Source organism: Photobacterium sp. 270122K, assembly GCF_059941365.1.
Genome location: NZ_JBPOEN010000014.1, coordinates 1 through 57671 on the forward strand (window position 1 = coordinate 1; position 57671 = coordinate 57671).

Below are 57671 nucleotides of genomic sequence, written 5' to 3' on the forward strand. Positions count from 1 at the left end.
CCCTGTTAAGGTGTGAGCAACGCAATGCCGATGCTCCCGCATACCACCTTAAACACTAAACGCAACGCATAGTAAAAATGCCAAGCGTTGCGAATCACTCTTAAACAGATTGTTATGTTTGATCTTTGTATTGAGCTAACTCGCCATTTTTTAGAGTTAAGTACCGCAAATATTCTTCAGGCATATAATTCCGCATGATATAGGCATGCTTTTTTGTTACTCCCTCTGCACTTTCTAAGCAGAAAAAGACCTGATACAAAAAATTTGCAAGCACTTTTGCTTGATCTACCAAATATTTTTCATTTGCAATGGTAGATAACGGGTACTTTTCACCGGTATCAACTACACACCAGTTTCTTTTTTTCACTTTATACTTATGGACAACTAAATCATCCGAATCAAAGAAAGCTAAACCATCTTTCTCCCAATGACATAAAGCTATTAAAGGATCTTTAGGGTTGGAAAAACCTATAAAACCATGATCAAGTAGAAATATATACGGACAACCTTTGGTTCTTGAAGATGACCACCCCACAACAGTCTCTAGAGACTCTGCACTCGTATTATAGGCAAATATGAAAGCTGCAACCTTTCGTACTTCAGTTGGACGTAACGAAGAGATGGATGCAATGTTTTCTATTGCTTCGTCAAACGCATTTTTATCGAGTGTCGTTTTTACTTCAATTACACCAATTACACACTCAATAGGGAAAAATTTTGTTTGGGTCATTGAGAAAAAATTAGAATACTTATCTTTTTCATAAATAACGATATCTGATTGTTTGGCTTGTTTTCCATATTTATCGATTACGATCCCAGTATCGACGCCAAACCTAAGAGGTAAAAACTGTTGAAGTAATGACAACAAGCAATTTTCATTGCCAGTCCCTTTAACTCCTTGATGTTCGAAACTAGAGTTAATTTTTCTAACTTCGGAAATCAAAATATCTGAGATCCCAGAAAAGTAATTTTCAACCAATGCAAAACTCCTTATTAAACATAACAACTTTATATATGGAATTGTTCTACGTTACAATTCCATATATCACCATTAGCACATGCCAACATTGAATCTAAAGTATTGATATAATTACATTAATTTAAAAATCAAAAGAGGGAATGTAGAATCATTCCATATAGTACATTCTACATTTTCAGCATCTGCGAAATGTCACGAATTAATGTAAATGCCATGAAAGTTTATTTTCACTACGATGATGTTGACCCTATCACACAAAGAAAGCGGCGTGTTCCCGTATGCCAACCACGCTACCGCCTCACGGTGTTCGTGCGTCAGGGTATGGTGACGACTATGCCTTATCGATGATGAACAGAAAAGTCCAACTACGGGCTGAAAGAAATGATTGTGAAGTGTGTTTAAAGGCGAAGAAAATCGGATGCAAGATCATCTCGCTATGTCGACTGAGCTATTTCGACAAGACGCATTCGGCCGCAGGGCGAACTAAATGCAATGCATACAAAAAAGCCCCAGTCTTTCGACTGAGGCTTCGTTGTGTTGGCGGAGCGGACGGGACTCGAACCCGCGACCCCCGGCGTGACAGGCCGGTATTCTAACCAACTGAACTACCGCTCCAATTCTGTATGAAACCCGGTAAACCCGATTTCTAGAATGTGGCGGAGAGATAGGGATTTGAACCCTAGGTGGGCTATAAACCCACGCCGGTTTTCAAGACCGGTGCTTTAAACCACTCAGCCATCTCTCCTGAGTGCGGCGATAATAATAGCTTGCTGAAAACTTGTAAACCCCCAAAAGAATCAACCGCTCACAAAGCCATCAATATCATGTGATTTTGGATTGTTCACCCTCACGTTCACATCACTTTTTTGTGGTGTGCTGATCACACTCGCTTGCCGAGGAGAGAAAATAGCCCAACTGACTATTCACGCCAAGGCTGGATTTTTAATACCGCGCGATGACGCCCAACAATACCGCAGTGATAGCGTGATTTAGCTCACTACCCGCCTGAGAGCTAAATCACAACTCCCTGCCAACGGTACAAAAGTCCAGCTAATGCGCCATTTGTCCAATGGCTTGGCGGTTTTCATCGTCCCATAATTGCAGCCAATACGATAGCCCACGGTTATCCCAGCCCCGCTCTGCCCTATTACGTTGGCATTGATGCTAACTAAAATAATAAACCATAAAAATGGAGTGAATGAAGATGAAAAGCCAATTGTCGGTTATGAAAAGGCACCTGCTCACAGGTACTAGCCACATGCTACCTTTCGTTGTCGCCGGTGGTGTATTGCTTGCCCTTTCAGTCATGCTGGGCGGTAAAGGGGCCGTACCTGAAGGGGTGTTCCTGGAAGGGTTGTGGGACATGGGTATCGCCGGCTTCACGCTTTTCGTTCCTGTCCTTGGCGGCTACATCGCTTACTCCATTGCTGATCGTCCAGCCCTTGCACCAGGCATGATTGGCGCATATCTGGCCAACCAAGTACAGGCTGGTTTCTTAGGCGCGATCATTGTCGGCTTCATTGCCGGTTACGTGGTGCTACACCTGAAACGCATTCCGCTGTCGAATAAGCTCAAAGCCATTTCTACTTACTTCATTTTGCCTATCGGCGGCACGTTCATTGTTTCAGCATTGGTGATCTGGGTGATCGGTGCGCCTATCGCTGCGGCGATGGAAGCGATGAATAACGGTCTACAAGGCATGGCGGGTGCATCAAAAGCCTTACTGGGTGTGGTACTGGGCGGGATGACGGCCTTTGATATGGGTGGCCCTATCAACAAAGTTGCCACGCTATTTGCACAAACCCAAGTGGGCACGCAGCCATGGCTCATGGGCGGCGTGGGTATCGCGATTTGTGTGCCACCGCTGGGTATGTTCCTTGCCACACTGCTGTCACCAAAACGCTACACCGATGAAGAACGTGAAGCAGGGAAAGCGGCGGGCATCATGGGCTGTATTGGTATCACTGAAGGCGCTATTCCTTTCGCGGCCGCGGATCCGGTGCGTGTTATTCCTTCCATCGTGATTGGCGGTATGGTCGGTAACGTCGTGGGCTTTATGTTCAACGTGCTTAACCATGCCCCTTGGGGTGGCCTGATTGTGCTGCCCGTGGTTGACGGTCGCCTCTTCTATATCGTGGGTATTGCTGCAGGCGCATTAACCACTGCCTTGATGGTAAACGCTCTGAAAAAACCGATTGACCAACGTCAAGATGCTGTTGAAACAACAGACGATGACAGCCTTGAACTTGACTTTAATTAAGAAACACTTAGGAGAATTATAATGAAACTACTTGGCGTAACATCTTGCCCATCTGGCGTCGCACACACTTACATGGCAGCAGAAGCATTGGAAACTGCAGCCAAAGCCAAGGGCTGGGAAGTAAAGATTGAAACGCAGGGTTCTATCGGGATCGAAAATGAAATTCTGATGTCTGAAGTGGAAGCCGCTGACATCATTATTCTAACCAAAGATATCGCGATCAAAAAAGAAGAGCGTTTCAGCGGCAAGAAAATCGTTCGTGTGGGCGTGGCAGATGCCGTGAAGAAAGCCCCACAAATCATGGATAAGATTGAAGCGCACCTTGCAAGCGCTTAATTTACAAAGACTTAACTTTTGACGTTTTATCGTTATCGCCTTGAAAGTAAATCCGTCTTTCAAGGCGATTTTTTATCCACCCAAGCATTGTGAAGCAAAACAATACTCTGCAAAACGATACCCAGTTAACATTTTACAGACTAACACATCGCCACTAAAGGCGTTTTGTATGACAATCCTTGCCCAGATAGCTAGGCGGGCTTGTATGTCTTCACCATGCTCTTCTTTGCCACTACTGGCAGGCATTACTAACAGGCTAACCGCATGAAACAAACCTTTACAGACCTTATCGACACTGTGATTTCCGATCCCGCTGTCTTTGACCGCGTATGGTTTGCTGGCGATGACATGCCCCCGCCAGAAGACAGCTATCAGGTTAACTTTCCCCGTCTTGAGTTAGTCTTCCAAGGGCAGTATGAAAACGTTCTGGAAGCCCCCCACCAGCAAACACAACAGGTGTTATTGGGTGTGGGCGATGCCCTCTTTATTCCGGCAAATACATGGAATAAACCCAGTTGGAACCATGAGTGCTCTGTGCTCAGCTTGCTGTTTGGTAAAAGCCAATTAGGGTTTAGTTTTGTCAGCAAACACGCGGGGGAAGAAGGCTTTTATGATGTGGTGAAATACAGTGTGCCGCAACGGACAGGCCGAGCGATTGACCATATTTTAACGGCGCTGTCGACGCTGGCGCATGAAAAGCAAAAGAAACCGGCGGACAAATATTTACTGCTCGCGCTACTCAGTTACTGCAAAGACATGATTGAGCAGCCTCAGGAAGATACCGGTCGCCGCAGTGAAGATTTATTCAAAGGCGTCTGTATCTACGTCCAAGAGAATTTTCACCGCAATATTAACCGCAATACGGTGGCGGGCCGTTTCAATATTTCGCCCAACCATTTATCGCGCCTGTTCCGCCAAGAAGGCCACATGCGCTTTGCCGACTATATTGCCTGGGTACGCCTTGAGCGGGCGAAATTCATGCTCAAACGCTACAACTTCCGCCTAGAAGAAGTGGCGCAACGTTGTGGTTATCACGACCCGAATTATTTTTGCCGCGTGTTTAAACGTAAAACGGGTAAAACCCCCACCGAATACCGCTGTCATTGATACCTCGATCCCTCAAGGTGTCGATGCTCAGCTGTGTCAACGAGTAACTCCGAATCCCATAACAATAATAACTTGTTCCAACCTTGCCCGCCCGAGCGGGCTTTTTTTCGCCTGTTTATTGCGGATGAATCACTTTTTTCAGGTAAACGGCTTTTTTCGGATGAATAGCTTTCGCGGGCAAACCGCGCCGCTTAACGCAGAAACAGTTGCTCGGTCGCAACCCAGTTTTGAATCGAGTCACGGTAATCGGTCACGTACTGGTAATAGATATGATCGATAGCCATCAGTATCGGCATTTGCCCGGAAATCATCCCCGTGGATTCTTCCCCATTGAGCGACGCCGTTAAAAGGGTGGCATTCACCACTGGCAGCAGTTTGGATTTCTCATTCGCCGTCACACACAGCACCGTGATACCACGGGCGATCATGTCTTGCGCATAACGCAGCATACGGTCGTTATTGCCTTTTAGGGTCAGCAAAATCACCAATGAGCCGGGCGCTAAAATGGAGCTCACCATTTGCATCGAGTCACTGTCTTGCACCACTTCGACAAACTTGCCCAAACGGGTGAAACGGAACTTTAAGTCTGCCCCAGCGAGTGCACTGTAGCCCGAGCCGAACACGTGGAAAATATCGTGCGCATGGATCGCTTGGCTGAACGCACGCAACTGTGCTTTATCGAGCCGTTTATCAAACGCCTGTAATACATCCACATAATCATGGTGCAAGGTGCTCGGTTGCTCAGCGAGGGAGGGCTGATCGGTATCCAATTGCTGCTGATAAAGAAACAAAAACTCTTTGAAATTGTTCAGCCCCACTTTTTTACAAAAGCGGGTAATGGACGCTGTCGACACACCAATGTCGAGCGCCAATTCCTCAATATTTTTCACCGGCTGACGGGCGATAAAATAGTCCGCAATCTTGGTATCTGCACTGGTGAATTTGATCCGTGCGTATTCAAACAACACGTTGATGTCTTTATTCATACTACCCCTTCGCTGCCGTCGTCCACATACTGATCGACACAAAAGAAAACACTTTCAGCATCATAGCGCAGCACAAACAGCCAAGTCAGGTTAATTGAAAATATTTTCATCAATTCAGCGTGCTTGCTCACATCACAAAACGAAAAAAAGGATACACATATCCAGTTATTGTTACGTTAATCCACTCCTCCCCATGCAGTCGCCCCCCTATACTGGCCTCAATATCGGCACATTCAACAGGAGTTATCCGTGTCTACTTTCTTACTGGACGGCGAGTGGCAGGTCACGTCACCTCAGCACCCGCACATCGCTATTACTTGCTCGCTACCGGGTGATATTCACTCTGCATTGATCCAGCATGATTTACTGCCCCCCCCGTATCAGGGCTGTAACGAGAAAGACGTGCAGTGGGTCGGCGAAAGTGACTGGATACTCACCCGTACCTTTACCTATGATCCGCAGTGGGAAACCGCGCACGCCGTCGATCTCGGCTTGGCGTTTGTCGATACCATGGCCACGGTCACCCTTAATGATCACGCCGTACTCACGTGTGACAACATGTTCCGTCGCTATCAAGTGGATGTTTTGCCGTATCTACGCGCCGGCGAGAACCGCATTACCATCGCGCTGGCACGCAACGATCTAGAAGCCGCGAAGCGCGCAGAAAAACTGCCGTTCCCGGTGCCATGGGCTGTGGGCAATAATCAAATTCCACACATGAACACCCTGCGTAAAACCCAATGCCATGCGGGTTGGGACTGGGGGATCTGCCTGCTGGTCAGTGGGATTTATGATTCACTGCGTTTAACGCCGATCACACACACCCGTTTACTGCAAGCACGCACCACACAACACTGGTTAGACGATGGCCGCTGTGAGCTGACGATCAATGCCGAGTACGAACAGCTTGTCATCGGTGACACGGCCGCGACGTTAACCATCACCTTTGATGGCCAAACGCACACGCTGGAAGCCCCCGCGCGTACCGCTGGCACGCATCAGGTGCAACATACCCTCACTATCAATGCGCCGCAGCGTTGGTGGCCAGCAGGCTACGGGGAACAACCGCTGTATCCGCTCACCGTCACCCTGAACCAACAAAGCATCACTAAACAGGTCGGCCTGCGCAAACTCACCTTAGATACCTCTAAAGATGAGATCGGCAGCGCGATGACCTTCATGGTTAACGACCGTGCCATTACCGCGAAAGGCGCGAACTGGATCCCGCTGGATGCCCTGCCCGCACGTCATACCCCCGAGCGCTATCGCCAACTGTTAGAAGACGCGGTCGCGGCCAACATGAACATGATCCGCATCTGGGGCGGTGGCATGTATGAACATGACATCTTCTATGAGCTGTGTGATGAACTCGGCTTATTGGTGTGGCAAGACTTGATGTTCGCCTGTGCGCTTTACCCGTCAACGCCGGACTTTTTAGCCGATGTCGAGAAAGAAGTGCGTGACCAAGTGCGTCGCTTGGCAGATCACCCGTCACTGGCACTCTGGTGTGGCGACAATGAAGTGATTGGGGCGATCAACTGGTACCCGGAATCGCGCGCGAATCGCGAGAAATACGTGGTGAACTATGACCGCCTGAACCGTATGCTGGCACAAACCATCGCACAGGAAGATCCGACCCGCAGTTTCTGGGCCAGCTCACCGTGTAACGGCGAATTGGATTTCGGCGATGCATGGCACGATGATAACTGTGGCGACATGCATTTTTGGGATGTATGGCACTCGGGCAAATCGCTGGATGCGTACCACTCCGTGAAACCGCGTTTCTGCTCTGAATTTGGCTACCAATCTTGGCCGTCATTACCAACCGTCACAACGTATGCCGATCCGGATGATTGGAACGTCACTTCACCGACCTTTGAGCAGCATCAAAAAAATGGCCGCGGCAACAGCATCATCACTGAGATGTTCACCCGCTATTTCCGCTTCCCGAACACCTTTGACAACATGCTGTATCTAAGCCAAGTACAGCAAGCGTTGGCGATCAAAACCGCCAGTGAATTCTGGCGCGCCCATAAAGCCCACTGCCGTGGCATCTTGTACTGGCAGTTGAATGACTGCTGGCCTGTCAGCTCGTGGTCGAGCATTGAATACACCGGCCGCTGGAAGCAACTGCATTACCATGCCAAACGCTTCTTTGCCCCGCAGCTGGCGACCTTCATTGACGACAAAGGCTGCTTAAGCCTGCACGTTGTGAACGATGAGCACCGCACCGTACCTACGCAAGGGCATGTAATGCAGATCCGCTGGGACGGGGAAGTGATGGCAACATGGGACGTAGAGACAACATTAGCGGCTGACAGCAGCGCCATCATATGGACCGCACCTGCAACCCAAGATGCTGCAGCTGACGCCAGCGCGTATTTCTACCATGTGCGCCTGCAATGCCGCGGTCTCGCGGGTGAGGAAACGGTAATTGAAAACAGCCACTATCCGGCGCTGTTTAAGCAAGTCAAACTGGAAAATGCCAACCTTACGTACACCGTCACCCAAGAGGCCGACGGCATCATAGTGGACGTGGACACAGACAAGCCTGCGCTGTTTGTTCACCTTGAATTTGACGGCGAAGGCCGCTTTGACGATTCCAGCTTCACGCTGTTGCCCTCTCATATCACAGGCCACCCGAAACGCCTGCGCTATGAAGGCCCAGCTACCGCGGACGATATCGCGAACAACCTGCGTATTTACCACCTGCGCGAGACGTACTGATTATCAGGCTGATGCCTAGACCATCCCCTTACTAACCAAAAAGGGAAGCCATGTCGGCTTCCCTTTTTATTTTCTTGAATGCATCACAACACGCAAGGTTACGCCCTATTTTCTGGAAGCTGAAAAATAAAAAAAGCCGGCAAACTATGCCGGCAAACATCACTAACAGTGGACAGGGATGGATCAACGAACGATAAAACTGCGAATTTGTTTAGGCTTAAACGCGCCAAGAGACACACCATCACGGTAATCACGATCATCATCACACGGTGTCGCAAGTGGCTGTTCCAGCAAATCCACTTCCGTCAGTGACGTGAAGGCAGCTGGCAGCTGTAATGCCCCCGCATCCGTCACATCGGCACTGCTCGGGTTGTACACGCGGATCACCACCCCCTCACCGGCTGTCGCGGGTTTCAGCGCACTCAATACAAGATTATCCGACTGCAACGTGATCCCTTGGGCGTGATCGGCCACGGGGTGCGTCAGCGGGTGCATAACGAAATACTGCAACGTATTGGTGAACTGATTCAGTGACTGGGCCTGATACGGCAGCACCTCAATCGCATACTGTTGCCATGCGCGCTGAATGGCGGCGGGATCAAACCGGCGCTCAATCACCACGGCAAACTCCGCGTCAACATGACCGCGTAATTGGCTGTCCGGCGTTGGGATGTATTTAAACTGCTGACCCGACGCAATGCCCGGACGGCGTTGCAAATCCGGTTTCCCCAGCCACCCCACGGAACGGAACAGTGTCAGCGCCAACTGGTTATGGGCGCGAATTTCATATTCTTTCACCCCTTTCGCCAACACGCTCAGACTCGTGGTGTCATTGTGCAAATTGGCAAAGTGGATCATCGGATAAATCGGGCTCGGCTCTTCTTTCCAGCCCATTTCACGCCAGTCGTGCAAATGCGCAGGGATATTGTCACGCTCGACCACCCCAAACGGCGTATCGGCCCAATTTGTTTCAGTGCTAAACGGCGCGCTTACCACCAATTGCACACGGTGATCATCGACCTGATTATCCAGTTCAACCCGCATGGTCAGCGGACTGGCTGCATCACTCAGGCTGATCGCCAAACGGTATCCCATGTGACCATTACACAGCCGCTCGGCACGGGCAGTCAGATCTTGCGGCAGTGCCCACTCCCCTTCAATAAACAGTGTCTGTAAGTGCTGACCTTGCTGCACGGAGAAGCGTGACTCTCGCCAATCGAGCGTTAACAACCAATCTTGTGCTGGCGGAGAATAATCGTACGTGTCACCGTCATCCCCCATATCCAGCAACGTCAGGAAATTTGGCCACGTTTGCTGCAATTGGTGGTCAACTAACGTAATTTGACCGTCATTTAGCGACAACCGGTAGCGATCATTGCTGATCACGATCTCATCGGCACCAACCTGCGTCTGCGGACAAACGGCAGGCTCACGCTCAGACGCCGCCTCATTGTCACAGACTTGGAGGCTGATAAAACCGGACGGTGGCAGCGCAGCATAAAACGCCACCTGCGTTTGGTAGTAGTAGAGTGACGGATCGTTCTGGCGGTCATCGCGCTGAATGCTGCCGCGATACACACGCTCACACTGCAAAACATCCACCTCAATGGCGTTGCCCTGCGAATCCCGCAAAACAAAGTCCGCGTGCTCGGTGGAAATCGTCATCTGAACCAACGGCTCACGGGCATACGGCAACGTATTGAACAATGTAATACGGCCATCAATACCGCCTTGCGCCGCACGGGGCTGTGAATCCGCCAGTTTACGGACCAGATAATCCACCGCAGAGCTCGACATTTGATCCGCCTGCTCGTAACGCGCCAAGATGATCTTGTTGGTTTTATCGGTATTGCAGCCGCCTGCGCTGTCATGGGCGTGGTTGCGCATCAGCACTTTCCATACCTGATCGAGCAGGGTTTGCTTGGGGGCAATGCCCTGCTGTGCCGCCATCACCATCAAAGGCTCTAACTGGTAACACAAGCGGCGTTCAATTTTGTCATTCAGGTACTTGTGATCGTAACGGGAAGAATAAATCGACCGGTGAATCTTAGACACTTGGCCGTCAATCAACTCCCCTTGGATCACCGGTAGAGTCAGTAGCTCATCCGCTAACCCGTCAAAAAGCTGCGCGTAACTGCTTTCGATGATGCGGTAATCGGCTGTGGCTTGATCACAAATGGCCAAACGCGGCGCAATGTTTTTATCTACATAACGTTGATCCCCGCCCAGCGGGATCGCGATATTTTTCGCAAGGGCACCGTCTTCAGCTTGCTGGCACAGGGGCGTTGGATCATCAAAGTCCATTAAATACGAGCCCACAAAGTAGCCGTTTTTAATGTTATAACCGCGCACCTGACTGCCGTCTTCACATTGCCACAGGAACTCACGACTCGGGCACACATCGCTCGACAGACCGCGCCAAAACACGGTCTTATCAATCCCCACACCCTGATAAATTTTCGGCATGTCGATACTTTGCCCGAACGAATCCGGTACGTAACCGATTTTCATGACTGGGCCAAATTGCTCACCCAGTCGGATCCCCGTGGCCAAGTTACGCACTATCGATTCACCGCTGATGATCAGCTGATCGGTCTGCGAATACCACGGCCCGATGATCAGTTTTCCCGCTTGTACCAACTGGGTAAACCGCGCGGTTTGCTCCGGACAGTGGGCCAAGTAATCTTCCACAATACTGAGCTGGCCATCCAACAAATAGGTTTGCGTTTGCCCTGTTTCTAACGCAGTCATCACCTCATCCATGTGATAAATCAACTGGATGAGGGACTCGTGCGTTGAGAAGTACCATTCAAAATCCCAATGGGTATGCGGGATCACATGAAATATCTTTTCCATACCGGCTTTTTCCATTTTTACTGCTCGCGCGGGGTTATCGCGAGATTCACGCAATCGCACTCGCAATCACATCTTCAACTTGCGCCGCATCACCGTGTTGTAAGGTGTCGCGAAACGGTTTACGCATCATGCAACGTGACAGTGTGCCCAGCATGCGTAAATTATCCGTGTTGCCCGCTTCCGGAATACACAATGACACCGCCGTTGTGACAGGCTGCTCATCCATGGTGTCCCATTCAATCGGATGGCTAAAACGCACCACAAACAACCCGGCATGTTGTACCGTCGCATGCTTACAATGGGGAACCGCCATGCCGCCAGTAAACCCGGTGCTGCCATGCTCTTCGCGCCCTTGCAGGCCCGCTTCAAACACAGCGGCATCGTCGATATACCCCAAGGCATGTGCCTGGGCGGCAATGAACGCGAACGCTTGTGCTTGGGTCGTGGATGTCGTGTCGAGCAAAATATGGTTAGGGTTAAATACCGTTTTCATTCTGTGTCCTTACTGTGCAGGTGTTGCAGCGGCAGCCGGTGCCAATGCAGGTTCGGCGTCTTTCTTCGCCGTTACGGGGCTGTCATTGGTCGTTTCTTCTACAATCGGCTTACGCCAGAAACCAATGATCAAGGCGGTTAAGGTAATACCAGCGAAGGTACACAATATCCAGGTCACGAACGGGATAGGTTGTTCGATGTAACCGACAAATGTGCCCAAGGGTGAACCGATACCGCCGTAGAATTTCACATCAAAGAAGCCGACTAAACCGCCAGCCAGTGCTGAACCGGCCACACTGGCGGTGATCATCTGTAGTGGGTTAACCGCTGCAAATGGGATTGCCCCTTCTGTGACGCCCACAATGCCCATACCAAAGGCGGATTTTGCGGAGATTTTCTCTGTTGCGGTGAATTTGTTTTTAAACAGCATGGACGCCAAGAAGATACCTAATGGCGCCACGGAGATCGCTGCCTGCGCTGCGGTACCCGGCACAAAGTTCGCCCCTTCAATGCCGTATTTCGCGACCGTATCGGTAAACACTGCCGTACCGAAAATCAGAGCGGTTTTGTTTACTGGGCCACCAAAGTCAAAACCAATCATCGCACCGATGATCGCACCAATAATGAAGGTCGATGCAGAATAGGTGTTGGTCATCCAGGTCAGCCAGTCATACATTGATCCCATGCCAGAGGCGATAGGCCCGCCGATCAGGTATTTCACAACAATGGTGATAAAGAAAACGCCAATCAGGGGCAGGATCATGATCGGTACCAACGGCTGAACAATTTTCGGCCACTTGATCTTTTTCAGTGCACGCATGAAATAACCGACAATGAACGCCACCAAAATCGCCGATAGGAAGCCGCCGCCGGTTTCTGTGCCCAAGAAGGCCGGGTCGTTCGCAATATAGGCGCCGATCATCGCTGGGGCGATGGCAGGACGAGACGCAATGGAGTTAGCCACGAAGCCCGCGAAAAGAGGGATCATCAAGGTGAAGCCGACTTTACCGACTTGGAACAGGTGATACATCAAGTCGCCAACGGGGTCGCTGCGGTCAAAGCCCCACGCAACCATGCGGCCTAAGTCATCTTTTTGGAACGCGAAGATATTGGCGATCGCCAGCAACAAACCGGCTGAAATCACCATGGGTACCATGTAAGAGATACCGCTCATGATGTGTTGAATGAATCCATTTTCACTGGATTTACCCAGTGTAATGTTGCCTACCTCTGTGCCTTTACCGCCGAACACCGTGCCATCTTTTAGCGCCAGTTCCACCAAGGCATTGGCATCTTTGATCGCTTCTTTCGGACGGGTTTTGTACACCTTTTTGCCGACAAAGCGGTTCATTTCGATTTCAATGTCAGAGGCGATGATCACCACATCTGCCGCTTCAATGTCCGCGTCCGTTAAGATATTTTCAGCGCCAATTGAGCCTTGTGTTTCGACTTTAATCTTAAAGCCGTGCTCTTCCCCAGCCACGTCAAAAGATTCTGCGGCCATGTAGGTGTGGGCAATCCCGGCTGCACAGGCGGTTATTGCAACAATGTTATGACTCATTCAATCGTTCTCCAGATAAGACAACCATCCATTTGATGGTGTCTATTTTGTTAATTTTTTCACTAAATGAATGAGATCGCAGACACAAAACCAAAATCACTGAAAAAATTTACACAACGCAGTGCACAAAAATGGAAGATTGTGACCATCCCCTCACCCCGCAGTTTCACCCTCTTCATAACTTCACCAACTCAAGGCACTGATCTATAATGTAATTCCTATTTTTTGTTCATGGATGACCGCTTTACTCATGGGTAGTATTGAAATTGCTGTGCGTCAGGCACGGCGGATTGAGTCCACGTTAGTGGCGCATTTCGGCGCGGAAGGTCGCGGCCTGCATGAAAAAATTACCAGCATTGAAAGCCAACTACCGGCATCGCTAATCAAGCCACTGCGCCGCATCGGTACCATTCGCAATAAAGCGGTACATGAAGAAGGCTTTGAAATCGATGATATTGCTGCGTTTGAGCTACAGTGTGATGCGATCATTAACCAACTTGAAACGTATGTACGTTCGCAGGCAGAACAAACGCACGCGCAAGCTCAACCGGCACAAAAACATACCGCCTCGAACCGGAGACAATCTCGCCAACATGATACAGGGCGTCCTTGGGGAAAGATGTTAATCCTCTGCGCACTGATCGTTGCTGGATATCAATTGTTTGCACGTGATAATACGGCCACACAAGCGAAGATATATTCGGCGCCGGTGGCGATCCCTGCTTCACCCACCCCGGCATTAGAAACTGAACAACACTCAACGCAGACGGCGAATCAGACCGCCACTGTCACAGCCAATCCCTCCGCCGCCACGACCTCAAATAAGAGCAGTACCACACATGTCACGCTAAAAGCAGGGACGTTGATGGAGAAAGCCAAAGAGGGAGAAAACGCGATGCAATCAGCCCAAGCGGCGATTGAGAGAAATGTGTTGCACCACTTGCTGACCCAGACCCAATTGCAAATGGGGGAAATACAAATCAAGTCGAACGGGCAGAGCAGCGTGGACATTTGGGTTCCGGTGCAATGGCAAGCCAGTAAAGAGACGATGGTGCAGACCCTGAACCGCTACTTCTGGGATTACAGTCAAAAAGCGCTACACGCTGGCAATGTCGATTTTAGTGATCATATGGGCGGCAAGAGCAAAGGGATCAAAATCCGTGCTTATGCCAATCAAGGTGATAAACAAAAAGTCCCTTTCAGTGACGATCTTTATCAATGGCTGGTCAGTCATCAACTTCAATTAGTGGCTGAGTTTGGCGGACAAAAAAGTGCCATTACACTCGCCTCCGGCCGACGCTGTTCGGTATCTTGTAGCGGTAAAGGTACCAGCCAATTTCAGATCCATTATGACTCTGGCCGTGCTAACGCTCCTCTCATGATGCGTCATGACACCAATCCTATCGTGATCCGCAATGCCCCCATTTCGGCGCTCAAACGAGGCGGCGATGTGACGGTAAGACTGGCACTGAGCCGTGATGGACGTCCCGTTTCCGGACCTACGCCTCACAAAATCCAGCGCACATACCCTGGGGAGAGGCTCACCCAAATGCATCATGATAATAAGCAAGCCATAGAACAAGCACGCACTCAACTGAGCAACGATGTGATCCAACATATTGTTGATCATACCCAAATTACGTTAGGTGAGGCCTCTGTACAGCCTAGCGGTAAAGGACGTTCCGATATCAGTATCCCAGTCAGTTGGACGATGGATGACAAGCCCATCTTGGCGGCTCTCAATGCCTATTTCCATGATTACAATGACAAGCCGTTTACCCGCCAGAAAGTGGATTTCAGTGACCACATGGGGCAACGGGCATGGGGTGTCAAAATAAAGCGCTACTCCAATCAGGACGACCAACAAAAGACCGTCTTCAGCGAAACGCTTTTTAATGAACTGGTCGCTGAAAAACTACGCTTAACCGTCGCCGTAGGTGATTATCAATCCCACCTCACTCTGGCAACCGGTATGCGCTGCTCCGTCTCTTGCTCACCCAATGGGGATAGCCAATTCCACATCCAATTTGCAGGTAAGCCGGGCGAAAATAACCGTATCGACCGTTACAAAGAAAACAATCCGATCATCATTAAGAATGTACCGGATGCAGTACTGGCTCAGGCAACAACCATCAATGCGTTTGTCACTCGCGTGCGCTGAGCGGCGCTATCATTGGTAAGCCGCTATAAAAAAATGACAGGCCGCCTAACAGGCGGCCTGTCATTTTTTCTTTTTCATCACTCACTGTCATTACCGCCCATGCACCCTAATCGTCTTCACATCGCACTGGCCGTGTAAGCAGGCGCTTACCGTCACTTGCCCGCTGTAATCCGCCAAGGTCAGTACATCCTCCGTGTACGGCTGATGATTAACATACCACACCACGTCTTTCGCATCGGTATTGGCCACCAGCGGTAGCTCGGCTAACTGATCCGTAAAGTAATGCTGTCCCGATTTAATATGCTGGATTTCCACGGCCTGCGGGGTTGCCCCACCGGCGGTACGGATCCCTTTCAGGTGTTGCCAGTTGGCCAGCTGAGTCGGCCATACTATGGCATCCGCCGATGCCCAGCCCGATGTATTCATCGCCGAGCGCATAAATTGGCCATCCGTTTGTAAAGTGGGCGGGGTAATCCCCCGCACCGTGTACGCGTCTTTTTGGATCGCACACTGGCCGTGCGGGGTGGCCGCCTTGGCTTTGCCACCCGGCCAACAAATAGTCTGCTGAACCACATCTTGTGGGCGACGCACGGTATGCTGATCACGCGGCAGCTGATCAAAAGTATCAAACATTAACGGGGCGGCTTGTGTCGCCCCCAAATAGCCGACCACCGGACTGGCATCAGGACGACCAATCCACACCCCCACGGTGTAATCAGGGCTGACACCCACAGACCAGAAATCGCGATAGCCGTAACTGGTCCCGGTTTTCCACGCGATTTGGCGGCGAATGGTCGGCACCACCCGATCCGGCGCGGTGATTTCACTGAGCGTTTTATAGATGATCCAACTGCTCGCAGGAGAGAGCAATGTGGGAGCGGCGGTCTTTTTTTGAGGAGTCTGTTGAGGAAGCCGTTGAGGAGACTGATACCCCGATTGCCATACCGTGCGCAGCGGCTGCACCTGCCCGCCTGTCGCCAATGACCGATATAAGGTCACGAGGGTCAACAAGTCAGTGCCTGTTCCCCCTAATCCTACGGATAAATTCGCCGCATCATGATGAAACGCAATCCCGGCCTTTGCCATGACCGCATCAAACGTGCGTGGGGTTAAGGCATGAAACACTTGGATCAACGGGATATTCAATGACTGTTTCAGCGCTTCATCCATGCTGATCGCCCCTTGAAAACGGCCGTTCAAATTACGCGGTTTATAGCCTTGAAACACCGACGGTATGTCACTGAGTAAACTGGCCGAGTGGATCAGGCCGCTGTCTAAGCCCATGCCATAAATAAACGGCTTCAAGGTCGAACCCGGTGAACGGATGGCACGCGGCATGTCCACATGCGAGAAACGGGTAGGATCGGTAAAATCCGCCGTGCCTTGATACGCGATGATCTCGGCCGTCTGGTTATCCACCACCACCACCGCGGCAGAGCTTTTTACCGGCAACTGATGACTCAGCAACGACAATAAGCGCTGGATACGCTGCTGAATGCTGTGATTGATGGTGGTGTGAATGACATCGGCCTGCGGCGAGGCCTGTTTAAGATGACGACTCAGTAGCGGTGCCAGTATCGGCCGTTGATGCAGGCGCAGTCCCAACGGTTCGTTCGTCAGAAAATGCAGACTGCGCGCATCCAGTATGCCGCTCTGTGCCAAACGGTGTAACACTTTATTGCGCATCGCTTTGGCGCGATCTGGGTAGCGATCAGGCCGGTTATAGGAGGGCTTTTGCGGCAACACCACCAGCAAGGCAGCTTCCGATTGGGTCAGCGCCTTGGCCGATTTACCAAAATAACGCTGCGAGGCCGCTTCAACCCCTTGCAGGTTGCCGCCAAACGGCGCGAGGTTAAGGTAAAAGGCGAGGATCTCATCTTTACTGTAGGTCCACTCCAACTGCAACGCGCGGAAGGCTTGCTTGATTTTACCGCTGATCGACCGCTGATGCGGATCAATCAAACGGGCGACTTGCATGGTTAAGGTTGAGCCGCCGGAAATGACTCGGCCATGATACAGCCATTGCCCTGCCGCACGCACAATCGCCAACGGATTGATCCCGGGGTGCGAGTAAAACCAACGGTCTTCATAATCAAGCAACGCGGTGAGATAAAACGGGGTGACTGCCTCAGTGGTGATGGTATAACGGCGCACCCCTTGCTTGTCAGCAAAGGCGCGTAAAATCTGCCCGTCACGGCTCACGACCACCGTCGCGGGACCGTGCGGGTAAATAGGGGGCAAGGGATAGCACACATTGAGTACCGCCATCAGCAAAGTGATGGCGCACACCGTTGCCAGTGTGCCCTTCATGATCGTCGTCGCCCGTTTTATGGAGCCACCACAATGCTGTCATCCCCTTTCGCTTGCCAATAAACGGCATGTTTTTCGGGGGTGTACATGCTTTCCATGAACATCGGCGGCACCGTGTACTGCCCCGGCACTTCCGCTCGGATCAAGTAGGCAAAGGTATACTTGGCCCCTTCCGAAAAGCGTTGTGACAACACAAAGCGATCGTTGCGGTATTCCACATGATCCGGCGTGTCGAGCGAGAAGCCTTCTGGCATCAAGGTCTGCATATCAAACCCTGCGGTTAAGCGTGGGTTTTCCAACACAAAACCAGCCGGAATGCGCTCAACCATTAACCCATCAGGTACACCTTCATTGAGGTTCACTTGCAAAATCACCAGTAAGCGATCGCCCACTTTCACCGTGTTACCCGTAAACGGCTGCCCGTCTAACTGGTAAAGGCTGCGTTTAAGGAAGTTAACCTTCAACGTATTGTCAGGGTTCTGACGGTTAGAGACGGCTTTATTGGCCTTCGCATACCCGGTGGCTTGCAGGTTAACGTACAGCGGGAAGTCATTCGGGTTCGACAGGGTGATCCCCGGCAATACCGCGACTTCTACGCTACGGATCTCTGTCAGCGCCTTACCCGCAATGTTTATCGAGATCGGCTCGGCTTTATTGCGCGCTTCCGTCACGATCGCCGCTTGCAAGAGTGCGCCTCGCTCTTGGGTACTGAACCACGACTCACTCGCCTGCTGATCGATCACGCTTTCCAGTAAGGTGGCTTGCAGACGGGTCGCCGCGTCGTTAAGCACCGGCATCACGGTCAATGTGTCTAACACCGACACCGCTTGGGCGTTATCACGCAGCACTGAACCGTAGTCATCCATGTAGTGACGGTGACGCTGTATCGTCTTGGCCTGTTTCAACATGGTTAACGCTTTACTGTGATCGCCCACTTGCGCATAGCTGGCCGCCATGTGCAGGTAGCTAAGCATAGACGGATACGTTTCAATCGGTAAGGCTTCTAATTGGCTCCAACGCACCTTGCCTTGCGCCGCCAACACATACGCCGCATACGCTAATGCACTGTTTGCCGCTTCCACGTTGTTCGCCATGCTCTGGGTATACCCCGGGTAGTTAAGGTATTCCTCTAACCGTGACAGCGCACGGGTACGCATCGCCTCTGGCACCGTGCCGGCATATGCTTTCTCAACCTGTAGCAAAAAATCTGTGACATAGGCGGTTAACCATAACTGCTCTTGCCCTTCGCTGCGCCACAACGCAAAGCCCCCCATGGGCGTTTGCATCGCTTTCAGTGCCATTACGGCTTGATACAACACCGCTTGATCACTCGGCGGTGTGCTTCCTGTTGCGATTGAACGCCCGATAGCGCTGTCTTGATAGGCTTGCGTTTTAAAGGTCGTTAATGCCGGGTGCGTGTACAAATACGGCAACGCCTTGCTGGTGGTCTGCTCGGCACACCCGTACGGGTAACCATACAAAGCACGGGCCTGATCAGCCACATTCAACAACGGCGTTCGACTGATCAACGCATGGCCTTCTTGGCCTGCCACCGTCTGAAGTCCTTGCCACTGCGCGGCAGTGATCGCTAACGACTGTGCAGGCTTGATCCAATGGCGACTGCCTTTGCTGACCCAAGGCGTGACGTGTTTTACCGGCACCGTCCAGTCACGGGCGATATCTACCGTGTCATTACTGACCTGCAACGCAAAGAGTACGCTACGCGCATCGGTTGTTTTACTGAGCGAGAACGGCACGCGGTAACTGACATGTTGGCCATCTTCCAGTGTGACGGACGCAGGCATCGTTGGTGTGGCGGCATCTGTCTTGCCTTTCGGATCGAGCGTCACCCCTTGACGGCTGCCTACACGCAAGGCCAAGGTTTGTGTTTCACCACTCACATTGTGCAGATCCACCGTCACGCTCGCGGCATCTCCCGGCACCACGAAACGCGGCACGCTCAATTCTGCGACCACAGGGGCGGCAATGGTGGCATCATCCACCGCGATCCCGACTTGTGTGCCGTTATACACGGTGACAATCACTTGGCCTTCGCCGTTGTAGTCCGGCATATCAAACATCACCTCCGCGCGGCCATCCACGACCTGCACTGGGGCTGACATCAAAATCACGGTTTTACTTTCAACCACGTCGTCGTTTTTATTGTCCGTTTTGCTCATGGCATCACTACCAAACCGCGATTGTGCATACGGGTTCGGGCGCAGATCGTACAAGCGCGAATACAAATCCACCACATCGGCACGGTAGCGACGTTGGGCAAAGAAGTAATCAAACGGGTCTTGCGGCATGAAACGGCTAAGGTTGATGATGCCTTTATCGACAATCGACACCGTGACCCACGTATTGTCCGCTTGTTCAGGTGCGATATGGTTGACAGTGATCGGGATCGACAGCGATTCGAGCGGGCGGATCACTTCGGGCAACGCGGCATGCGCGGTTAAGCGGCGGTCATCCCGATCCAGCGTCACTGGCACGATGCCAAAATAGCGTTTCGGGGTATTGGCTTGCTGGCCGGTCAGGGTGGCGGTCAGATAAATGTCGTGACGTGCCAAGTCTTTTGCAATCGGTACGCGGACAATGTGCTTGCCCTTTTTCACTTTCACACGGGTCGACCACTCACGCTGATCGGTTTCCAGCGTCACCAGCATGCTGCCCGCTATCGGCGCGGTGATCGTGGCTTTGATCGACTCGCCCGCCACATAGCTTTCCTTGTCCAGTTTAATATCAGCGTGTTCTGGCTTGGCTTTGAGCTGCTCGCTACCTTCATACCAGCCGGCATAAAAGGCGTAACTGCTCGACATCTCAGTGGCGGCATCGGTCACCGTGATACGGTAATCGCCCCACGACACCGGCAAAGACAACACACCGGTTTTGCCGTCTGCTACCGTCACGGTCTGTGTCGCCACACGACGCCAGCGATCTTGCTTCTTGCGGCTCCAGCCAACCCCTTCCTCATACAACCAGTAGTAATCCCCTTGGTCGTAATCCATCGTCACGGTCAATTCGCCCGCCAGTAAGGCTTTGCCATCGGCACTGATCAACCCCAACGCAAACTCGGCATTCGAATCATATCCCACGTTGTCAGACGCGGGTCGGATCCCCGGCACGGCGGCATCTTGCCACGTCACATAACGCAATGAACGCTGCACCGCGGCACCACCGGCTTCCAACAAGGCAAAATTCGCCGTGGTCGCCACCGGACTTTTCAGCGCCGCTTTTTCTGGGGTCGGTAGCAACACAGTCACTTCCCCTTGCTCAGACAAGGTTTGGCGATCACGGGTTTCGTATACGTTGTCGAGTTGCTGTGGATGGCCGACATAGAACGCCTCAAACGGCCCCGGTAAATGCTGCACTGGCTGGTGGATCAAATCTGTCGTCAGCACATTTCCTGCCGCCGGACTGCCGAACAAGTAGCGGCCTTTCATCATCATCAGCACGTCTTTGCCGGCAGTCACCAAAGGAGACGGCGCGGTAAAGGTGAGATCCATGCGCTCAGGCACAAACTCTTCCAGCTCAAAAAAGAAACGGCTGATCGGCTTTTTCGCGCTCGGATCCAACCGCACATCCACTTTGTAACGGCCGGTCATCCAACTGGAGGCGGTCTCAAGTTCACTGAAAAAATAGCCAGCCGCTTGCGGCTTGAGTTGGCGGGTTAATATCACTTCATTGAGCGGATTAAGCACATGCAATGTCACGGGCATATCGGTAATGGCCTTGCCATCTTGATCACGCAACAGCACATTCACTGGCAACGTTTCACCCGGTTTCACCAAATCTCGGTTACTGTAAATCAGGGCTTCCATGGCTTGGTAGCTGCGGCCGCCGACCGCATGATCAGACAAATCCAATGGCACTTCACGTAACGGCAAAATACCGATATCCGCCGGTTGTTCACCGTGAGCGTTAGCGCGTACTACCACCACATCGGTCGGTTTCACCGCCATGTCAAACACCGCCAACCCTTGAGTATCAATGTTCACAGTTTGATGGCGCTTATGGTCGCGATACAGTTCAACCACCCCCTCGCGAATTGCGGCACCATCAGAGAGCCACGCCATGCTGAACACGGCTTGCTTATCATACAAACGCGCCTGAATCCCCACATTAGTGAGCAACATATGCTTGGCTTGGATTTCATAGAAACTGCCAGGCGCTTTCAGCACCACCACGTACCAACCGGAATCAAACGTATGCGGGATCGGCAAGCGGGCGGTAATGTGCGTATTCACCGCCCCCGTCGGTAACGTGAAACGATCAGAAAACACGCTTTTATAGGCATGCTTGAGCTGCTCCAATGTATAAGGCGAGGGGCTATCCAGCAGGTATTGCTGATTCAAAAAGGTGTCGGGATCGGTGATCTGTAAGATCTCCACATCCACTTCCGACAAGTTCATCGCCGTAATGGGGATCGACTGGCTGTGTGATCGCGGCACCAGCGGCCCCGTACCCACAAACGCCACCTCTGGGGTTTGCAAGACGGTGGTCTCGGCTTGAGTTTCGGATTGCGTCACAGATGGGGTCGCGGTGCTGATCGATGAATACAGCGTCAATAAAAAGAGCCACAAAGCAGTATAAAACCACCTTACGGTCGTCGACAGCGTCGGCATGGACATTCTCCTTGGTCCTGAGTGGGTCGTGCATTCCTTGAATAGGTAAACCGTGCGTGCAAAGCCAAATGCAAACCGCGTGTTGTCATCACGCCGATAAAACACATTCGGTAAAAATAGGGTGTAAAAAATGGGATAAGTGATAAATGGCACGCACGGGTATTCGCTATTATCCTGAAAGAAACGACGACGGTGATACGCTAACCGTACTATCTTTCGACTTAACCCGCATATTTGTGTGTCATTTTTTGAGCGATACGGATATGTCTTGCAAATTGCCTCACGAAGTGTGAATTCCATTGAATCCTGCAACCGAGTTATGCCACTATCATGAACGGTTGCACATCATACAGGGAGTCCATGATGACACTGATCCAAGCTGCTTTAACCGTTCCTGCTCACATGCTGCCGGGGGGCATACACCCGCAAGCCGGCACGTTTGGCTTTAAAGAACTCATCAGAACGCGCACCGAACAAAACACCCCCGTCGACCTCGTCACCTTTACCTTTTCGTCTCCTCAAGCGACAGCTAATGAAGACCGCTTTGATCAAGCGCTCGAACATTTTCTCTGGCATCTGGCCAAGGGCACACCGTATCAAGTGGATAAATCCTTCAGTAATCCCGCAGCGAACGAATGCCAAAGTTACCATTATCAAGATAATGCATTGACCATGCGCCGCACCCCATTGCGCGACATTCTATCAACGCATGCCGCATACTGAGTCGCTCAGTCTGCCTTCAGGTCGTACATACACCGGCCTGCGCCTTAAAAATGCTAATCACAGGGGTGATATACTCATCACGGTCACCCTCACCCCTGATGTTTTACACGCACGTTTCCCCCTCACATAAGCCGGCACGTCACCGCAACATCGTGGTTTTCAGCCATTTCTTTTCTTCTTCCCGCCTTTCATGCGGTCAGACGGTGGTGATCCTTATCACGCTTGCGACGGTACGTTACAAATATCCAGTAAAGGGTTGTTTTCTCTTCTATCTCCCCCCTGTACATCCTCCTATATTGTCAATCTAAGGACTTCCCTGACAGGAGAAAAACAATGAGAGTGATTGCAATTACCGCTTGCCCTACAGGCATCGCACATACCTACATGGCTGCCGATAAATTAACGGACACCGCCAAGAAGCTGGGATTTACCATTAAAGTGGAAACCCAAGGTGCAATGGGGATCGAAAACCGTCTGACGGAACAAGATATTCAGCGTGCCGACATCGTGATTTTGGCCGCCGATATTCGTATCGAAAACCATGAACGCTTTGCCCAGCATCGTTGTTTGGAAGTGACGATTCAGGATGCGTTGCAACACCCTCGTCGTGTCTTTTCTCAATGTCAGCAACTGTTAGCACAATAATTACAAGGCAGTGATCATGAAACACGAACTCTCTTTTCGCTGTGCACTCCCTAATGGTATTCACGCCCGCCCGGCGAGCCATCTGGAAAAGGCCTGCCAGCCATTCCAGTGCCAAATTACCCTGATCAATCACCGTAATAGCAACCGTGGCAACGCCAAAAGCGTACTGGCACTGGTCGGCACCGATACCCTCTTAGACGATGACTGCACCCTGTTATTTGATGGCGCAGACAGCACAGAAGCACTGGCCACCTTGCAGCACTACATCAACGATGTGTTTCCACACTGTGATGAAACGTTAGCTATCGCCAGTGAAGACGATACCGTGATCCTGCCACAATCTTTGACCCGCTTAGCCCCCACATTGTTGCACGGCACGCGCCTAGCACAAGGGATCGGCCACGGCACGCTGGTGAACTTCCAGCACGTCGATTTGGCGCGTTTTTCCACACCGGCACAAGGCGATGAATACGCCCGCTTTACCGATGCGCACCAAACCGTCAATGCCAACCTGACACAGGCCATTGCTCAAGCCAGCGTCCATGAAAAAGCCATTTTAGAGGCGCACTTAGCCATACTGCAGGACAGCACACTGATCGATGGTGTGACCGCCTTACTCGCGACACATTCCATGGCCGATGCCATTCTCGCCATGGTTGAGCAACTGTCCGCCCAACTGCAACAGTCTGCCAGCGTTTACCTGCGCGAGCGTGTCCTCGACATTCGTGATATGGCCACCCAGTTACTGATGGCCGCCTACCCACACGTTGCCTGTCAACGCGAGTTTGCCCTGACCGAAGCCAGCGTTGTGATCGCGAACGATTTAACCCCCAGCCAATTTTTAGGCTTAGACAAAACCCTGCTGCAAGGGTTGATCCTAACGCACGCAGGCAGTACCTCTCACACGGTGATCCTTGCCCGAGCATTCAACATTCCGACCTTGTCAGGGATCGTGTTGAGCGAGTGCATGAACGCCCTGAATACGCCGGTCTATGTCGACGCACAATTGGGTGTCATGGCCATTGAAGCCAATGAGGGGGTACAACATTATTTCAACCGCGCCTTACTGCTGAAACAACAGCAGCAAACACGCCAACACGCCTTTGCTCTGCAACCTGCACGCACCCAAGACGGGCATACGCTGGAAGTCGCGGCCAACATTGCGTGTGCGTTAGAAGCGAAAACGGCTTTCCAGCAAGGCGCGGAAGGTATCGGCCTGTTCCGTACCGAAATGCTGTTTATGGATCGCCCACACGCACCGAATGAAGACGAGCAAGTGCAACACTACCGTGATGTGCTACAAGCGGCGAACGGCAAGCCCGTGATCATCCGTACCATAGACATTGGTGGTGATAAACCGATTGAATACCTGAACCTGCCGGAAGAGAACAACCCGTTCTTGGGTTACCGTGCCGTACGCATTTACCCGCAGTTCTTGCCCCTGTTCCATACGCAGTTGCGTGCGATTTTACGCGCCTCTGTGCATGGCAATGCCAAAGTGATGATCCCGATGATCCACAGCATCGAGGAAATTCGCTGGGTGAAAACCCAACTGGCGATCGTCAAGGCCGAATTAGACAAGGCCGGTATTGCGTACGATGCCTCCCTGCCAGTGGGGATCATGGTCGAAGTGCCGTCGGTGGCTTTCATCATCGATCAGTTCTGTCAGGAAGTGGATTTCTTCAGTATTGGCTCAAACGACATGACCCAGTACCTGCTGGCGGTTGACCGTGATAATGCGCAAGTGGCGCCGCTGTACAACAGCTTGTCACCGTCGTTCTTGCGCATGCTGGGGCAAGTGGTCAGCACGGCGCATCAGCATGGCCGTTGGATTGGTCTGTGTGGTGAGCTGGGGGCAGATACGCGCGTATTGCCGTTATTGGTCGGCGCAGGGCTGGATGAAATCAGCATGAGTGCCCCGAAAATTGCCGCCACCAAAACCGCCCTGCGCGAGGTGGACTTTACCCAGAGTCAGCACCTGTTCGAGCAGGCATGCCAGTGCGCAACCATTGCCGAGGTGAATGCCTTACTTGATAACGCGCAGCGTGAACAAGCCAGCAAACCGTTACTGGACGTTGAATGTGTGTTTACAGAGGTCGCCTATTCCAGCAAAGAAGAAGCGATTCAGGCATTGGTCGGTAACCTTGGCGTGACCGGTCGTACGCATGATATCTACAAACTGGAAGACGATATCTGGGCCCGAGAAGCGGTATTCTCAACCGGGCTTGGCCATGGGTTTGCCATTCCGCACACCAAGTCGGCCAACATTGTGCATTCCAGCATCAGCATCGCGAAACTGTCGTCACCGATTGATTGGCAGTCCGATTCTGGCGAGGTGGATTTCATTATCATGCTGACGCTGAACCACGAACAAGGTGATCAGCACATGCGTATTTTCTCTAGCCTCGCCCGTAAGCTGATCCACCCTAGCTTCCGTGACAGCCTGAAAGCCTGTGACAGCGGCGATGCGGTGATTGCATTACTGCAGCAAGAGTTGCCGCTGTAACCACGGACGTTAAGTCCCCGAAACAAACAAAAACGGTCGCCGTGAATTCCCTCCACGGCGACCGTTTTCCCTCTTATCTATCATCAACTGCCATAAAACATCAACTGCCATAAAAACCAGACAGAGTAATCATAACCTGCGCGCTACGACGCAACCGTCGCTTTCACCCAACCAAACACTTTCACTGCAACCAACACCACGCCACCACTGAACAGGCCAATCGCCGCATTCACCACAGCAGGTAACATCAACGCGCCGCCCGGCACTACAGCCGCTTGTGCCGTCAAGTGATCAAGTAAAATGTGCGAGTTAGGAATGCTGTGTACCACAATCCCGCCGCCCACTAAGAACATCGCAATGGTGCCGACCACCGCCAAGAACTTCATCAGGTATGGGGCAGATTTGATCAAGCCGTTGCCGAACCAACGCTTAAGCGTGCCCGGTTCGCTGTGATCGACCAAATAGAAACCCAAGTCATCCAACTTCACGATACCCGCCACCAAGCCATAAACGCCGATGGTCATCAGTAACGCAATCACACTCACCACCAGCACTTGCGTCAGCATTGGGGCGGTTTGCACGGTGCCAAGGGCAATCACGATGATTTCCGCCGACAAAATAAAATCGGTACGGATCGCCCCTTTGATTTTGGTTTGCTCAAAGGCCAGTAAGTCTTCCTCCGTTTCCATCGGCACAACGTCAGCCACTTCGTCTGCGACATGGCTATGGAATAACTTCTCCGTGACTTTTTCAAAGCCTTCAAAACACAAAAATAACCCGCCCAGCAGCAACATCGGCGTAATTAACCACGGCGCGACCGCACTGATCAGTAAAGCGGCAGGCACCAAAATCAATTTATTGCGGAACGAGCCTTTGGCCACCGCCCACACCACGGGTACTTCCCGCTCGGCGCGCACGCCCGCCACTTGCTGCGCGTTCAGCGCCAAGTCATCGCCCAATACCCCCGCCGTTTTGCGGGCGGCGACTTTGCTCATCACCGCCACATCATCCAGTACGGTCGCAATATCATCTAACAGGGTGAGTAAACTTGCTCCAGCCACATGGCACCTCTATCTCTTTTTGTGTACGTTTTTTGTTAAGGTCAACAGGTGTGCAGACGCAAACAAGCGCTGATATCCACCCCTTTAAAATGTAACAAAATATTACCATCATCGGTGCCGTTGTGTGCAGCAAATTTTTTCTAACGCCATGACGGTAGGTTTATTTCACCGTAAAGCACTGCCGCGTGACCGTTCCCCAATAGCTGTCAAGGTACTGATCTTCCACAAACACCCCATCGGTATACGCCCCAATCGCGCGTCGCCAGAATGCGACGGCATGATCAGCCCCCGCGATCTGTTTGCTTTCCCATTCACCCGGCATCATGGCAAATAGCCGGTGTGCGAACTGTTGCCCCATGCGATTTTGCCGAAACACCGGCACCACGTAAAAATCACACACCTCATAATGCCCCGTGGCCGTTTCCGCAATGGCGGCCAAGCCCGCTGGCGCGTTATCGATATACAACAAATAGCCATGCACATTGCCGCCGATCAGGGTATCCATCGCAAACACACCCTGCTCGTCAGGCACCTTCTTGGTATACACGGAAAACTCCGCCTCGTAAGGCTGACTCAAATTTAGATACACCGGCATGTTGGTGTCATCGACGGTGACAATATTCACAGTCCTCTCCTCTCATCGTACTTTCCGATAAGCGCGCAAAGGCCGTGAATGCCCCCGGCACTTTCGCCCCTTTTATGTTAGTCACAGGTCATAAAGAAAGGAGCATTAAAGGTGGGATTAAAGACAAGATTAAAAGTAGGATGACGCGCTAGACAGGGAAACGGGATAGGTAGCGTAAATAACCCATACAGACAGAAGGCGATTTACCATAGTCGTCTACATCAATGTTCAGTAAACTATGGGGCTTTGTCTCACGCTAATTACGGATGGAACATTTTGCAGACACTTTCTCAGCTTACATCGGGCGCACTGGCTGGCGTTCAGCGCTTGAAATTATCCGAGCAGTTAACCACCTTTCCCTTAGAAATATTGTCACTCGCGGATAGCTTAGAAATTCTGGATTTGTCTGATAACCACTTATCGGCCTTGCCGCCTGAATTTGCGCAACTGACAAAACTGAAGATCTTTTTTGCCTCCAACAACCAGTTTGACACCCTGCCCGACGTGCTTGGCCAATGCCCTGAGTTAGAGATGGTGGGATTGAAAGCTAACCAGATCAAACATGTGTCAGCACAGTCGTTACCGACTAAGCTACGCTGGTTGATCTTGACGGAAAACCACATTGAAAGCCTGCCGGATGCCTTGGGTGAGCGCCCTCGCCTGCAGAAACTAGCTTTAGCGGGCAATCGCCTGACCCAGTTACCACAGACCCTGTCGCAACTGGACAACCTAGAGTTAGTGCGCATTTCTGCCAACCAACTCACCGAATGCCCGGACCAATTACTTAACCTGCCAAAATTGGCGTGGTTGGCGTTTTCCGGTAACCCGTTTAGCCAGTCAGACATCAAAAACCACACGGTACCTTGTATCCCATCCCGCGATTTCACCTTGCACAATGTGCTGGGCCAAGGCGCATCCGGCGTGATTTCAAAAGCCTCATGGAATCACACCCAAGATCGCTTCCCTGAAGAGATTGCGGTCAAAGTGTTCAAGGGCGAAGTGACCAGCGACGGCTACCCGGAAGACGAATTGCAGGCCTGCCTGAAAGTGGGCCATCATCCCAACGTGGTGCAGTCGTTGGCGCAAGTGAATGAGGAAGGCTACCTCGCTTTGATCATGAATTTGATCCCAAGCCATTACCGCAACTTAGGCTTGCCGCCCACGTTCAGTACCTGTACCCGCGATACCTTCCCGACAGGTTTTACGCTGTCGATCGCGCAAATCGATAAGATCGTGACGCAAATGGCCGATGTGTTTGCGCACCTGCATGCCAACCAAGTGTGTCATGGCGATCTCTATGCCCATAACACCCTGTTTGATGACGATGCGAATATCATTTTCGGGGATTTTGGTGCCGCGACCATGTACCACATGCTGACAGACACACAGCAAGCGCAAGTGAAGCAGATTGAGTACCGTGCCTTCCAGCACTTCATTGATGATCTGCTGAGTGTGTGTGCGATAGAGGATCTAGGCAGTGACATGTTCCGGCACCTCAAGCAAATGGCGCAACAAGAGCGGCCACAGGTATCACACAAAGCCGCGTGATCTGACCGAGCTCCAACAGTTCCAAATGACAGAGCCAAACGACAGACAGAAAAAAAGCGGTGTCTTCACACCGCTTTAGATCTTTTCTCGTTGTATTTTCTAGCAGCCTATAGGCTTACAGCTTATTCCACGCATCTTGCCAGTAAGCACTGGTACCCGGTGCATACGCGGCGTTTGCACACCAGCCAGAATTTGGCCATGGCTTACACTGGTACAGATGTTCGTCAGTCCCTTTAACAATGTCGCCCTCTTTATACGCCGTACCGGCTTGGTACAGAGGGTATTCACCTGATGGTGGTGGTGTGACTTCAGGCCCTGGATTGGGTACTGTGCAGCCATTATCAGACACTTGTTTCCACACGCCCCATTCGCCGGTTGTGCCCGGCTCTTCGCCTTGTGTCCACCAGCCCGCTAGCCATACTGCACCATTGTGCGACACGTGATCACCGGCAACATAAATGCTCAGCGCTGACCACGCATTCTCACAACTTTCAACAGTGACAGTACGCTCTGCCGTCACGGTTTGACCCGCACTGTCTGTCACCTGATACACCAGCACATATGCGCCCGCTGTATTCACGTCTACCTGACCCGATACCGACACAGCAGCAGACAAGTCACCGTCTTCTGCATCTTGCGCAGACACGCCGTTCATCGCATCAAACGCCGCCCCAAGATCGATCTTGGCATCCGCAACGCCCGCCAGTACCGGCTTTTCGCTGAACACTTCTACTGTACGGGTTACCACGGTTTCACTTTGCGCACTGTCGTAGGCCTTGTAGGTCAAGGTGTAGAAACCGGCTTTTTGGTTATCAACCTGTCCTTCAATGACCAACGATGCCGTAACATCGCCATCAAAGTCATCTTGTGCGGTTACACCCGCCAGCGGATCAAACGCCTCACCTTGGGCAATCACTACATCGTCAATGCCCTGAATCGTCGGTGCTTGGCCAGCTTCGGTGGTGATAACACTCGGCTTCAGTGGCGCTTTTGGCGCAGCAAGTGCAATCGTGTCTAACACTTCATCGTGACATACCACTTCCGCTTGGTAGGGTTGCAAAGCCGTCTCAACGTTTACGTGAAAACGGTTCATCATCCCCGTAGTTAAACGGCGGTTGTGTAGGTTAAACGTCTTGGTGCCGCCTTCGCGCGTCATCACGTTCAGCTGACACGCAGAAGGCATGAAACGGTCTTCGTAAACCGAGCCATACGCACCGTGCAATGCCGGATAAATATAGCTTGGCAGCGTGTTTTCTGGATCGTAATAGCCAACCAGCGTGGTCACTGCCACACCTTGCTTATTCGGTGTACGCTCAATTTTCTTATTCAGGATATCGTTGTCTATTTCTACCCATTCACCTTGAGTGTATTGATAGGCATATTTACTGCCCATCGGCAATGGACGACTCGTACCGTTGAAATGCACCGTCGCCGTCCATGCTGCTGACGACTCAACCAATGCAATCTTGCCTTCAAAGCTTGCATCATTGGTTAAGTACAGATCTCTGGCCCAATGACGATCACGCATATTAATATGAACGATGTTGTAATCGGTATACAGCTCTTGCAGCTTCGTGCTGTCAGGGCCGAACTGATGCACGGATTCCTGATCATTTAACATGATCACCACAAGGCCTAAATTATCGATCCCTGTATTGGTCCAAGGCTCCATGATTTTTTTATCATGATTCCACTTACTGAAACCGGTTGGCGAGTTCAGATCAAAGTTAACTTTCGTTTCCAACGCGTCTTGGAAAACACTGGATTCATAAGGTGCGAAAAGTGTGTAAGCATTCTGCTCAGGGTATAGCGGCCAGCCGCCCGACATGGTGCCTTTACCGAAGGCATGGCCCTCAAACGGTTCTGCACATTCACCGTTGTAACAGGTGCTCTGACCGTTCGCTGCTCGGAGGAAATTCGGGATAAAGATGTTCTTATTGGCATCCCATCCCCATGCTGAATTGCGCTCGGTGGAACGGTTGTGTATCGCCCCTCGGAAACCGCCCGGGAAATGGTCACCCACGCCAAATTCATGGCCGGTCTCATGGGTAAATTCATTACCGGTTGAGTTAGCAACTGACGCGACCCCGACATAGGATCCTAGCAGGCCGTGGTTAACCAATCCCGTCGAGTATTTACCGACCGACATGTTCACCGTAACTTGCGCGGCGTAATATGGGTTATCAATGATCCACGATGTACCACTGCGCACATATGAGGAGTTCACCCCGTAGTTGGCACTGTTGATCCCGGCCGATACCAATTCACGTGCGACACGGTAGTGTGAGTCACTGCCATACACATCAAACGCACTTGGATCATAATCTGTCAGCAAACGACCATCTGGCAGCATGATTTCAGGAAAATATATCGACTCGTACGGGTTCACCGTTAACTTACTGATCTGAATATTTTGGAAATACTGACGTTGCAGTTCGCGATCTTTGGCGAAGACAAACGCGTTTCTTGGCGGGGTTAACAAACCAATGTCGACGGCATTCAACACCAAGTGCGTATTTATGCCAATTTTTACGTTATCGAGTACGCCTTCTTTGCCATCACTCGTGGTGAACGTGAGCGTCAGGCCCGGTTGCATCACTTCCGCTGGCAGCGCAACGGTGTAAGCCTTGTCGCTGTAAGCCACCTTATTGATGTCCATGTCCCCCTGAGCATACCAAGTACCATTCAGGTTATGATAAGTCAGTGATCGACCGCGACTCAGCGTATCGTTACCCCTTGAATATTGGATGTGCGAGTTATAACCAGCATGAGAAGAAAAAGTCACGACTTTATCCGTGAATGCGTCATCTTCCGGCAGCGTAAAGTGCTTCATCCAATTACCATCACTCAACTCAACATGAATGCTGTCATGCTGCGCTAACAGCTTGCGGAAAGCGGGCTGGCCTGCTTCATCAGCAATGCTGGAAATCTCATGAAATTGCGTCAGATGGCGATCAAACTGTTCAGGTTTGGTCGTATCGATATCCAGATCAAGCTGGCTGGCAATTGTCGGCTGCTGATTCGGCAGTTGCATCGCGGCGCGATGCACAACGTCACCTTGTGCATTTTTCGCGATCACTGTGATCGGCTCGTTACTCGCCACGTTATTGGCTTGCGGCTCAAAAATCACCAAAGTCTTACGCAACGCCACCAAGTGAGGATGACGATCATCGGGGATCGTATTAGCCGTCGGTAAAATCAGGCTTTGTGCCAAACTTACGGTGCCTAACAAGCGACCTTGCGTGTCGGATGGCAATTCCTTTTGACTAAAATAGTGCATGTCAGCAGGCATCGTTTGTACGCCAAACGCCGCTCCGCTCGCAAGCAGTGCGGGGATCAAGCAAGCAATATAGGTCTTTTTCATATTAATCCAAATGACTATCAATTAATTTGTCAGCAATATAAATAATGCCGAAACGATTTGTTACAGGAATGATTTTTTCTTTGAACTAACCCCACAAAACAAGCATTTTTTTACTTCTATCGTGGGCCGATATGAGGGGGATGCAGATGCAAAATGGCGCCTCTCAGAAAGGCACACTAAACGACAGATAAAAAAGAACCCTGCATCAAAAGCAGGGTTCTCTTGTTACTTAATCAGACTTCAACCATCTGATTTCATTGAACGTGACAACCCATTATTGTGGGTTAAGGCCCAATTGCTTTAGCACTAGCTTAAAGTTCTCGCGGCGCTCTTTCACGTTGTGAACGTCACCCGTTGAACACGTCAAGTCAGGACAACCACGGTTAACGATACCTGAAACGTCATCAATGAATTGAGAACCTTTCATGCCACCATCAACGTAGTTTTTCAGCTCGTTGTAGTAGTTCCAATCCGCGTACTGACCGCCTTCATCGTTGTAAGCCTGTACTGACGTTACCCAGTAGAACAGACCTGCAATCCACTTAATTTCTTTGTTCTCTTCAGAGCTACAGATCAAACCTGGGTTTGAACAGAAATCAAGTTCAGCGTACAGCGGGTTCGCCGGTGGCGCTTCAACCGTTACACCGTCAATGGTTTTACCAATCGTTTCAGGGTCAACGTGTGAACGACCTAGGTAGTGGTTAAGCGTACCGAAGTTCTGACGACCTGTGGTCTGGATAACACCACGACCCCACCAGCCACAACCTTCAACACTTTCTTGGCTGCTGCCGTCCCAAATGAAGCTACCGGCTTTCTGGCCAACGTACGTCTTACACGTATCACGTTCCCAAACCTGCTTCGACGTATCTACCGATTCTGGTACATCGTTACAGTGACCGTTGTTGGTCCAACGACCTACTGCGCCATTCACTAGCAAGCCACGCTCTTCCAGTACTGCATCGGGTGCTGCGAATACAGGCGCTGGTGCACCGTACCATTTCGCGTGTGTCAGGGCGCTCACTTCCATCTTGTTATCACGAGGACAAGAGTAAGCGTAATCCAAACCAGACACTGGGTTCACACCGTAATCTGCGTACTTCTGACCTAGCTGACCACAGCTTGCTGTCATCGGGTAATCCGCAGGCGCGCCGTATTTCACTTCAGACCAGTTGTTCTCGTCACACGCGTTGTAACGAATGGTTTCTTGCATACTTTGTGCTAGGAATGCAGCAATCGCGACTTTGGCGTATTTGATGTTTGTTTCATCATCTTCGCCTTCGTTCAGAAGCCAGAACTTGTTGCCTGCCACACCGATGTTGTGCATCGCATTCAGGCCATCAAGGAAGTCATTCCACTTGTACACGGTGGATGGTACCCACTGTGATTGCGGTGTTTCGTAAAGGAATGCTTCGTTATCCATCGCATTTTCAGCCGCTGCCAACTGTTGGTTCAGCGCTTCAATCGTGGTTAGCGAGCCTTTCTCTAGTTCTTCACCAACGTAGTACAGAGGTACTTTCACATCTTGGTATTGATCGATCTTGTTGGTTAGATCCGAAGAATCGTTATCAAACAGAATCGCGAATACGTTGCTGTAAGCCGCTTTACGTAGCTGAGGTTTACCCGCTGCATCACCCATGAAGTAACCTGACGTTTGCGCCGTTGGCATGTCAGCCAGCATTGCTGGTGTCTTCACGTAGTCAGACACTTGCTTCACGTACTCAAGCGCATTGTGCCACTGCTCACTGGTCAGTGCGTTTGTTTCACCTGATTTGGTGAACGCCACGAAGTCTGCTTTATTTGCTGAATCCGCTTTGTACAGTTCGAAGTTATCCAGTAGATCTGCCGTAAATGCAGATGCTTCGTCCCAGACAGACTGACGGCCTGAATGCGTATCGTAAGCAAACTCACCGATGTTTAGCGACCAACCAAATGTCGCTTGTGGCGCTAGCGTGGTGATGATCAGGTTGTGCGCTTGTGCCCAGCCTTTCACATCGTTGCTCAGTGCGTTGATGGCATCGAGATCAATCTTACCGCCTGTGGTTGCTACCGCATTCGTTAGCGCTTCTTTCACTGCAACGGTGCCCAACGCGGCGCCTTTGTCGTTTGTTGCCAGATCAAGCACATCACTGTTGATGATGATGGATGCTGTACCTGCTTGCTCAGCCTGCTGGATGATTGACACAAACGCACGCGTTAGTGCATCCACGTTCGCCAATGCATCGCTGTTGATCGCATCAATCGTCAACGTTGCAGGAGCCGCCGTTGATGGGCTTGCTACAACAAACGTGTTTGGCCAGCCTGCCACTTCCAGACGAACTGGGTCCATTGGGTTTTGCAGTGATAGCAAAGGTGCCGTACCCGGTTCTGTGCCATCACAGTTCAGGTGAAGTGCCCATGACGCATCGCTGCCCGGTACTGATTTGGTCCAGTAAATCGCAGAGTAAGCAATGTTGTTGTGAACCATGATGTCACCGCCCGTCGCGTGATCACCACGTGTCCAGTCAGGGTACACATTGAACTCTTCACATAGTGCACCCGGTGGTGTCACTGGTGGCTCAACCGGCGGCTCTACCACGTCTTGCTCAACCGTGATTTTCACACGTGCTGATGACGTTAGGTTCTGCGCATCGGTCGCGATAGCGTTCAGCGTGATGTCGCCTGTTTTCGTTGGCTGCCAATCACACGCGAACTTATCGGTCGTTGCGGCATCGAACGTACAGATTTGCTGGTTGTCAGCTTTAACAACGACTTTCTTCAGGTCGTTATCCACATCTGTTGCATTAACAGAAATAGACACCGTGTCTTTTTCGTTAACGGTTGTGCCGTTAGCAGGGGTGATGAATTTCACAACGGGTGCAGTGAAGTCTTCAGTCACTTCTTCTTTAACCGTTACTGAAACAGATTGCTGTTCAAGCTTCTGGTTGTTCTTGTCCAGTACAATCACGTTGATTGTTGCACTACCCGCTTCTACTGGTGTCCAGTTTTGCGTGTAAGTCGTTTGGTTCTGATTAACAACTTTTACAGATAGCTTCTGGTTGTTTGCCCAGAATTCCACTTTTGCAGCCAATTCGCCGTCAACGCTTGCTTTGATCGCAACCACGTCGTTCGCGTTCACTACCTGACCCGCCACTGGAGACAGAACAGACAGCTCAGTTGGCTCTGGATCGGGGTTTGGACCCGGACCAGGTTCACCTGAACATTCCGTCAGTTCCCAGAACCAAGAGCTTGCGCTTGGGGTTTCCCAAACACCAGGGTTATTCTTTGCGATGAAACATTGATCGTTGTAAGACACAACATCACCATTGCTCACCTGAGTTTGACCCGGGATAAATGGAATGATGTCGCCTAGATCAGGGTTTGGACCTGGCTCTGGCTCTGGCTCTGGCTCTGGCTCTGGCTCTGGCTCTGGCTCTGGCTCTGGCTCTGGCTCTGGCTCTGGCTCTGGCTCTGGCTCTGGAGTAGGTTCGCCTGAACATTCAGCCGCCGTCCAGAACCATGAACTTGCATCCGGTGTTTCCCAGATACCTGGGTTATTTTTAGCGACAAAACACTCGCCGTTGTACGATACCATCTCGCCATTTGTTACTTTTGTTTCACCAGGAACAAAAGCGACAACATCAGATGCGTGTGCGTCTGCGGCATGCAAATAACCACTAAACATCACACCAGCCAGTGCGATTGTTATTTTATTTAATTTATTCAAAGTTTAGCTCTTCTGTTATTTATTCGTCTTTTCAGACAAATTCATTCGTTATTTAAAGGGCGTGTCATGGATGATTATTATGATTCACGCCCTCCGTTGCGAACTCATGCTTACAGTTCAGCGTGATGGAGACGATAGCGTGGGTAATAGCATGTCGATATTATTTATCGACACATTTAAAGCCCGCTATCAGAAACAATACCGGTCTGTTTTGTTTTCATAAATCATCCAAACATGAAATCGACAGGCTTATATTAAAAAAGTCAGCATTCATCGTTTCATGAAAAACCAGAATATTAATCTCAGTTAACATCCTAATTTTTCTGTATTTAACTACGAAAAATTGCATTCTCCACGAGTGACTTATTGAATTTGTGATATTGGTTCAGTTTTTTTATCCAAAAAGCATGTATGAGAGAATATTCCTACAAGATTTTTTGCTTGTTTTTTATGCAAATAATGCATTCATACACACATAGTTGAATACTGTCTGCATCAGTAGCGATCGTTCACGATGATAGAAAGGAAGACAAAAGAGGGGAATATAAACAAGTTGAGTGGTAAACAAGGAGGCCATACTGTGCAGCTCCTGCTGCACCAATGCAACAAGGAGCCGAAAACACAAAGAACAAGAGAGATGAATATCAGGAAGAATATCGAAACAGCCGCTATGAATTATTGGTTGTTCAAAACAATAATGATAAAAACAGTGATAAACACAATGAGACCCCATGGGAACGTCTGCCAAAAACGCTTGGTATTATATTCCTCGACAAAAGCTTTGGCGGCGCTTTTGAGGATCGCGATTAAATGGACTTTTAATCGGCACTCTCAGTTTAACCTCACCAAATTTTGGGGTAGGTTATCACCTCACAATTTGGCCAGTACAGGCCTGAAAAACCATGCTTTGCTCTATTTTAATGAGCTTTGTGCCGTCATTCCCTTCGGTGCAGGGACATCATCAAAACGGAATGTCACACCGCGTTTCACTTGATCAAACGGCATGTTTTTTGGCAAATCGGATACATGAAAGAAATATGACTCATTATCATCAGAAATAAAGCCATATCCTTTTTGTGCACTAAACGATTTTACTTGTCCTACTGGCATTATATTCCTTTAAAGCCTTTTTTGATGTGAAATAAACAGGAATTATATTAAACAACAATCCCATCAACCCATGATAAAAATCAAAAGTTCAATAGACTTTACCCCTCCCCTCACATTACGAGAAAGTCGTTATAATAGGCGCACCTCTAAACAGAGAATAAATAACAAATGTAGAAATAATGTAAATAATGAATGTGATGTTATTTTTATTAGAAGCGAGGGAAGCGCGCATAGCGTAAATGCTTCGTCCTTGTTCAAAACAATGAACTGCATCGCACAATAGCCGACAAGCATTGTTTATAGATTGCTCAGCAATACCCACAAATTCTATATTGATTTATTGCGCATTGATGCAGCAATACTTCGGTCGTGGTATGTCTTCATCCCTTTGAGTACATAACGCAACCTGTTCGTGATTCATTGTATGTAGGATTGCTATGAACGTTCTCACACCATCTTGGGTTTCACTGGCACTGTTGTGTGCCGCCACATCGGCTTCCGCTGTAGCTAATGACACTTTCATCCCGCCACAAACTGGCCACGATTTCTTTTCCGGTGAATATCAGCACTATCAGCAAAATAGTGGTAAAGTGGTGGCGACCTACATTGGCAATTGGGTGGGTCCCTCTGTGGTAGCGGATATCAATGGCGATAACCTGACCCACCTCATTTATGCGTTCGTGGAAGTCTGTGGCGAACAGCAAAGAGACGTGTTGGATGAGGTATGTAAGAACATCGCTGATAACCGATTGGCCGTTAGCGACAGCACCATCGATACCACCTTTATCGCGCAGTTTGAGCAACTGAAAAAACGCTACCCGCACCTGAAAATTTTACTCTCCATCGGCGGCGGTGGCCGTTCTGCCACCTTCACCCAAGTGGTCGCCAGTGAAGCCAATCGACAAACGTTCGTGGATTCCACATTGGATTACCTGGCGAAATATCCGGTGTTTGATGGTATCGACATTGATTGGGAATACCCGTTAACGGCAGAAGAAGGCCAAGGGTTTGCGCTGCTAATGAAAGATCTCAACCACGGACTGGCAAAACTGGAACAACAAACATCGCGCCAATACATCAACTCGGCGGCGGTGAATACCATAGATTACCTCACGCAATTTGTTAATTACCGCGATGTCGCGCCGCATACCGATCTTCTCTTCCTGATGACCTACGATTTGTTTGGCAGCTGGTTTCCAGACAACATTGGTCATCATACCAACCTGCAGTCCCACCCCAACAATGTGAAAAAGGGCCATGACCATAGCGTGAACCGCGCCGTCGAAAAGTTTATCGCCATGGGTGTACCGGCGGAAAGACTCGTGATTGGGGTAGCCAAATATGCCCGAGGCTGGCAAGGCGTGACACCCCATAACAAAGGAGGGCCATTTGGCACCGCAGCGACAGAGCTGTTTCCTCTCGCGACACAACCGGGAGATGAGTCGGGTGTGATCACCTATGCCACGCTGTACGACACCCTATTGGGCAAAGACGGTAAAGGACGCGATGGGTTTGAAATTCGTTATAACGCCGACTGCGCCTGCCATTATGCATGGAGACAAAAAGACGGCGCTTTCGTGACGTTTGACCACCCTTACGATGTGTACCAAAAAGGCCGTTATGCGGTAAAACACAAACTGGCGGGTGTGTTTTCGTGGGCCTACCAGCAGGATAACGGTGATTTGTTGAATGCCATGAATGAAGGGATCGGTAATTTACCGCACTAAATGGTGCTTCTGACACTACGCGACACACCGTGGTAATACGGTGTGTCGCTCAATCTGACTTGCATTGGCCTTGGCCATGTTGGCTGGCTCCCTGATTCATCCATGATAAAGGAAGCCTAGAACGCAGGGCAGGAAAATACTAAAGTGTGGGTGCCTTAGTTATTTTTTCGCGCACTAACTTTCTTTGGAGTTCTTAACTCTGTAAGCGGAATAAAAACCTATAAAGAAGAAAGCATTTGTAACTACTAAAACTAAACCTGAGACAGCAGGCAAGTTAGAACCTAAGATCAATGAAAGTGCATAATACTGAGCACAAGCTGCCATTATGCAAAGAGCTAGCGAGCGCAATAACGTTACACCTTTAGGTAACTGACTTGGATATAACAGGCACAACGAGAAAAGTACGTGAGAGAAATGGATTGTCGCCAATGAAAAAGCAACTATTAAAAATATTATCAACATTATAAATCATCCGCTTTTAGCAAACCTCTGCGTAACAACTCTTTTTGAGCATCTTTTGCATTTGAATTTGTTTGGTATGCAATAACAGTAACCATAACAACCAAAATTGCCGATGCTCGTGATGCCGCTTGTTTTGTTAATCCCATTTTCGTACCGACTTTCGCCACTGGAGACGAGGTAACCGTTTTTTTGAGTTGCTCAGAGGCTTTTAGGGAAGCTCCGATGAATCCTTTTTCATTTGCGGAGTATAAAAATGCTGCAACGCCACCCACTGTCAACGGAACTGTTATATCGATCCCTACAACTTTCAGTGCGTCAGTCACCCCTTTATTCGTATCAAAGAATTCCCTAAGCTCACTGTCTGAAAGAGACCATGAGAACCAATATGGATTAGCCACAACCTGCGATACTAATCCGTACAATGAGGCTTTCAACTGGTTATCTCTCAAACCTAATATTTACTTTAATATTTGCGATTGCTTATTTTTTGGAAGCTGTCTGTAGAGGACAATTCCGGTCATGATCGGTATTGCATTAGTTTGTTTTTTCAAGCGAGACTCATGCTTTTCCATTCCAATTAAACTAGCATAATATTTTACTGGATCAGCACCAATCTTCGATTTTTGAACTCTCATAAAAACTCCTACTTAACATATGCTTGGATTGATACGCTCTAAAAAGTCACGATACAAATCCACTTAGCTTTTTTTCGTATGACTTCACGAAAACTGCAATTTACTGAATCAGTAATCACTAAAATATTAACTATAAGGTGTTGATATGTAGAGCTAACGAATAGTCTGGACTCCCACTCATCCAGACTCTGCCACACTTGATGGGTCAGGATCGATCAACGACCAACGACGGTGACATCCATGATAAATCCCGGTTAACAGCGCCCTTATTCGACCACAATTTTTCTCACCCTTTCCCTATCCATTGACCTTCTACATCCATATTTTTCACTCAATGCCGTGCTATGGCGACTTCCGTCGATTTCTTGCACGACAAAGCTTAAATAGTGCTGTAATACACGTTTGATGATAAAAAAGGAATAATATTACGTTATTAAATAACAATAATACCAATCAATATACAATCATTCCCTCTGCACTTCACTGCTATATTTTGTTTCTGAGACATTCAATTACGTTTTTTATTTATTCGGTTTTCAATTTATTAAATGTGGCTAACATCCCACAAAATATCCTCTTTATGTTTATGCCATTGATGGTGTTCACAATAGCAAAATAACGTAATTAGTTTGTCTAATTAGGCAATTTATGCGCCTCATTTAACGCTTTAAATTAATGCCACTGACAACTAAGAGGCAATTAAACCATGCAAAAAAAGATGCAAAAATCGATAAATGTGCTTCATCTTACAGTGGTCGTGGCTTTAGGCGGACTGCTCTTTGGGTATGACACGGCGGTTATATCCGGTGCAACCGGCGCCTTAACCCACTTTTTCCAACTCTCTGCTGCTGAGCTGGGTTTTGCTGCATCTTCTGCGTTGATTGGTTGTTTCATTGGCGCCATTCTTGCGGGTCAATTAAGTAATTCTAAAGGACGCCGTGGTGCATTGATCATCGCAGCGGTCTTGTTCTTTATCTCTGCGGTCGGCACCGCGATACCCGATAACTACTGGGTCTTTATCTTCTTCCGTATTGTCGGGGGCATTGGTGTCGGTATCGCCTCCATGGTTTCGCCGATGTACATTGCAGAAGTCGCGCCCCCAAGTAAACGTGGCGCGCTCGTATCTTGTAACCAATTTGCAATCATCTTCGGTATGCTGGTTGTTTACTTTGTTAACTACGGCATTGCACTGATCGGCACGGAAGGATGGCTGAATACAACGGGTTGGCGATATATGTTTGCCTCTGAATGTATCCCTGCTCTCCTGTTCTTCGGTCTACTTTTCACTGTGCCGGAAACACCACGTTGGTTAGCGATGAAAGGGCGTGATGAAGAAGCACGTAACCTATTATCAGCCATCAACAAAGGGGCGGCGATTGAAGATCAATGGCGAGATATTCAAGAATCACTCACTGAAACAAAAGGCAAAATTAGCATTGCGGCGCTTGGGATGATGGGCGTACTGGTTATTGGCATTATGCTATCCGTACTGCAGCAAGTCACAGGGATCAACGTCGTGCTTTACTACGCGCCAGAGATCTTCAAGAGCTTCAGTGATTCATCAACCGACGTTGCACTGCTGCAAACGATCCTTGTGGGCGCAGTGAACTTAACGTTTACCGTTGTCGCTATCTTTACCGTCGATAAATTCGGTCGCCGCCCGTTAATGATGATCGGTGCGGGAGCAATGGGTGTATCGATGATCGCAATCGGCACCGCCGCTTACACGAACGCCATCGGTGGCTACTTATTGTTCTTCATGTTGCTTTACATCGCGGCCTTTGCGCTTTCTCTCGGCCCTGTGGTATGGGTACTTCTCTCTGAGATTTTCCCTAATAGCATTCGCTCTAAAGCGCTGTCTATTGCCGTCTTTGCACAATGGTTCGCGAACTTCGTCGTCTCACAAACCTTCCCAATGATGAATGACATGAACGGGTATTTATTCCAAACCTACAACGGTGCCTTCCCATTCTGGCTATATGGCATCTTCGGCATCTTCACCGTTTACTTTGTCTGGAAGTTCGTACCCGAAACGAAAGGGATGAGCTTGGAGCAACTCGAACAAATGTGGGTTGATCGCAACGCTGAATCTGAAAAGCTAAAAACACAGACACAAGCACTGTAATCATCTACAGCGCCCGCTAAAATAAACAAAAGGAACGTTCTCAATGAGGCGTTCCTTTTTTCTTACCTCAACCATCTATGATTGACCGAATCTCATTGAGATATTATTGAGAACCCATTTAAGCGCCCACACTTTATTATCATCATTTATAGACATTTATGATGAGACATTTATGATGACACCCATGATAAAAACCCAATACGTGACCTTTTCTTGCACGCCCATATACGCCTTAATTGATGTGATGAGGTTATGGTTTCGTGCGCCACCATTGCAGTAAGTGCAATAACCCCATTGCGCCATGGGCGTAGAAGTAAGCTTCAATCAGGCCAACACTGGTTTTATGTATCTCAAGTAGCTGAGGGCTTGTACCCGCGTTACTTGCACCGAGATACCATAACGTGCCCGTGACTAAAGCAAGTAATAGTGCCAGTAAACCCAACCCTTCAACGGTCGCAGCCAAGCCTGCGGGGTGAGATTCAGGAAGGCGCAGTGTGCGGAGAACATTGATGTCTTTTTTGATTTGGCTGAAATGGCCAAAAAGCCACGGATACATATCGGCGATAGTACGACGCTTGATCACGTGGTATACAAACACCAACGTGATTGGCAGTAAGCAAAGCCCACTGTACACGTGGAACTTGGCCATCAGGTTGATATTTCCCCAAAGTGTGTTGGCATGAACATGCATGAAATTGGATGAAATGATCTGCAAAAGAACCCAGACGAGGCTCAAACCATGCAGCACTTTTTCTGATGTTGGCAGTTCAGCGAATAGCGCGCCCACCCCTTCTTTTACACGTGATAATGGCATAATGTGTTCTTCTATGCAGACTGATATTTCAATGAACAAAGACAGGTATGTCTGCCTTTGTTCAGCGAGTCTACGCCGTTTATTCTCCCGTGCTAGATGTTTGGCTTCAACATAATTACTCATTTTTGGATATTTGCGTTACGCAATCGTACTCTTTGCTGAAAGACAAGATCGCGTACTGTGACACCCATGCGTACTGCATGATAAAACCCGGTTAACAGCGTCCCTATTCGACCATCATTTTTCTCCCCTTTTCCCCGAACCACTGATCAGTATTTTCGATCTCAGTGCTGTGGTATGGCGATTTCCATCAATTTCTTGCACGACAAAACCTAGCCAAGTGGCTAGTCGATATGAAGCAGTCAATGTGATTTATCAGGCCACGCTTAACAGCCGTCGACTGGCGCTTACCCCTTGAGTTCGTTGCTGGCCAATATGGTGATGGTACTCCCGCAACATATGTTCTTTACCAATCGCACCAGAGAAGTTTTGCTCTAAATGGCAGGCTAACTCCAACCAATTGTCTTCACTCAGGCCAAGACGAGAAATAACATTCAATGCATTTTTTGATATGTAGCCGTGTTTTCCATCACGAACAGCGCGCCCTGTTTCATCGACAAGTAATAAATAGTCGGTAAACACAAAAGGTAAACCTTTGGGCATATTGGCTCGGGGATTACCTACAAAAGGCAGTAGGTTTTTGGGTTGATAGCTTGATTTGGCGGCATTAGCGCGCTTTATAATACTGGTATGGGCTGAGGATTCTGGCGCTGTCGCGATACCTGCCCGAACGGGGTTAAGATCAACGTAAGCCATGCAGGCAACGAGCGCCGCTTCATCTAACAAGGCTTGAGATTTAAAGCGCCCTTCCCAAAAGCGTCCGGTGCAGCCGTCTTCTTTATTGGCTTGACGTGCAATAGGTTCATTCAACAAACGCATAAACCAACTGATGTCATGCAGCCGTTTTCGCCAGTCTTCTGCGATACGCTCGACCGCCTGTAACTGTGCACGATCCATTTGGCTGCGCAGGTTTTCATCCAGCCAAGTATTGGAAAGAAAGTTTCCCTTACACACCCGATGCCAGCGGGTGATCACCTCTTCCTGTGACCACATTTGGGCTTGTTCAGCATCCACATGCAGTACCACATGAGTATGATTACTCATCACCGCGTAAGCACAGATATCAATCGCAAATACGTTAGCAAGAAACAGCAGGCGTTGCTCCACCCATGCTCGTCGGTGTTCGAAACACTGCCCCGTTAGCGGATCTTTACCGCATAGAAAGGTTCTTCTCACACAACGCGATACACAGTGGTAATACGGTGTGTCGGTCAAGCTGACTTGAGTTTTTCTTGCCCTTGGCATGTTTGCAGGCTCCCTAATTCATCCATGGTAAAGAAAGCCTAGAATACAGAGCAGGAAAGTACAAAAGTGTGGGTGTCTTGTTTGTTTCCAGAGGAGAGATGACAGCCAAGAGACAGTGAAAACAGCTAACTCATTGATAATACGGCATTCAAAGTATTATCTTGGCATCGCTCGTCTTGAGAAAAGAGGCAGAGCGATGCCCCCTTCAAACCAGATCGCACAATTGACTTTATAAAGAGGCGTCGGGCTTGTTCAACACCCGGGATTTAGTGTTGGCTGCGCAACACCTTAATCCTTATTTGTTAGGTGAATTTTTGGTTCGAACTCATTACACACCGATTCTATGACGTTCATCGCTACTAAGAACTTCAATACTGTCAATTTCAAAGCCTTTCTTTAGGATCAACTCACTTTCCTGAGACTTTCCGACACATAAAACCTCTGAGTCATGCACTTTCATAGAGAACACAGGTCTATCTTCAAGCCCAGAGACGAATAGAGCATAAGTCGTTAGACCTTTTTCGTCTTTCGCCCATGAGTTACCTACACTTTCTTTCGTTTCACCGATACGCCCAATTCTATATAGGGTCAGTTGCACGCCACTTGGTACATAAGTTTGTTCAAACTTCGATAAGTCAAAATGGAAACAGTCATATTCTCCAGAAATTGTATCTGAAACATACAATTTTACTAAGATCTCTTTTTTACTATTGTCCATCCAGATTTCTTTAATATCTTGCGAATGCTTGACTAGAAAATTAAGCAATACCTCAAGATTTTCGCCATGATCACTCGAGTACAAGTCGTTATTCAGAGAGTCAATAGATACAAAATTCGTATTAAGATAGTTTTTTTCATCTGATGATAAATATTGATCAAGATGCTCGATATCAATTCCAATAACATCGAATAATTTTACTAAGAATGAGGTCATATCGCTTATGGTTACCTACTCATAAAGTGGATTAATATTTCGGTCTTCACCTAACAACTTAATATAGAATCCATCTACATCACAATTCCACATATAATCATAATTGCATAATAACATCGAAGTTAACTCATTGATATTGAAAGGTATCAGTGGAAGTGGAGAAAACAAAAATAGAATCATGCCATATATCACATTCTACATTTTCATCATCATTTCTATATCACGGTTTGATGTAATCGATCTGAAAGAGAGTGCAATAGCAGTGCTGGGGTCGCAGGCGACGAGGGATCTTAAAATCCCGGTTTTCACAAATAAAACTCAACGCATACGAAAAAGCCCAGCATTTCTGCTGGGCTTTAGAATGTGGCGGAGAGATAGGGATTTGAACCCTAGGTGGGCTATAAACCCACGCCGGTTTTCAAGACCGGTGCTTTAAACCACTCAGCCATCTCTCCTGAGTGCGGCGATAATACGAAACAATGCGGAAGTTGTAAATGCCATTTTTGAACAAAACACACCGTTCGCGTTGATTTCCACCAATAATGCCAAAATAAAACAATTATTCGCCATCAGGCACGGCAATATCTCGCTTTGGGTAGTCGTAAAAATACAAGATAGCTTGATCGCCGCTCACGGCTTGCCAGCAGTCCGCCGCAAAGCGAAACACCGCGATGCCACAGGTGGGAATGTTCTCCACCGTCATGCCAAAACGATTCGCCAAATCCGTTATCGCCGGGTTATGGCAAACAATCATCAATCGGTCGACGGTATCGCTGCTGCTCTGAATAAAGGTCAGCAACTCATCGGCCGACTCACTGTATAACGCACTGTGGGCTGCCAACTTTGGTTGGCACGTTAACCCGTTGGCAAAATGGTACGCGGTTTCTGACGCCCGTAACGCGGTGCTTGTGGCAATGAGCTGAGGGCCAGTTTGCCATGCATCTAACCGATGGATCATGGTGGGCAGGTTGCTGTACCCTCGCGTATTAAGTGGACGGTCATGATCATCCAACGTGGGATCATCCCACGACGATTTCGCATGGCGAACGAGAAACAATAACTTCATGTCGCTTCCCCTATACTGATCGCGGTGTATTTGATCAGTATAGAAAAAGTTGCACGTATTACCTCGCCGCTTTCACCGCACGGGCCAGTGTATCGGCCGCTTTGACCGGATCGGCCGTTTTGGCATTAAAGAAATGGCTGACCACATCGAAAATCGCCGCTTGCACGTAACTGGTGGTGGCAATGCCATGCGACACACTCGGCACCAAGCCACCGTCTTTTTCCGTTTGCTTAAAGGCTTGCATGGCCGCTTGGGCACACTGATCAAACGGGGTTAAATCAATGTCCATCCGTACCGGGATCGACCCTTTACTGAGGTTAAACGGCGTTTGAAATGATTTATCCAAAATCGCACGGGCCAGATCATGCTGGGCCTGCTGGTTGGCTTGCCCATTCAATTTAAAGAAGGCAAAGCTGTCGATGTTATAGGTGAACGCGTTGGCAGTCCCTGGGGCTGGCACACACACATAATCGCGCCCGAGCACTTTGCCATCGGCATTGAATTCGCCTTTTACCCAATCCCCCATGATCTGCATAGCGGCGTCACCTTGGCTGACCATTTGAGTCGCATCATTCCAATCTCGCCCGCGATACTCGGGATCCACATAATCACGAAAACGGCGAAACTGAGTAAACACCTCGACCATTTTGGCTCCACCAAGCAAAGACAGATCGAGCTCGACAAAGACGCGCTGGTAATCCTCTGGCCCCAGCACGGCTAACGCAACTGTTTCAAATAAGGTGACGTTTTGCCACGGCTGCCCACCGTGTGCTAATGGGATGTACCCTGCCTGTTTGATGGTCTCTGCCGCAGTAAAGAAGTCGGCCAAGGTCACTGGCACAGCTACACCGACGTCAGCAAAAATTTGCGGGTTCGCCCATAACCAGTTCACCCGATGAATGTTCACCGGTACAGCCACATAGTTCCCATCATGCAGCATGATGTTACGCGCGACAGCCGGTAAAATGTCTTTCCAATGATCGGCCTCGGCGACGGCATTGAGGTTGGTGAGAAACCCTAACCGCCCCCATTCTTGAATCTCGTGGCCTTTAATTTGTGCCGCTAAGGGCGGATTGCCGGACACGGCGCGGGTCTTCAATACCGTCATGGCGCTGTCACCGCCACCGCCTGCAATCGCAAAATCTTTCCACTGGTGACCTTGTGCTTCCATCTTCGCTTTCAGCAACGAGGCCGATCGCGCCTCCCCGCCGGATGTCCACCAGTGCAGCACTTCCACTTCTCCCGCGTGGGCCGTCAGGCTTAGCGTGGCAGCCACCAGCCATGACACCGCACATCCTATTTGTTTACGCTTCATCTGTTTTATTCTTCTTTTAATAATCGAGGAATGTAGACTTTGACTTCCAGTCCACCGTCAGCGGCATTTTCAATCGCCATGTCGCCCCCGTGGGCATGAATGATATTTCGGGCGATCCCCAATCCCAGTCCGTGCCCTTCGTCGTCATCTGCCACGCGCACATACGGTTCAAACACCGCGTCCAACGCGGCTTCAGGGATCCCTGGGCCTTTGTCTTTGAGGATAACAATCAGGGATTCGCGCTCATCAACGATGATCAGGCGCACTTCATGGCCATATTTCACCCCGTTGTCGATCAAGTTGCTAAAGCAGCGTTTCAAAGCCAACGGCTTACCGGTTAACGGCGCAATCTGGGTTTTCGGTAAATGTACCCGTGTTTCGGTTTGGTTATGGCATTCGGCAATGGTACGCAGCAGCTCGTTCACATCCACCAGGGTCAGGTTTTCGTGTAAATCGGTATCACGCACGGTTTGCAGCGCGCCTTTGACCATCATCTCCAACTCATCGAGATCGCGATTAAATTTCTCGATCTTGCTTTCATCATCGATCAGTTCGGCACGCAAACGTAAGCGGGTGATGGGGGTTTTGAGATCGTGCGAAATCGCCGAGAACAGGTGTTCACGATCATCGATATAGCGGCGCACGCGTGACTGCATGCGATTAAACGCCCGAGTCGCCGTGACTAACTCACTCGCCCCTTCTTCTTTTAACGGCGGCTGATAGATATCAAAACTCATGGCGTTGGCCGCATTCGCCAAACGTTTGAGCGGCTTGGTCTGACGGCGGATCATAAAATACGTGAACAGCAATAACAGGGTGGTGATAAACAACATGAAGACCACCTGCTGACTGGTGATGATTTCATTTTCCAGCGTCACGTACGGGGTCGGCAGCAAGGCTGCAATATAGAGCCATTCGTTTTCTGCCAGCTCTAATTGCACCACCAAAATCGGTGGATTCAGGGGTTCTAAGCTTAAGGTGTAATGCGCCCAAGATTTTGGCAAATCACTGAGTAGAATGTCATTTTTCAACACATGTAAGGTTTCAGGGCGGGAGAACTCAACGTTAATGACATCCAACCGAGGCAGTTTTTCCGCTAACACCGCTTGGAACACCCCCACCGCGGTACGCTTCATGGTGGAATCGGGGATCGGGTCGATCCGAATTTCTTCTTGATTAAGCGAGACAAAAAAACGGGTGCCGCCCATGTTGCGTAGCTGATCTAAGACGATATGGCGGTATTCAAGCGGGAGGGACTGGAAGAAGGTGACGGTAGAAGCAAACATGTTTGCCATGCTGGCAGAGGCCGATTCCAGCCCCACCAAATCACGCTGTTTCGATTGCCCATACCAGATGCCGGTGGCAATCACTTGCGCTAAAAACACGGATAACAGGGTCAGCCACAAGGTGCGCGCCAGCAGAGAGGTCGGCCACCATTTACGAAGAGTCATACACATTCCGTACGGGCGTCTGCCATGATGCCATACGACGCAGGGTGGCCCGCTATGCTAATTCAAAAGAGAGGTTATTGTTCGTAAGTTACGTCAGCATTGAACGCATAGCCGTTACCACGAATGGTTTTGATCAAGCGTTGCTGTGTGCCTTTGTCACCCAAGCGATGACGCAAGCGGCTCAGCTGCACATCAATACTGCGCGCCGATGGCGTGGCTTCTCGCCCACGGGTGGCAAACGAAATGGTATCGCGATCCAGCACTTCATTTGGACGGGTAAGAAACAGCATCAACAGAGCGAAATCGCTGCCGGTTAGCTCGTAATCTTTTTCTTTCTCGACATCATACAAACGCTGTGCAGCCGTATCTAAACGCCAGTTAGCAAAATAGATGGCTTTGGGCGCGGCGGGGATCTGCTGCGCTTCGGTAGGCTTAACCCGACGTAATAAGGCTTTGATCCGCGCCATTAGCTGACGGGGACTGAACGGTTTGGCGATGTAATCATCCGCACCCAATTCCAGGCCGATGATCTGATCCATTTCATCAGACACCGCAGTCAGCATGATGATCGGCACATCAGATGTTTTACGAATATACTGACACAGAGTAAACCCGTCATCGCCCGGCATCATCACATCCAATAAAATCAGATCCGGATACCCCATGGCCAAGCGGCGCTTCATTTCTTCCCCTTCCGCCGCCGTTGTCACACTAAAACCGGCTTTGGTCAGGTATTCGTCCAGCAATTCACGGATATCTTGGTCGTCATCCACCACCAAAACCTGCTTGCTTATGCTCATTACATCTTCCTTTCGTTTTTCCCTGCCACTGACGGGCAACGGCAAAACGCCTTATTCATTGCAATCAGTTTGCTTATCACACACCCGTTGCAACGGTGTATTCATGCCAAACAAGATACCAAACAGGACAAAAAAAGGCGCGTAGCGCGCCTAATAATCATGATCTTGGTCTGTAAAAGGATACTTTATCAGCAACCTTCGCGTCGCAAAGCGATCACGCCATGCCCATTTGGATCTTGTATTTGCTCACGGCGCGTTCAAAAAACTCACGTTCGTCGTCATCATCGACACCATTCGCAATCTCAGCAAATACGTCATAGCCTTTTTTGCCATTCTTCACTTGCCACACGGCGTACGATGCCTGCTTATCCAGTTCGATTCGATTTTTTTCTGACTCAGACAACAAGGCCAAATTATGCATGGGAGTACTTCACACCGATTGAAGAAATAGTCGGCCGATTCTAACCAATTTTGCCGCTAATACCAATTTCCCCCGCACAGCCTAGCCGATACCGACTTATCACCCGCCCTCTCCCTAGCCTGGCGTATTGTCATGCCGACGCAATAACAACAAAGCCCGCCAGAAGGCGGGCTTGAGGGGGGCTCATTCTCGTCGGTCTGCAAACAGCAGGCGAATATAAAATCTGATCTAAAAACCTGAACGTTTAAAACCCCAGCAACCACTTAAACGTGATGAAAAAGCCGATCACCACCAGCATCACCAGCCCCACGCTCATGAAGGGGCTCAAGGTGGCAGCACAAGGATGGCGCAAGGCCTCACTGATAGACGGTTCATTCAAGTCGACGCAGTGTTGTTCACGAATATGCGCATCGACATAATGGCGGACGGTTTCTATTGATTCTTCAACCGAGTCGATCACTTGTGCACCCAGCCACTTTTCGCGATCCACCAATTGCGATAGAGCGACCGTTCGGGGCGGGCTGAAGTAACCGGTGCGGCGGTCGATCACGGAAATCGCCACCTGCGCCTCGTCGGTTTCACGCCATACCCAACACGGCAAATACGTTCCTTCAATATTCACCTGGCTGGGATAGGGAAAAGTCTGATCGGTCAACACACCCGTCAGTCGCTCCGACGGGGGGAGGACGAGATGCACTTGCTGCAAACACTGCGCTAACCAATGGGGAAAATTATTGCGAAACGCCGTTTGTCGTAATGGCGCTAACCGTGCCGCCCCTCGCACCACATAATCCAGTACATGCGCATCCACCATGGATTTATCGGGCCAATGGGATTGGGCTATATCGGCGTCTAAGGCTAATTGCTGACACACAATGCCAGACGGGCTCACGATATTCACGGATTGACGCACACCCAACGTACACACGTTGACGGCAGGAAGGTATTCAATGTGCCAAGGCGCATTGGCCTCTTTATGGATGGCGCGGTCGACCTGTTCAACCGTGGACTGATAATGCTCATAGTTGGTCATCGGTCACCTCCAGACAGGCTTGGAATGGACATTTATTGTACAAACAATTCCACGAAGCTACCTTGATCAGCGCCTGATTTTTACCCCTTATTCACTGACAAATGGTCGTCCAAGCCGCTGGTGTGCACATATTCAGTGGGCATTCAGGATAGACACGATAACCAACACGAAAAAGCCGCCAGAACGGCGGCTTCCATTACACGACGTCAACACAATCGACGAGTCTCTTACAGGCTGGCGCCCACGCCAAACAGGATAGAGTTATTGGTCACCTCTCCCATATCGCGGTACTCATACCCCAGCGAGAGATCAACAAAAGGCAACAAGGTAAACACAAAGCCCGCTCCGCCCGTGAAGCCCCACCCGTCATCCGATGCACGCATGCCCGGAGTATCAATATCATAGTCGTAATAGTTAGTGCCCACTTTGGCGTAAACACTGCCAATGACCAGTGGAATATCCCCACGTAACGTTAAGGGAAACGACGTGTAATCAATGTCATTTTTGGCCGATGACAGATCCGAGTCGACCTCCGCACTGCCCTGCACCAACCCCGCATTCACACTCAACAAGTCATTGAAGTGATACGAGGCATTCACGCCATATTCAAACCCGTAATCATCATTTCCATCATACTCAATACGTGCTGCCCCGGCAGACGCGCCAAACGACAAACCGAGCACATCGGCGGAAACCGGCACACTGTACAGCAGTACACATACCGTAACGCCCAGTATTTTTCTCATTGCGATCCCTCAATATCCCATCGATGTTGTTTAACAGGTAGTGCGAACAACCGAAAATTACCAACGGGATGACTATTTTTCGTGTTCCGGCTCACTGCTTACTCCATCACGTTGCAGGCTTTTCACGCGCTTGCGTTGCTCTTTCCGACGAAACACACCGCGTCTGCGCACTTAGGTATAAGCTTAAACACACTGATCTTTTCTTTAGAGAGGCCGCCTCTCATGCTGCATAGTGCTCAACCAGTACGCGGTCAGGCCGTTGCTCGCCACCTACTGCTGTTACTTTCTTTGTGCCTGATCGCAAGTTGCGATCGCTTCCAAGACTCCGCCGCCGCCGATACCATCTACATCAATGGCCATATACTGACCATGAGCCATCCGGTGCATGCCCGTGCGCTATCAATTAAAGACGGCAAAGTTCAAGCGGTCGGGACCCGTGCGGGGGTCATGCGCCATCATGGCGATAACACTCGCATCGTCGATCTCCAAGGGAAAACCCTGATGCCCGGCTGGTATGCGGTGCACAGTTCCTTCATGGCGACGGTTGAGACGCTGGGCATCGAAGCGGCACAATACCGTTACGCCCAAGCGGGTTACACCACCGTTGTTGAAAAACAGGCCTCCATTGCGGCGCTTCAACAACTGCAAGCGGCCGACCAACAACAGGTTTTATCGTTAGATATTCTCGCCCTCGTCCCGTATGCCACCTTTCAATCCACCTTGTCGCAGCAAACCCTGCCACTGCCTTTTCGCCAAACGGGTGACCTCACACCGAGTTCGCTGAAACTGGCCGGGGTCACACTGGCACTGGACGGCGATATGCGCGCACAAACAGCATGGCTGGCTATTCCGTATGCCACCCAGCCACCAGACCGACCGCCTCACTGGCAAGGCCAACCCGCTATGCCCTACAGCCAATTTCTTCACGCTTACCAACTCGCCCTTGATCACAAGGTACAGCTTTTCGTCCATGCCATGGGCGATGCCGCCATTGATGCCTTGATCCAAGCCAGCGACGATTTAGCCATCACGGTCGAACAGCAGCAGCGCACGGTGGTGATGACCTCGCGGTACATGCGAGTGAACCAACTTGACCAATACAAACGACTCGGGCTGCAAGCCTGCTTTGATTCACGCCATCTGGTGAAACACGGGGACAGTGATATCACTTGGCTCGGGCAAGCGCGGGCAGACGCACAGAGTCCGTTACATACGGCCATGTTGCGGCATCTGGCGGTGACCAATCAATGCGAACGCTTTATCCGCCAACGCACCGCCAACACAGACACAAGCCATACAGACACTGCCAGTCATACCGATGACAGCACGCCGGATCGTGTCCCGGACGCCATGCTCTCGGTCTGGAGTGCCGTTAATCGCATGACCGAGCAAGGCACGCTAATGGGTGAAAACGAACGTATCAGCGCCCTTCACGCACTGAAAACGCTGACCCGTCACGCCGCTTATCACTTTTTTGAGGAGAAATACAAAGGCCGCTTGGTACCCGGCATGCAAGCCGACATGGTGATCCTGTCCGCCAATCCACTCGATGTGCCAACCGGGGATCTCCAAACCATTCAGGTCGTCGAAACCATTAAAGCGGGACGGACGTTGTACCCGTCACCGTCTGGCACCGCCCCCGCCGACATCAAACACATACCCAGTTCGCCGTACCAATACTCGCCGTGATCCTGAATCTGCCGTGGGCAAATCAGCCCACCTCCGCCATGCAATCCATTACATCGCAACACAAGCTAAACAGCGCGTTGCATAACGCTAACCGATTGCACCCGCCGCTGACGTGCAAAAATAACACCTTGATATAAAAGTACTTAACCGCATAAAACAGGAAGCAACGTCAAAAATAGCCCTTGTGCCGCGCAAACGATACCCCGCTAACTTTCAACAGTATTGGTAATCACGGGAGGCGTTTTCGCAAAAAGCCCCATAAAATGTGACTAAGATCGCGAGAATTCACGCATCGCTTGCTTACACTTTACCCATAAACAAAACGCCACCGCGCACTGCTTTTTCGGTGGCTGAGCCACTCGGCGCCTATGACACATTGGCTATTCAACCCCATCGTCTGAGACGATCACAACTATGCTGGAGTAAACTATGGCTACCCCACACATCAATGCAGAACTCGGTGATTTTGCAGAAACCGTTCTGATGCCTGGTGACCCACTGCGTGCACAATTTATTGCGGAAACCTACTTAGATGACGTCAAGCGCGTGTGTGACGTACGCAATATGTTCGGCTATACCGGCCTGTACAAGGGCAAGCCTGTTTCTGTGATGGGTCACGGCATGGGGATCCCGTCTTGTTCGATTTATGTCCATGAATTGATCAAAGATTTTGGGGTGAAAAACATCATCCGTATCGGCAGCTGTGGTGCCGTGCATGACGACGTCAAACTGATGGATGTCATTATCGCGATGGGGGCCTCGACGGACTCGAAAGTGAACCGCATTCGCTTTAACCAGCATGACTTTGCGGCGATTGCTGACTTCGGCTTGCTTGAAACTGCCGAGAATGAAGCCCGCGCCCAACAGGTACCGGTACGTGTCGGTAACGTCTTCTCGGCCGATCTGTTCTACAGCCCTGAAACCGACTTGTTCGACAAAATGGAACACCTTGGCATGCTGGGTGTGGATATGGAAGCGGCGGGGATCTACGGTGTTGCCGCAGAACTCGGAGCAAAAGCCCTGACCATTCTGACTGTATCCGATCACATTAAACGTGGTGAAAAACTCAGCGCGGAAGATCGCCAGATCTCCTTTGCACAAATGATGAACGTGGCGCTAGAAACCGCCATTAAGCTGTAAATCTCGCGAAAGCCGACCGATTTACCGCACCATTTAGTGGCTATGTGTCGTTACTTCGCTATCCCGCCGCTCAATATTTTGTAAAATGTGGCGTCTTACACAATTTGATGGATGTGGGAGCCGATGACGGCCCCCCGATATCTCGCGAAGATAGCGCAAGAACGAGACAAATAGCAGCTAACGGCACAAGGCCATGAATACGCCTTGTGCCACCCTCTTTCTTTTCGCAGAACATGCTGAAATCACATAGCATGTTGAGCGCTTGGCGTTGCGCCTGTACCGTGTACCGATACTGACCTCCGTTTACTGCATACCGTTAGGCTAACACCATGAACACGCACACTCTCGCCCCGGCGATCCCCTTACTGCCTCAGCCGTATCACGGCCTACAGCTGAATCACTGCAAAACGGTCAGTTGCAAACACTTTGGCTCACAGCAGCCCGAGCACTACGTGTTGCAACGCAGCAATCCCGATAAACCCATTTTAGTCTGTCGCGAATGTGGCGCGTTTCCGCCGATCATCAACAATCAGGATGTCGCCGATGAAGTCGACCGCCTGACGCAGCACCAATACTCCGGCCTTTCTGCCTGCCGTCACGACGGGTGCCCGCATGCCGGATTGCCCGTATTAACCCACCGCCACCTGTATCACGCCTTTGGTTTCAGTGGGGACCGACAGCGTTATCGCTGTAAAAGCTGTCACACCACCTTTGTTGATCGTTGGTCAGGCAGCAATGCAAAACTCACCTTGCAGCAAACCTTGCTGGCCTTGCTGTTCACCGGCCACGCAGTGCGCGACATTTGCCGCCGTTTGGCATTGAATCCCAAAACCTTTTACGAGCAAATTGATCAGATTGCCAGCCGCTGCCGGCATCAATTAGCCCTGTTTGATGCCCGTTTTTGTAAACACGCCGACCACCTGTCACTGGCCAGCGATTTACGCGCTCTGCAACCGGGTAGCCATAATGGTGTCCATTGGATTGCCAGCTGCGAAGCCCAATCTGGCTACGTGATCGCGCAAGATGTGAATTACCAACGGGAGGATCATGCGCCCCAACACGGCCAGCACGATCCCTACACTCACGGCACGCGCTTTATGACCAGTCCTCCACCGGTATCTGTCGCCGCTGCCGCCCCCGCCACGGATACACAAGGCTTATTAGCTCGGGTAGATGCCACCTACCGTGATGTCCTCTCGCGCCCAAATTTAGAAGATCCGCTATCGCGTCAACCGCACCTGCACATGCCAAAAAAAGGCTGTCTGATCAGGCCGCAATACACGGTGTATGCCCACTACTTGCACCTGCAAGACATGCTGACCGACAACAACGCATTGGCCATTTTTATGCCGCAAGAGCCTTTATTGCGATCCGCCTGTATTTCCGTGTTTCTGCCGCGCATTCAAGCCAATACGGTCGATCCTGTGTATGTGGAAACCGATCCGCTCTGGCAGCATGGCCAACCGGCCGGTCGCATCGACATCGTGCTGATGAGTTGGTGGCGTGATCGCTGGGCCTTTACCCGCCATGACGACATCGGCAAAGGCATCTGCCACCTCGGCGGCAAGAAAGACAACGCCGCCTATTGGCTGCAAACGGCCAGTCACCATGCCATTACCGATTACCAGCAGCGCTTTCAGGATCAATTTCACGCCTTAGTGCATGAACCACGGCGAAAACTGCGTCCGTCAGGTTTGCTGCCCTTATTAGACATTTATCGCGCATGGCATAACTTGTGCCGACAAAACAAAGTCGGCGTCACGCCGGCCCAACAACTGGGGCTCGTGAGCCATCCCCTCACGCTCGCCGAACTATTGCGCTAAACGTCACTGCGTTAAGCGTAACGCAACGAGACGCGATGCCATTAAACGTGACGGCGCTTGGCATTCGCAAATGAAATGATGGCAAGATCGTATTTCTTTTTATGAACATGCCTTTTTCATTGATTATTCACCTCGATGTATACCACACTGCTACGAGTTATGCCCAAGTGCGCTTAAAACGGATTTTTAGTCACTGTCACTTGGGCAGCGTTGCGCCAGATAAGGCAGCGTCCATTTTGCAATCGGATGGCGAGGTACCTTCGTAGTGAGGATAATCCCCAATAAAATCAAACCCATTTTACTCGGCAGTATGTTACTTATCGGTATTGTGCCCGCCGCGCTCTATAACAGCATTAGCAGTGATAAATTAGCCACCGTCGCCACCGAACAAATCGCCGAAGGCTTGCGACACCGCACGGAACTGGCCGCACACAGCT

The 57671-nt window shown here is 50.1% G+C and carries 40 protein-coding genes and 3 tRNA genes (1 of these 43 running past the window's edge); 16 read left to right on the top strand and 27 right to left on the bottom strand.

What is annotated here, in order from left to right; genetic code table 11:
• Positions 1–112: 112 nt before the first annotated feature.
• The 3 genes from ACSF8W_RS20770 to ACSF8W_RS20780 form a co-directional block, all read right to left on the bottom strand.
• A complete protein-coding gene (locus ACSF8W_RS20770) occupies positions 113–979 on the bottom strand; it encodes a DUF6602 domain-containing protein (protein ID WP_500849019.1) in 867 nt (288 codons plus the stop codon).
• A gap of 538 nt (positions 980–1517) precedes the next feature.
• Positions 1518–1594 (bottom strand) — tRNA-Asp (locus ACSF8W_RS20775).
• A 39-nt stretch (positions 1595–1633) separates the two neighbouring features.
• Positions 1634–1724: transfer RNA gene (locus ACSF8W_RS20780), tRNA-Ser, on the bottom strand.
• Positions 1725–2204: 480 nt separating this feature from the next.
• On the opposite strand from ACSF8W_RS20780, the gene ACSF8W_RS20785 reads away from it, so the two are divergent.
• The 3 genes from ACSF8W_RS20785 (at position 2205) to ACSF8W_RS20795 (ending at position 4682) form a co-directional block, all read left to right on the top strand.
• The gene (locus tag ACSF8W_RS20785) at positions 2205–3239 is read left to right on the top strand and encodes a PTS fructose transporter subunit EIIC (RefSeq protein ID WP_500849142.1); all 1035 of its coding nucleotides are present in this window, start codon (positions 2205–2207) and stop codon (positions 3237–3239) included.
• Positions 3240–3260: 21 nt separating this feature from the next.
• A complete protein-coding gene (locus tag ACSF8W_RS20790) occupies positions 3261–3575 on the top strand; it encodes a PTS fructose-like transporter subunit IIB (RefSeq protein WP_500849020.1) in 315 nt (104 codons plus the stop codon).
• 264 nt (positions 3576–3839) lie between these two features.
• The gene (locus tag ACSF8W_RS20795) at positions 3840–4682 is read left to right on the top strand and encodes a helix-turn-helix transcriptional regulator (protein WP_500849021.1); all 843 of its coding nucleotides are present in this window, start codon (positions 3840–3842) and stop codon (positions 4680–4682) included.
• Positions 4683–4873: 191 nt separating this feature from the next.
• On the opposite strand, the gene ACSF8W_RS20800 is transcribed toward ACSF8W_RS20795, so the two are convergent.
• Positions 4874–5668 (bottom strand): MurR/RpiR family transcriptional regulator, encoded by a 795-nt coding sequence (locus ACSF8W_RS20800; protein ID WP_500849022.1) that lies wholly within the window; start codon positions 5666–5668, stop codon positions 4874–4876.
• 249 nt (positions 5669–5917) lie between these two features.
• Here ACSF8W_RS20800 and ACSF8W_RS20805 point away from each other — a divergent pair, with 249 nt between their 5' ends.
• Positions 5918–8395 (top strand): beta-mannosidase, encoded by a 2478-nt coding sequence (locus tag ACSF8W_RS20805; protein WP_500849023.1) that lies wholly within the window; start codon positions 5918–5920, stop codon positions 8393–8395.
• 183 nt (positions 8396–8578) lie between these two features.
• Here the strand turns inward: ACSF8W_RS20805 and ACSF8W_RS20810 are convergent, their stop codons facing one another.
• From ACSF8W_RS20810 to ACSF8W_RS20820, 3 genes are read right to left on the bottom strand one after another with little or no spacing between them, the layout of a single operon-like run.
• Positions 8579–11251, bottom strand: a complete 2673-nt coding sequence (locus ACSF8W_RS20810; RefSeq protein WP_500849024.1) for a glycoside hydrolase family 38 N-terminal domain-containing protein — start codon at positions 11249–11251, stop codon at positions 8579–8581.
• Between the two features lie 46 nt (positions 11252–11297).
• Positions 11298–11744, bottom strand: a complete 447-nt coding sequence (locus ACSF8W_RS20815; protein WP_500849025.1) for a PTS sugar transporter subunit IIA — start codon at positions 11742–11744, stop codon at positions 11298–11300.
• A 9-nt stretch (positions 11745–11753) separates the two neighbouring features.
• Positions 11754–13304, bottom strand: coding sequence for a PTS fructose transporter subunit IIC (locus ACSF8W_RS20820; RefSeq protein ID WP_500849026.1), 1551 nt, complete (start codon positions 13302–13304; stop codon positions 11754–11756).
• A 250-nt stretch (positions 13305–13554) separates the two neighbouring features.
• Here ACSF8W_RS20820 and ACSF8W_RS20825 point away from each other — a divergent pair, with 250 nt between their 5' ends.
• On the top strand, positions 13555–15465 hold the full coding sequence (locus tag ACSF8W_RS20825) for a hypothetical protein (RefSeq protein ID WP_500849027.1): 1911 nt from the start codon (positions 13555–13557) through the stop codon (positions 15463–15465).
• Between the two features lie 90 nt (positions 15466–15555).
• Here ACSF8W_RS20825 and pbpC read toward each other — a convergent pair whose 3' ends face one another.
• Entirely contained in the window at positions 15556–17775 is a 2220-nt protein-coding gene (gene pbpC, locus ACSF8W_RS20830) for a penicillin-binding protein 1C (protein ID WP_500849028.1), read from the bottom strand.
• A 17-nt stretch (positions 17776–17792) separates the two neighbouring features.
• A complete protein-coding gene (locus tag ACSF8W_RS20835) occupies positions 17793–22403 on the bottom strand; it encodes an alpha-2-macroglobulin family protein (RefSeq protein ID WP_500849029.1) in 4611 nt (1536 codons plus the stop codon).
• Positions 22404–22763: 360 nt separating this feature from the next.
• Here ACSF8W_RS20835 and ACSF8W_RS20840 point away from each other — a divergent pair, with 360 nt between their 5' ends.
• From ACSF8W_RS20840 to ptsP, 3 genes are all read left to right on the top strand, one after another.
• Positions 22764–23126: a hypothetical protein gene (locus ACSF8W_RS20840; protein ID WP_500849030.1), complete on the top strand. Its 363-nt coding sequence runs from the start codon at positions 22764–22766 to the stop codon at positions 23124–23126.
• 333 nt (positions 23127–23459) lie between these two features.
• On the top strand, positions 23460–23771 hold the full coding sequence (locus tag ACSF8W_RS20845; RefSeq protein ID WP_500849031.1) for a PTS fructose transporter subunit IIB: 312 nt from the start codon (positions 23460–23462) through the stop codon (positions 23769–23771).
• Positions 23772–23787: 16 nt separating this feature from the next.
• The gene (ptsP, locus tag ACSF8W_RS20850; protein ID WP_500849032.1) at positions 23788–26277 is read left to right on the top strand and encodes a phosphoenolpyruvate--protein phosphotransferase; all 2490 of its coding nucleotides are present in this window, start codon (positions 23788–23790) and stop codon (positions 26275–26277) included.
• A 143-nt stretch (positions 26278–26420) separates the two neighbouring features.
• Here ptsP and ACSF8W_RS20855 read toward each other — a convergent pair whose 3' ends face one another.
• Positions 26421–27338 (bottom strand): DUF808 domain-containing protein, encoded by a 918-nt coding sequence (locus ACSF8W_RS20855; RefSeq protein ID WP_500849033.1) that lies wholly within the window; start codon positions 27336–27338, stop codon positions 26421–26423.
• A gap of 160 nt (positions 27339–27498) precedes the next feature.
• Positions 27499–27963 (bottom strand): GNAT family N-acetyltransferase, encoded by a 465-nt coding sequence (locus tag ACSF8W_RS20860; protein ID WP_500849034.1) that lies wholly within the window; start codon positions 27961–27963, stop codon positions 27499–27501.
• 276 nt (positions 27964–28239) lie between these two features.
• Here ACSF8W_RS20860 and ACSF8W_RS20865 point away from each other — a divergent pair, with 276 nt between their 5' ends.
• Positions 28240–29511 carry a leucine-rich repeat-containing protein kinase family protein gene (locus ACSF8W_RS20865; protein ID WP_500849035.1) on the top strand — a complete coding sequence of 424 codons (1272 nt, stop codon included), beginning with the start codon at positions 28240–28242 and terminating at the stop codon, positions 29509–29511.
• Between the two features lie 115 nt (positions 29512–29626).
• On the opposite strand, the gene ACSF8W_RS20870 is transcribed toward ACSF8W_RS20865, so the two are convergent.
• Positions 29627–32875, bottom strand: coding sequence for a M66 family metalloprotease (locus tag ACSF8W_RS20870; protein WP_500849036.1), 3249 nt, complete (start codon positions 32873–32875; stop codon positions 29627–29629).
• A gap of 274 nt (positions 32876–33149) precedes the next feature.
• Positions 33150–36578 (bottom strand): Ig-like domain-containing protein, encoded by a 3429-nt coding sequence (locus ACSF8W_RS20875; protein ID WP_500849037.1) that lies wholly within the window; start codon positions 36576–36578, stop codon positions 33150–33152.
• A gap of 600 nt (positions 36579–37178) precedes the next feature.
• Here ACSF8W_RS20875 and ACSF8W_RS20880 point away from each other — a divergent pair.
• Complete coding sequence (locus ACSF8W_RS20880) at positions 37179–37388, top strand: hypothetical protein (RefSeq protein WP_500849038.1); 210 nt, start codon at positions 37179–37181, stop codon at positions 37386–37388.
• A gap of 102 nt (positions 37389–37490) precedes the next feature.
• On the opposite strand, the gene ACSF8W_RS20885 is transcribed toward ACSF8W_RS20880, so the two are convergent.
• Positions 37491–37688 carry a cold-shock protein gene (locus ACSF8W_RS20885; RefSeq protein WP_500849039.1) on the bottom strand — a complete coding sequence of 66 codons (198 nt, stop codon included), beginning with the start codon at positions 37686–37688 and terminating at the stop codon, positions 37491–37493.
• Between the two features lie 437 nt (positions 37689–38125).
• Here ACSF8W_RS20885 and ACSF8W_RS20890 point away from each other — a divergent pair, with 437 nt between their 5' ends.
• Entirely contained in the window at positions 38126–39415 is a 1290-nt protein-coding gene (locus ACSF8W_RS20890) for a glycoside hydrolase family 18 protein (protein ID WP_500849040.1), read from the top strand.
• Positions 39416–39876: 461 nt separating this feature from the next.
• Here the strand turns inward: ACSF8W_RS20890 and ACSF8W_RS20895 are convergent, their stop codons facing one another.
• Entirely contained in the window at positions 39877–40275 is a 399-nt protein-coding gene (locus ACSF8W_RS20895; RefSeq protein ID WP_500849041.1) for a hypothetical protein, read from the bottom strand.
• A gap of 60 nt (positions 40276–40335) precedes the next feature.
• A complete protein-coding gene (locus tag ACSF8W_RS20900) occupies positions 40336–40512 on the bottom strand; it encodes a hypothetical protein (protein WP_500849042.1) in 177 nt (58 codons plus the stop codon).
• Between the two features lie 718 nt (positions 40513–41230).
• Here ACSF8W_RS20900 and ACSF8W_RS20905 point away from each other — a divergent pair.
• Positions 41231–42637: a sugar porter family MFS transporter gene (locus ACSF8W_RS20905; RefSeq protein ID WP_500849043.1), complete on the top strand. Its 1407-nt coding sequence runs from the start codon at positions 41231–41233 to the stop codon at positions 42635–42637.
• A gap of 250 nt (positions 42638–42887) precedes the next feature.
• On the opposite strand, the gene ACSF8W_RS20910 is transcribed toward ACSF8W_RS20905, so the two are convergent.
• From ACSF8W_RS20910 to ACSF8W_RS20960, 11 genes are all read right to left on the bottom strand, one after another.
• Positions 42888–43451 carry a hypothetical protein gene (locus ACSF8W_RS20910; protein ID WP_500849044.1) on the bottom strand — a complete coding sequence of 188 codons (564 nt, stop codon included), beginning with the start codon at positions 43449–43451 and terminating at the stop codon, positions 42888–42890.
• 375 nt (positions 43452–43826) lie between these two features.
• Positions 43827–44816: a transposase gene (locus tag ACSF8W_RS20915; protein WP_500849045.1), complete on the bottom strand. Its 990-nt coding sequence runs from the start codon at positions 44814–44816 to the stop codon at positions 43827–43829.
• Positions 44817–45144: 328 nt separating this feature from the next.
• Positions 45145–45750: a hypothetical protein gene (locus tag ACSF8W_RS20920; protein ID WP_500849046.1), complete on the bottom strand. Its 606-nt coding sequence runs from the start codon at positions 45748–45750 to the stop codon at positions 45145–45147.
• A 364-nt stretch (positions 45751–46114) separates the two neighbouring features.
• A tRNA-Ser gene (locus ACSF8W_RS20925) sits at positions 46115–46205 on the bottom strand.
• A gap of 104 nt (positions 46206–46309) precedes the next feature.
• Positions 46310–46816: a SixA phosphatase family protein gene (locus ACSF8W_RS20930; protein ID WP_500849047.1), complete on the bottom strand. Its 507-nt coding sequence runs from the start codon at positions 46814–46816 to the stop codon at positions 46310–46312.
• Positions 46817–46874: 58 nt separating this feature from the next.
• Positions 46875–48131: an ABC transporter substrate-binding protein gene (locus tag ACSF8W_RS20935; RefSeq protein WP_500849048.1), complete on the bottom strand. Its 1257-nt coding sequence runs from the start codon at positions 48129–48131 to the stop codon at positions 46875–46877.
• Positions 48132–48136: 5 nt separating this feature from the next.
• Positions 48137–49582: an ATP-binding protein gene (locus tag ACSF8W_RS20940; RefSeq protein WP_500849049.1), complete on the bottom strand. Its 1446-nt coding sequence runs from the start codon at positions 49580–49582 to the stop codon at positions 48137–48139.
• A gap of 74 nt (positions 49583–49656) precedes the next feature.
• The gene (locus ACSF8W_RS20945) at positions 49657–50382 is read right to left on the bottom strand and encodes a response regulator (protein WP_500849050.1); all 726 of its coding nucleotides are present in this window, start codon (positions 50380–50382) and stop codon (positions 49657–49659) included.
• A 214-nt stretch (positions 50383–50596) separates the two neighbouring features.
• Complete coding sequence (locus tag ACSF8W_RS20950; RefSeq protein ID WP_428479755.1) at positions 50597–50803, bottom strand: DUF3283 family protein; 207 nt, start codon at positions 50801–50803, stop codon at positions 50597–50599.
• 244 nt (positions 50804–51047) lie between these two features.
• Positions 51048–51836 carry a hypothetical protein gene (locus ACSF8W_RS20955; protein ID WP_500849051.1) on the bottom strand — a complete coding sequence of 263 codons (789 nt, stop codon included), beginning with the start codon at positions 51834–51836 and terminating at the stop codon, positions 51048–51050.
• 227 nt (positions 51837–52063) lie between these two features.
• On the bottom strand, positions 52064–52582 hold the full coding sequence (locus tag ACSF8W_RS20960) for a porin family protein (protein ID WP_500849052.1): 519 nt from the start codon (positions 52580–52582) through the stop codon (positions 52064–52066).
• 222 nt (positions 52583–52804) lie between these two features.
• On the opposite strand from ACSF8W_RS20960, the gene ACSF8W_RS20965 reads away from it, so the two are divergent.
• From ACSF8W_RS20965 to ACSF8W_RS20980, 4 genes are all read left to right on the top strand, one after another.
• Entirely contained in the window at positions 52805–54271 is a 1467-nt protein-coding gene (locus ACSF8W_RS20965) for an amidohydrolase family protein (protein ID WP_500849053.1), read from the top strand.
• Positions 54272–54700: 429 nt separating this feature from the next.
• The gene (deoD, locus tag ACSF8W_RS20970; RefSeq protein WP_500849054.1) at positions 54701–55411 is read left to right on the top strand and encodes a purine-nucleoside phosphorylase; all 711 of its coding nucleotides are present in this window, start codon (positions 54701–54703) and stop codon (positions 55409–55411) included.
• Between the two features lie 329 nt (positions 55412–55740).
• The gene (locus ACSF8W_RS20975) at positions 55741–57234 is read left to right on the top strand and encodes a transposase family protein (RefSeq protein WP_500849055.1); all 1494 of its coding nucleotides are present in this window, start codon (positions 55741–55743) and stop codon (positions 57232–57234) included.
• Positions 57235–57499: 265 nt separating this feature from the next.
• Positions 57500–57671, top strand: the 5' end (the start) of a protein-coding gene (locus ACSF8W_RS20980; RefSeq protein ID WP_500849056.1) for a hybrid sensor histidine kinase/response regulator. Its footprint extends 2870 nt past the window's final position; 172 of the gene's 3042 nt are visible here — the first part of the coding sequence; it begins with the start codon at positions 57500–57502; the stop codon falls past the right edge of the window.

Coding starts and splice junctions, on each gene's coding strand:
- ACSF8W_RS20785 (WP_500849142.1), top strand. CDS start 2,205: ATGAAAAGGCACCTGCTCACAGGTACTAGCCACATGCTACCTTTCGTT.
- ACSF8W_RS20790 (WP_500849020.1), top strand. CDS start 3,261: ATGAAACTACTTGGCGTAACATCTTGCCCATCTGGCGTCGCACACACT.
- ACSF8W_RS20795 (WP_500849021.1), top strand. CDS start 3,840: ATGAAACAAACCTTTACAGACCTTATCGACACTGTGATTTCCGATCCC.
- ACSF8W_RS20800 (WP_500849022.1), bottom strand. CDS start 5,668: ATGAATAAAGACATCAACGTGTTGTTTGAATACGCACGGATCAAATTC.
- ACSF8W_RS20810 (WP_500849024.1), bottom strand. CDS start 11,251: ATGGAAAAGATATTTCATGTGATCCCGCATACCCATTGGGATTTTGAA.
- ACSF8W_RS20815 (WP_500849025.1), bottom strand. CDS start 11,744: ATGAAAACGGTATTTAACCCTAACCATATTTTGCTCGACACGACATCC.
- ACSF8W_RS20820 (WP_500849026.1), bottom strand. CDS start 13,304: ATGAGTCATAACATTGTTGCAATAACCGCCTGTGCAGCCGGGATTGCC.
- ACSF8W_RS20825 (WP_500849027.1), top strand. CDS start 13,555: ATGGGTAGTATTGAAATTGCTGTGCGTCAGGCACGGCGGATTGAGTCC.
- pbpC (WP_500849028.1), bottom strand. CDS start 17,775: ATGAAGGGCACACTGGCAACGGTGTGCGCCATCACTTTGCTGATGGCG.
- ACSF8W_RS20835 (WP_500849029.1), bottom strand. CDS start 22,403: ATGCCGACGCTGTCGACGACCGTAAGGTGGTTTTATACTGCTTTGTGG.
- ACSF8W_RS20840 (WP_500849030.1), top strand. CDS start 22,764: ATGATGACACTGATCCAAGCTGCTTTAACCGTTCCTGCTCACATGCTG.
- ACSF8W_RS20845 (WP_500849031.1), top strand. CDS start 23,460: ATGAGAGTGATTGCAATTACCGCTTGCCCTACAGGCATCGCACATACC.
- ptsP (WP_500849032.1), top strand. CDS start 23,788: ATGAAACACGAACTCTCTTTTCGCTGTGCACTCCCTAATGGTATTCAC.
- ACSF8W_RS20870 (WP_500849036.1), bottom strand. CDS start 32,875: ATGAAAAAGACCTATATTGCTTGCTTGATCCCCGCACTGCTTGCGAGC.
- ACSF8W_RS20880 (WP_500849038.1), top strand. CDS start 37,179: ATGCAACAAGGAGCCGAAAACACAAAGAACAAGAGAGATGAATATCAG.
- ACSF8W_RS20885 (WP_500849039.1), bottom strand. CDS start 37,688: ATGCCAGTAGGACAAGTAAAATCGTTTAGTGCACAAAAAGGATATGGC.
- ACSF8W_RS20890 (WP_500849040.1), top strand. CDS start 38,126: ATGAACGTTCTCACACCATCTTGGGTTTCACTGGCACTGTTGTGTGCC.
- ACSF8W_RS20900 (WP_500849042.1), bottom strand. CDS start 40,512: ATGAGAGTTCAAAAATCGAAGATTGGTGCTGATCCAGTAAAATATTAT.
- ACSF8W_RS20905 (WP_500849043.1), top strand. CDS start 41,231: ATGCAAAAATCGATAAATGTGCTTCATCTTACAGTGGTCGTGGCTTTA.
- ACSF8W_RS20910 (WP_500849044.1), bottom strand. CDS start 43,451: ATGCCATTATCACGTGTAAAAGAAGGGGTGGGCGCGCTATTCGCTGAA.
- ACSF8W_RS20915 (WP_500849045.1), bottom strand. CDS start 44,816: ATGCCAAGGGCAAGAAAAACTCAAGTCAGCTTGACCGACACACCGTAT.
- ACSF8W_RS20920 (WP_500849046.1), bottom strand. CDS start 45,750: ATGACCTCATTCTTAGTAAAATTATTCGATGTTATTGGAATTGATATC.
- ACSF8W_RS20930 (WP_500849047.1), bottom strand. CDS start 46,816: ATGAAGTTATTGTTTCTCGTTCGCCATGCGAAATCGTCGTGGGATGAT.
- ACSF8W_RS20935 (WP_500849048.1), bottom strand. CDS start 48,131: ATGAAGCGTAAACAAATAGGATGTGCGGTGTCATGGCTGGTGGCTGCC.
- ACSF8W_RS20940 (WP_500849049.1), bottom strand. CDS start 49,582: ATGACTCTTCGTAAATGGTGGCCGACCTCTCTGCTGGCGCGCACCTTG.
- ACSF8W_RS20945 (WP_500849050.1), bottom strand. CDS start 50,382: ATGAGCATAAGCAAGCAGGTTTTGGTGGTGGATGACGACCAAGATATC.
- ACSF8W_RS20950 (WP_428479755.1), bottom strand. CDS start 50,803: ATGCATAATTTGGCCTTGTTGTCTGAGTCAGAAAAAAATCGAATCGAA.
- ACSF8W_RS20955 (WP_500849051.1), bottom strand. CDS start 51,836: ATGACCAACTATGAGCATTATCAGTCCACGGTTGAACAGGTCGACCGC.
- ACSF8W_RS20960 (WP_500849052.1), bottom strand. CDS start 52,582: ATGAGAAAAATACTGGGCGTTACGGTATGTGTACTGCTGTACAGTGTG.
- ACSF8W_RS20965 (WP_500849053.1), top strand. CDS start 52,805: ATGCTGCATAGTGCTCAACCAGTACGCGGTCAGGCCGTTGCTCGCCAC.
- deoD (WP_500849054.1), top strand. CDS start 54,701: ATGGCTACCCCACACATCAATGCAGAACTCGGTGATTTTGCAGAAACC.
- ACSF8W_RS20975 (WP_500849055.1), top strand. CDS start 55,741: ATGAACACGCACACTCTCGCCCCGGCGATCCCCTTACTGCCTCAGCCG.